49 protein-coding genes and 3 pseudogenes (1 of these 52 cut by a window edge) are annotated in these 44,431 nt (G+C 71.7%); 32 read left to right on the top strand and 20 right to left on the bottom strand.

Annotated elements, in window-relative coordinates; all coding sequences use genetic code 11:
- From ACZ4YY_RS14510 to ACZ4YY_RS14535, 6 genes are all read left to right on the top strand, one after another.
- Positions 1-990, top strand: the 3' portion of a protein-coding gene (locus ACZ4YY_RS14510; protein ID WP_468288729.1) for a hypothetical protein. Its footprint begins 279 nt before the window's first position; the window shows 990 of its 1,269 coding nt (coding positions 280-1,269); its start codon lies off the left edge, out of view; the stop codon is at positions 988-990.
- Positions 991-1,148: 158 nt separating this feature from the next.
- A complete protein-coding gene (locus ACZ4YY_RS14515; protein ID WP_468288732.1) occupies positions 1,149-1,886 on the top strand; it encodes an LmeA family phospholipid-binding protein in 738 nt (245 codons plus the stop codon).
- A gap of 217 nt (positions 1,887-2,103) precedes the next feature.
- On the top strand, positions 2,104-2,184 hold the full coding sequence (locus tag ACZ4YY_RS14520; RefSeq protein ID WP_350751515.1) for an Ms5788A family Cys-rich leader peptide: 81 nt from the start codon (positions 2,104-2,106) through the stop codon (positions 2,182-2,184).
- Between the two features lie 126 nt (positions 2,185-2,310).
- A complete protein-coding gene (locus ACZ4YY_RS14525) occupies positions 2,311-3,156 on the top strand; it encodes a sulfurtransferase (RefSeq protein WP_468288734.1) in 846 nt (281 codons plus the stop codon).
- A 41-nt stretch (positions 3,157-3,197) separates the two neighbouring features.
- Entirely contained in the window at positions 3,198-3,485 is a 288-nt protein-coding gene (locus ACZ4YY_RS14530; protein ID WP_003991226.1) for a DUF1416 domain-containing protein, read from the top strand.
- 89 nt (positions 3,486-3,574) lie between these two features.
- Positions 3,575-3,835, top strand: a complete 261-nt coding sequence (locus ACZ4YY_RS14535) for a DUF3099 domain-containing protein (RefSeq protein ID WP_468288737.1) — start codon at positions 3,575-3,577, stop codon at positions 3,833-3,835.
- Between the two features lie 19 nt (positions 3,836-3,854).
- On the opposite strand, the gene ACZ4YY_RS14540 is transcribed toward ACZ4YY_RS14535, so the two are convergent.
- Positions 3,855-4,217, bottom strand: coding sequence for a DsrE family protein (locus ACZ4YY_RS14540; RefSeq protein WP_468288740.1), 363 nt, complete (start codon positions 4,215-4,217; stop codon positions 3,855-3,857).
- 257 nt (positions 4,218-4,474) lie between these two features.
- Between ACZ4YY_RS14540 and ACZ4YY_RS14545 the strand changes: the two genes are divergently transcribed.
- From ACZ4YY_RS14545 to ygfZ, 3 genes are read left to right on the top strand one after another with little or no spacing between them, the layout of a single operon-like run.
- On the top strand, positions 4,475-5,050 hold the full coding sequence (locus ACZ4YY_RS14545; RefSeq protein ID WP_468288743.1) for a heme-binding beta-barrel domain-containing protein: 576 nt from the start codon (positions 4,475-4,477) through the stop codon (positions 5,048-5,050).
- 16 nt (positions 5,051-5,066) lie between these two features.
- On the top strand, positions 5,067-5,504 hold the full coding sequence (locus tag ACZ4YY_RS14550) for a Fur family transcriptional regulator (RefSeq protein ID WP_468288745.1): 438 nt from the start codon (positions 5,067-5,069) through the stop codon (positions 5,502-5,504).
- Positions 5,505-5,513: 9 nt separating this feature from the next.
- Positions 5,514-6,479 (top strand): CAF17-like 4Fe-4S cluster assembly/insertion protein YgfZ, encoded by a 966-nt coding sequence (gene ygfZ, locus ACZ4YY_RS14555; protein ID WP_468288748.1) that lies wholly within the window; start codon positions 5,514-5,516, stop codon positions 6,477-6,479.
- 60 nt (positions 6,480-6,539) lie between these two features.
- On the opposite strand, the gene dtd is transcribed toward ygfZ, so the two are convergent.
- Entirely contained in the window at positions 6,540-6,965 is a 426-nt protein-coding gene (gene dtd / locus ACZ4YY_RS14560) for a D-aminoacyl-tRNA deacylase (protein WP_468288751.1), read from the bottom strand.
- A 159-nt stretch (positions 6,966-7,124) separates the two neighbouring features.
- On the opposite strand from dtd, the gene ACZ4YY_RS14565 reads away from it, so the two are divergent.
- The 3 genes and pseudogenes from ACZ4YY_RS14565 to ACZ4YY_RS14575 all read left to right on the top strand — a co-directional run bounded on the left by ACZ4YY_RS14565 (position 7,125) and on the right by ACZ4YY_RS14575 (position 9,836).
- Entirely contained in the window at positions 7,125-7,757 is a 633-nt protein-coding gene (locus ACZ4YY_RS14565; protein WP_468288754.1) for an RsiG family protein, read from the top strand.
- Positions 7,758-8,000: 243 nt separating this feature from the next.
- Positions 8,001-8,603 (top strand): annotated as a pseudogene (locus tag ACZ4YY_RS14570) (sterol carrier protein domain-containing protein); the annotation flags it as partial.
- Positions 8,604-8,912: 309 nt separating this feature from the next.
- Positions 8,913-9,836 carry a winged helix-turn-helix domain-containing protein gene (locus tag ACZ4YY_RS14575; RefSeq protein ID WP_468288757.1) on the top strand — a complete coding sequence of 308 codons (924 nt, stop codon included), beginning with the start codon at positions 8,913-8,915 and terminating at the stop codon, positions 9,834-9,836.
- Here ACZ4YY_RS14575 and ACZ4YY_RS14580 read toward each other — a convergent pair.
- Positions 9,826-10,008 (bottom strand): hypothetical protein, encoded by a 183-nt coding sequence (locus ACZ4YY_RS14580; protein WP_468288759.1) that lies wholly within the window; start codon positions 10,006-10,008, stop codon positions 9,826-9,828. The two genes, ACZ4YY_RS14575 and ACZ4YY_RS14580, sit on opposite strands and share 11 nt — an antisense overlap.
- Before the next feature lie 169 nt (positions 10,009-10,177).
- Between ACZ4YY_RS14580 and ACZ4YY_RS14585 the strand changes: the two genes are divergently transcribed.
- Together ACZ4YY_RS14585 and ACZ4YY_RS14590 are read left to right on the top strand one after the other, a co-directional pair.
- Positions 10,178-11,047 (top strand): winged helix-turn-helix domain-containing protein, encoded by an 870-nt coding sequence (locus ACZ4YY_RS14585; RefSeq protein ID WP_468288762.1) that lies wholly within the window; start codon positions 10,178-10,180, stop codon positions 11,045-11,047.
- Positions 11,047-11,811, top strand: coding sequence for an HAD family hydrolase (locus tag ACZ4YY_RS14590; RefSeq protein ID WP_468288765.1), 765 nt, complete (start codon positions 11,047-11,049; stop codon positions 11,809-11,811). Before ACZ4YY_RS14585 ends, ACZ4YY_RS14590 begins: the two co-directional genes overlap by 1 nt.
- On the opposite strand, the gene ACZ4YY_RS14595 is transcribed toward ACZ4YY_RS14590, so the two are convergent.
- Positions 11,802-11,984, bottom strand: a complete 183-nt coding sequence (locus ACZ4YY_RS14595) for a hypothetical protein (RefSeq protein ID WP_468288768.1) — start codon at positions 11,982-11,984, stop codon at positions 11,802-11,804. The two genes, ACZ4YY_RS14590 and ACZ4YY_RS14595, sit on opposite strands and share 10 nt — an antisense overlap.
- Positions 11,985-12,158: 174 nt before the next feature.
- On the opposite strand from ACZ4YY_RS14595, the gene ACZ4YY_RS14600 reads away from it, so the two are divergent.
- From ACZ4YY_RS14600 to ACZ4YY_RS14620, 5 genes are all read left to right on the top strand, one after another.
- Entirely contained in the window at positions 12,159-13,031 is an 873-nt protein-coding gene (locus tag ACZ4YY_RS14600) for a winged helix-turn-helix domain-containing protein (RefSeq protein ID WP_468288771.1), read from the top strand.
- Between the two features lie 357 nt (positions 13,032-13,388).
- Positions 13,389-15,506: a phosphotransferase gene (locus tag ACZ4YY_RS14605; RefSeq protein ID WP_468289451.1), complete on the top strand. Its 2,118-nt coding sequence runs from the start codon at positions 13,389-13,391 to the stop codon at positions 15,504-15,506.
- 9 nt (positions 15,507-15,515) lie between these two features.
- Positions 15,516-16,139 (top strand): TetR/AcrR family transcriptional regulator, encoded by a 624-nt coding sequence (locus ACZ4YY_RS14610; RefSeq protein ID WP_468288774.1) that lies wholly within the window; start codon positions 15,516-15,518, stop codon positions 16,137-16,139.
- 52 nt (positions 16,140-16,191) lie between these two features.
- Positions 16,192-18,264 carry a HelD family protein gene (locus ACZ4YY_RS14615; protein ID WP_468288777.1) on the top strand — a complete coding sequence of 691 codons (2,073 nt, stop codon included), beginning with the start codon at positions 16,192-16,194 and terminating at the stop codon, positions 18,262-18,264.
- A gap of 188 nt (positions 18,265-18,452) precedes the next feature.
- Entirely contained in the window at positions 18,453-18,968 is a 516-nt protein-coding gene (locus ACZ4YY_RS14620) for an HAD domain-containing protein (protein ID WP_468289453.1), read from the top strand.
- On the opposite strand, the pseudogene ACZ4YY_RS14625 reads toward ACZ4YY_RS14620, so the two are convergent.
- A pseudogene (locus tag ACZ4YY_RS14625) lies at positions 18,940-19,141 on the bottom strand (imine reductase family protein); the annotation flags it as partial. The gene ACZ4YY_RS14620 and the pseudogene ACZ4YY_RS14625 sit on opposite strands and share 29 nt — an antisense overlap.
- 147 nt (positions 19,142-19,288) lie before the next feature.
- On the opposite strand from ACZ4YY_RS14625, the gene ACZ4YY_RS14630 reads away from it, so the two are divergent.
- The 3 genes from ACZ4YY_RS14630 (at position 19,289) to ACZ4YY_RS14640 (ending at position 20,989) form a co-directional block, all read left to right on the top strand.
- On the top strand, positions 19,289-19,744 hold the full coding sequence (locus ACZ4YY_RS14630) for a helix-turn-helix domain-containing protein (protein ID WP_468288780.1): 456 nt from the start codon (positions 19,289-19,291) through the stop codon (positions 19,742-19,744).
- An 89-nt stretch (positions 19,745-19,833) separates the two neighbouring features.
- Complete coding sequence (locus ACZ4YY_RS14635; RefSeq protein ID WP_468288783.1) at positions 19,834-20,496, top strand: hypothetical protein; 663 nt, start codon at positions 19,834-19,836, stop codon at positions 20,494-20,496.
- A 178-nt stretch (positions 20,497-20,674) separates the two neighbouring features.
- Complete coding sequence (locus ACZ4YY_RS14640; protein ID WP_468288786.1) at positions 20,675-20,989, top strand: DUF2516 family protein; 315 nt, start codon at positions 20,675-20,677, stop codon at positions 20,987-20,989.
- A 191-nt stretch (positions 20,990-21,180) separates the two neighbouring features.
- Here ACZ4YY_RS14640 and ACZ4YY_RS14645 read toward each other — a convergent pair whose 3' ends face one another.
- From ACZ4YY_RS14645 to ACZ4YY_RS14655, 3 genes are all read right to left on the bottom strand, one after another.
- Positions 21,181-22,560, bottom strand: coding sequence for a PP2C family protein-serine/threonine phosphatase (locus ACZ4YY_RS14645; RefSeq protein ID WP_468288789.1), 1,380 nt, complete (start codon positions 22,558-22,560; stop codon positions 21,181-21,183).
- 350 nt (positions 22,561-22,910) lie between these two features.
- Positions 22,911-24,008 (bottom strand): C40 family peptidase, encoded by a 1,098-nt coding sequence (locus ACZ4YY_RS14650; RefSeq protein WP_468288792.1) that lies wholly within the window; start codon positions 24,006-24,008, stop codon positions 22,911-22,913.
- A 188-nt stretch (positions 24,009-24,196) separates the two neighbouring features.
- Positions 24,197-25,009 (bottom strand): class I SAM-dependent methyltransferase, encoded by an 813-nt coding sequence (locus ACZ4YY_RS14655; RefSeq protein ID WP_468288795.1) that lies wholly within the window; start codon positions 25,007-25,009, stop codon positions 24,197-24,199.
- A gap of 330 nt (positions 25,010-25,339) precedes the next feature.
- Between ACZ4YY_RS14655 and mshA the strand changes: the two genes are divergently transcribed.
- Positions 25,340-26,677, top strand: coding sequence for a D-inositol-3-phosphate glycosyltransferase (gene mshA, locus ACZ4YY_RS14660; RefSeq protein WP_468288798.1), 1,338 nt, complete (start codon positions 25,340-25,342; stop codon positions 26,675-26,677).
- A complete protein-coding gene (locus ACZ4YY_RS14665; protein WP_468288801.1) occupies positions 26,670-27,170 on the top strand; it encodes a type III secretion system chaperone family protein in 501 nt (166 codons plus the stop codon). Before mshA ends, ACZ4YY_RS14665 begins: the two co-directional genes overlap by 8 nt.
- Positions 27,171-27,323: 153 nt before the next feature.
- Here ACZ4YY_RS14665 and ACZ4YY_RS14670 read toward each other — a convergent pair whose 3' ends face one another.
- A complete protein-coding gene (locus ACZ4YY_RS14670) occupies positions 27,324-28,181 on the bottom strand; it encodes a helix-turn-helix transcriptional regulator (protein WP_468288804.1) in 858 nt (285 codons plus the stop codon).
- A 49-nt stretch (positions 28,182-28,230) separates the two neighbouring features.
- On the opposite strand from ACZ4YY_RS14670, the gene ACZ4YY_RS14675 reads away from it, so the two are divergent.
- Entirely contained in the window at positions 28,231-28,656 is a 426-nt protein-coding gene (locus ACZ4YY_RS14675; protein WP_468288807.1) for a DUF2000 family protein, read from the top strand.
- A gap of 113 nt (positions 28,657-28,769) precedes the next feature.
- Here the strand turns inward: ACZ4YY_RS14675 and ACZ4YY_RS14680 are convergent, their stop codons facing one another.
- Positions 28,770-30,116: an MDR family MFS transporter gene (locus tag ACZ4YY_RS14680; RefSeq protein WP_468288810.1), complete on the bottom strand. Its 1,347-nt coding sequence runs from the start codon at positions 30,114-30,116 to the stop codon at positions 28,770-28,772.
- A 180-nt stretch (positions 30,117-30,296) separates the two neighbouring features.
- On the opposite strand from ACZ4YY_RS14680, the gene ACZ4YY_RS14685 reads away from it, so the two are divergent.
- The gene (locus ACZ4YY_RS14685) at positions 30,297-31,058 is read left to right on the top strand and encodes a phosphoglyceromutase (protein WP_468288812.1); all 762 of its coding nucleotides are present in this window, start codon (positions 30,297-30,299) and stop codon (positions 31,056-31,058) included.
- Positions 31,059-31,138: 80 nt separating this feature from the next.
- On the opposite strand, the gene ACZ4YY_RS14690 is transcribed toward ACZ4YY_RS14685, so the two are convergent.
- From ACZ4YY_RS14690 to ACZ4YY_RS14700, 3 genes and pseudogenes are all read right to left on the bottom strand, one after another.
- Positions 31,139-31,318: a hypothetical protein gene (locus tag ACZ4YY_RS14690; protein ID WP_468288814.1), complete on the bottom strand. Its 180-nt coding sequence runs from the start codon at positions 31,316-31,318 to the stop codon at positions 31,139-31,141.
- A gap of 421 nt (positions 31,319-31,739) precedes the next feature.
- Positions 31,740-32,178, bottom strand: a pseudogene (locus tag ACZ4YY_RS14695) (hypothetical protein); the annotation flags it as partial.
- A 161-nt stretch (positions 32,179-32,339) separates the two neighbouring features.
- Positions 32,340-33,128, bottom strand: a complete 789-nt coding sequence (locus ACZ4YY_RS14700) for a GntR family transcriptional regulator (RefSeq protein WP_468288815.1) — start codon at positions 33,126-33,128, stop codon at positions 32,340-32,342.
- Between the two features lie 107 nt (positions 33,129-33,235).
- Between ACZ4YY_RS14700 and ACZ4YY_RS14705 the strand changes: the two genes are divergently transcribed.
- Genes ACZ4YY_RS14705 through ACZ4YY_RS14715 form a run of 3 tightly spaced genes read left to right on the top strand, consistent with a single transcriptional unit; the run spans position 33,236 to position 34,504 of the window.
- Positions 33,236-33,643 (top strand): NUDIX hydrolase, encoded by a 408-nt coding sequence (locus ACZ4YY_RS14705; protein WP_468288817.1) that lies wholly within the window; start codon positions 33,236-33,238, stop codon positions 33,641-33,643.
- A gap of 46 nt (positions 33,644-33,689) precedes the next feature.
- Complete coding sequence (locus ACZ4YY_RS14710) at positions 33,690-34,127, top strand: ATP-binding protein (RefSeq protein WP_468288820.1); 438 nt, start codon at positions 33,690-33,692, stop codon at positions 34,125-34,127.
- Positions 34,121-34,504 (top strand): hypothetical protein, encoded by a 384-nt coding sequence (locus ACZ4YY_RS14715; protein ID WP_468288822.1) that lies wholly within the window; start codon positions 34,121-34,123, stop codon positions 34,502-34,504. Before ACZ4YY_RS14710 ends, ACZ4YY_RS14715 begins: the two co-directional genes overlap by 7 nt.
- Positions 34,505-34,803: 299 nt before the next feature.
- Here ACZ4YY_RS14715 and ACZ4YY_RS14720 read toward each other — a convergent pair whose 3' ends face one another.
- Together ACZ4YY_RS14720 and ACZ4YY_RS14725 are read right to left on the bottom strand one after the other, a co-directional pair.
- Entirely contained in the window at positions 34,804-35,061 is a 258-nt protein-coding gene (locus ACZ4YY_RS14720) for a hypothetical protein (RefSeq protein WP_468288825.1), read from the bottom strand.
- The gene (locus tag ACZ4YY_RS14725; RefSeq protein WP_468288828.1) at positions 35,049-35,447 is read right to left on the bottom strand and encodes a hypothetical protein; all 399 of its coding nucleotides are present in this window, start codon (positions 35,445-35,447) and stop codon (positions 35,049-35,051) included. Before ACZ4YY_RS14725 ends, ACZ4YY_RS14720 begins: the two co-directional genes overlap by 13 nt.
- Before the next feature lie 743 nt (positions 35,448-36,190).
- Between ACZ4YY_RS14725 and ACZ4YY_RS14730 the strand changes: the two genes are divergently transcribed.
- On the top strand, positions 36,191-36,700 hold the full coding sequence (locus tag ACZ4YY_RS14730; protein WP_468288831.1) for a hypothetical protein: 510 nt from the start codon (positions 36,191-36,193) through the stop codon (positions 36,698-36,700).
- Between the two features lie 55 nt (positions 36,701-36,755).
- Here the strand turns inward: ACZ4YY_RS14730 and ACZ4YY_RS14735 are convergent, their stop codons facing one another.
- From ACZ4YY_RS14735 to phoU, 5 genes are all read right to left on the bottom strand, one after another.
- Positions 36,756-37,616 (bottom strand): AraC family transcriptional regulator, encoded by an 861-nt coding sequence (locus tag ACZ4YY_RS14735; protein WP_468288834.1) that lies wholly within the window; start codon positions 37,614-37,616, stop codon positions 36,756-36,758.
- Positions 37,617-37,780: 164 nt separating this feature from the next.
- A complete protein-coding gene (locus tag ACZ4YY_RS14740) occupies positions 37,781-40,279 on the bottom strand; it encodes a SpoIIE family protein phosphatase (RefSeq protein ID WP_468288837.1) in 2,499 nt (832 codons plus the stop codon).
- Positions 40,280-40,622: 343 nt separating this feature from the next.
- A complete protein-coding gene (locus tag ACZ4YY_RS14745) occupies positions 40,623-40,874 on the bottom strand; it encodes an SCO4226 family nickel-binding protein (RefSeq protein ID WP_468288839.1) in 252 nt (83 codons plus the stop codon).
- Positions 40,875-41,056: 182 nt separating this feature from the next.
- Positions 41,057-41,218, bottom strand: a complete 162-nt coding sequence (locus tag ACZ4YY_RS14750) for a hypothetical protein (protein ID WP_468288842.1) — start codon at positions 41,216-41,218, stop codon at positions 41,057-41,059.
- A 140-nt stretch (positions 41,219-41,358) separates the two neighbouring features.
- Complete coding sequence (phoU, locus tag ACZ4YY_RS14755; protein ID WP_468288845.1) at positions 41,359-42,054, bottom strand: phosphate signaling complex protein PhoU; 696 nt, start codon at positions 42,052-42,054, stop codon at positions 41,359-41,361.
- 233 nt (positions 42,055-42,287) lie between these two features.
- Between phoU and phoR the strand changes: the two genes are divergently transcribed.
- Together phoR and phoP are read left to right on the top strand one after the other, a co-directional pair.
- Positions 42,288-43,583 carry a two-component system sensor histidine kinase PhoR gene (gene phoR / locus ACZ4YY_RS14760; RefSeq protein ID WP_468288848.1) on the top strand — a complete coding sequence of 432 codons (1,296 nt, stop codon included), beginning with the start codon at positions 42,288-42,290 and terminating at the stop codon, positions 43,581-43,583.
- 5 nt (positions 43,584-43,588) lie between these two features.
- Positions 43,589-44,260, top strand: a complete 672-nt coding sequence (gene phoP / locus ACZ4YY_RS14765; RefSeq protein ID WP_466214042.1) for a two-component system response regulator PhoP — start codon at positions 43,589-43,591, stop codon at positions 44,258-44,260.
- The last annotated feature ends 171 nt before the right edge of the window (positions 44,261-44,431 follow it).

Here is a 44,431-nt window from a genome sequence, read left to right on the forward strand (position 1 = left end):
CCGCTCGCCCCGGTGGACGCCGGGGAGACGGCGTACCTGCCCCCGCAGACCGGCGAGACCCCCTCCCCGTCCCCCGCTCCGGCCTGGCAGCAGGCGGCCCACCCGCCCGCCGCCCCCGAGCAGGGACCCACCCCGCAACGGGCCCCGAACACGACCGCGGACGCGTCCCCGATCCCGGACGCGCCCGGGGCGGGCCCCTCCTACGGTCCCGCGACCCTCGCCGGCAACGCCCGCGTCACCGACGCGCAGCGCGCCCGCCTCGAGGGCCGCTCACCGATCATCGAGCCCGGTATGCAGCCCGCCGCGCTCACCGCCCTGCTCGGCCTGCTCCTGTCGGGTGCGGCGGCCGTGGGCACGTACGCGCTGCTCGTCCCGCTCGTCGTCCTCCAGGCCGTCACGGCCGCCGGCTGGTTCCGGCTGAACGGCATGTGGCCCGCCCGGCAGGGCATCGCGCTCGCCTTCCTGGGCGCGCTGGCCGCGGACGCAGCGCTCCTCGCCGCCGGCCGCGAGCACGCCCCCGCCGCGATCCTCGGCACCCTCGGCGTCTGGGTCCTGCTCTGCCTGGTCCTCCAGCTCCGCTCCCACGCCGACCCCGACGAGCGCATGTACGGCCTGATGGCCACCGTCGCCTCGGCCGCCCTGGCCATCGTCGCCACCGGTCACCTCGGCGCCGACCCGGACGCGGTCACGGTCGGCGCGGCCGCGGTGGCGGTCGCCGTCCTGGCCCGTGCCCTGCCGCTGCCCACCCCGGTCTCGGTGATCGTCTCCCTGCTCGCCGCGGCGGGTGCGGGCATCGCCGTCGGCGGTATGACCGGCCTGGGCAGCAAGGGCGCGCTCCTCGGCGCGGCAGCGGCGGCCTGCGCCCTCATCGGCCACCGCGTCGCCGCCTACGACTATCCCTCCCGCTTCGTCCACTTCACTGCGGGTGTGGCGCTGCCCCTGTCCGCGGCGGCCCCGGTGGTCTACGTACTGGGCCGCGCCCTGACCTGATCCGACCCGCCCGGCCGGACAGAGGGGGTGCGGTGGGCCCCCCGAAGGCCGGGCGAGGCATGTCACAGCTGATCGACAATCCCGTGGAACCGGTTCCGCGGCGCGTTACCTTGAATCCTCATCGACCGTCTGACCGTCCGGGTGGGGGAACCAACCGCATGCGTGCCCTTCGAATACTGCTGATCCTCGTCGTGGTCCTGGGCGGTCTGTTCGTGCTCGCGGACCGCCTCGCCGTGAACTTCGCGGAGGACGAGGCCGCGTCCAAGCTGAAGGCGACCGAGAACCTCGCCGCCACCCCGGACGTGTCCATCAAGGGCTTCCCCTTCCTCACCCAGGTCGTCGGCGGCGAGCTGGACGACGTCGAGGTCGGCATCGACGACTACGAGGCCGCCGCCGGTGCCGAGGGCCAGAAGATCCGCATCCAGGACCTCGAAGCGAACATGAAGGGGGTCGAGTTCTCCGGCGACTTCAGCTCCGCCACGGCCGCCACCGCCACCGGCACGGCGTCCATCAGCTACGCCGAGCTGCTGAAGACTGCCAAGAGCGAGCCCACCGACGTCGCGCCGGGTGTCACCGCCGAGGTCATCGGCCTCTCCGACGGCGGCAACGGCAAGATCAAGGTCACCGTCGAGGCGACCGTCCTCGGCACCAAGCTGCCCCAGCCCCTGTCCGTGCTCAGCACGGTCGGCGTCGAGGGCGACACCGTCCGGGTGCACGCCGACTCGCTGCCCAGCTTCGGCGGGGTGCAGGCCGCGGAGAACGAGGTCCGCTCGATCACCGACTTCGAGCAGAAGATCGACGACCTGCCCGGCGGCATCACCCTCGACAAGGTCGAGGCGGGCCGCAACGGTGTGGAGATCACCGTGAAGGGTTCCAACGTCGTCCTCGCCGGGTAACACACCCCCCCGACCGGCCGTCCCCCGCTCGTGGACGGCCTCTGTCCGACTGGCGAGACACAGTCGTCCGTACCGTAGATGTGAGGACGGACACCCGCGCCCGGATGCCGTGCGACCGCGGCCCGGGCGCTCTTTCTTTCCCACCATGCGGACGATCGCATCTCGGCATATGACACGCCGGTGACACGCCCGCCGATCCGTCCCTACGATCGGCAGCATGAAGCGACAGGCGGACCTCACGAAGCGGCGGGCAGTAGACCTGTGCCGCGTCGCCGCCATGCTCTGTCGCCCCTTCTGAGCGGAAGCTCCGACTTCCGTATCCCCAGCCGCCCTGCCCCAGGGCATCCGTGCGTCGCCCGGTGCGGCCGCGCACGTCTCCCACCCTGCCCCACCCCCGCCGCAACTGCCCCGGAGGAGAACGAGCATGAGCCGCAGCGACGTCCTGGTCGACGCCGACTGGCTGCAGGACCACCTGGACGACGAGAACATCGCCGTCGTCGAGGTGGACGAGGACACGTCGGCCTACGAGAAGAACCACATCAAGAACGCGATCCGGATCGACTGGACCAAGGACCTCCAGGACCCGGTCCGCCGTGACTTCATCGACCAGGAGGGCTTCGAGAAGCTCCTGTCGAAGAAGGGCATCGCCAACGACACCCTGGTGATCCTCTACGGCGGCAACAACAACTGGTTCGCGTCCTACGCCTACTGGTACTTCAAGCTCTACGGTCACGAGAACGTCAAGCTCCTCGACGGCGGCCGCAAGAAGTGGGAGCTGGACGCCCGCGAGCTCGTCGCCGGCGACGAGGTCCCCGAGCGCCCGGCCACCGAGTACAGGGCCAAGCCGCAGGACACGTCCATCCGCGCCTTCCGTGACGACGTCGTCGCCGCGATCGGCTCGCAGAACCTGGTCGACGTCCGCTCGCCCGACGAGTTCTCCGGCAAGCTGCTCGCCCCCGCGCACCTGCCGCAGGAGCAGTCGCAGCGTCCGGGCCACGTCCCGTCGGCCAAGAACATCCCGTGGTCGAAGAACGCCAACGACGACGGCACCTTCAAGTCGGACGAGGAGCTCAAGGAGCTCTACGCCGAGGAGAGCGTCGACCTGGCCAAGGACACGATCGCCTACTGCCGCATCGGTGAGCGCTCGGCCCTGACCTGGTTCGTGCTGCACGAGCTGCTGGGCGTGGAGAACGTCAAGAACTACGACGGCTCCTGGACCGAGTACGGCTCCCTCGTCGGCGTGCCGATCGAGCTCGGCGCCGGCAAGTAAGAACCCGACCGACCTTTCATCACCTTCTTCAGGAGTACGACATGTGTGGAGCGAAGGCCGGCGGCCCCGACGCCTCGACGATCAAGCCCGGTGAGACCACCATCCAGGGTCAGGTGACCAAGGACGGCGAGCCGGTGGTCGGCTACGTCCGCCTGCTGGACTCGACCGGCGAGTTCACCGCGGAGGTCCCCACCTCCGCCACGGGCCAGTTCCGCTTCTACGCGGCCGAAGGCACCTGGACCGTTCGCGCCCTCGTCCCCGGCGCCACCGCCGACCGCACGGTCGTCGCGCAGCAGGGCGGGCTCGCGGAGGTCGCGATCGCGGTCTGAGCGACACCGGACCGGCCGCAGGGCCGCACCCCACGGGTTGGACGCCTCGGGGTGCGGCCCTGCGCCGTGTGCGGGCCTACGCTGGAGTCATGTACGCGAGGCGCCGGCACACGTACTTCGCCATGATGGGCACCTGCATCGCGCTGTTCGTCCTGGCCTGGGGAGTCGTGCGTCTGTGGTCGGTCCCGGTGGCCGTCGGCATGTGCGTGGTCGCCATGGTCATCCCGCCGCTCGCCGCGGTGGTCGCCAACCGCCGCGGCCCGGAGGACCGCTGGTGGGACGACCCCTCCGGCGATCCGCAGTCCGACGCGTGGTGGGACGAGCTGGACGGCAGGAACCGCCGGCCCTAGCCGGAGGCGGCCGGCCCTATCAGTAGACGAGCGCCTGCGTCCCGTCCGCCATGGCCTCCTGCACGAACACCTGCGCCCCCGCGATCCGCACGCCCTCCAGGACGTCCTTCTCCGTGATGTCGCGCCGGGCCGCGCACTGCGTGCACAACGTGATCCGGCCGCCCGCCAGGATCGCGTCGACCAGGTCCGGCAGCGGCGCCGCGTGCGGCAGCTCGAACTCGGCCGCCCGGCCCGGCAGCGCGAACCACGAGGACTCCCCGGTGAGCCACAGGGAGACCTCGACCCCACTGGCCACGGCCACCCCCGCCACCGTGAACGCCTGCGAACACCGCTCGGGGGCGTCCGCCCCCGCCGTCACCTTGATCACGAGCTTCTTCGCCATGCTCGAATCGTAGGCTCCGGGCGAGGGGAGTACCTCACACGGAGGCGCCCGCCCCGGCCGCGTAAGCTGGGGTCCGGCCCTGTGTACCCGTGTACCGAAACGCGCTCATCCCGAGGAGCACCCCGTGGAGATCTTCTTCGAAGCCCTGCTGGTCCTGGTCTGCGTCGGCGTGCTCGCCTTCGCCGGACTGACCGTGAAGAAGCTGTACCAGGGCCAGCGCTGACCCCCGTCAAGGAACCGACCAGGAACCGTCACTCATGATCGAGATCCCGTCCGACCTCCACAAGGACCTCGTCCCCCTCGCCTTCCTGCTGGGCAGCTGGGCGGGCGCGGGTGTGCACGACTTCCCCGGCTCGGAGAAGTGCAACTTCGGCCAGGAGGTCACCTTCACGCACGACGGCCGGGACTTCCTGGAGTACCGGTCCCACACCTGGGTCCTGGACAACGACGGCAACAAGGTCCGCCCCCTGGAGTCCGAGTCGGGCTTCTGGCGGATCGACGCCGAGCGCCGGGTCGAGGTCACGATGACCCGCGACGACGGTGTCATCGAGATCTGGTACGGCGAGCTGGCCGACAAGAAGCCCCAGATCGACCTGGTCACGGACGCGGTGGCCCGTACGGCCGCCTCCCGGCCGTACACCGGCGGCAAGCGGCTCTACGGCTACGTCAAGAGCGACCTCATGTGGGTCGGCGAGAAGCAGACCCCCGAGGTCGAGCTGCGCCCCTACATGTCGGCGCACCTGAAGAAGGTCGTCACCCCGGAGGAGGTCGAGCGCTGGGCGAAGGCCCTGCCCGACGACATGCCGGACGACGGGATCGCCTTCTTCAAGTAGTCCTAGACTGGCCGGTGTGGTGAGCACCGACTGGAAGAGCGACCTCAGGCAGCGCGGCTACCGGCTGACGCCGCAGCGCCAGCTTGTCCTCGAAGCCGTGGACACCCTGGAGCACGCGACCCCCGACGACATCCTCGTGGAAGTGAGGAAGACGGCGTCGGGGGTCAACATTTCCACCGTCTACCGGACCCTGGAGCTCCTGGAGGAGCTCGGGCTGGTCAGTCACGCGCACCTGGGACACGGGGCGCCGACGTACCACCTCGCCGACCGGCACCACCACATCCACCTCGTGTGCCGCGACTGCGAGAACGTCATCGAGGCGGACGTGTCGGTGGCGGCCGAGTTCACGGCGAAGCTGCGCGAGACGTTCGGCTTCGACACCGACATGAAGCACTTCGCGATCTTCGGGCGGTGCCAGGACTGCTCCCTGAAGGGTTCAACTACCGAGTCGTAGGCTAGGCATATGAAGAGCCCCCTGCTGTCCCTGCCCGGCGCCGTGCCCGCCGAGGGTGTGGACGAAGGCGTCGCCGCCCACTACGGCGACCTGTTCCGCGAGCAGCGCGCCCTCGCCGACGGCACCGGATTCGTCGACCTCTCGCACCGGGGGGTCGTGACGGTCTCCGGTGAGGACCGGCTCAGCTGGCTGCATCTGCTGCTGACCCAGCACGTCAGCGACCTCCCCAGCGGCCGGGCCACCGAGGCGCTGATCCTCTCCGCGCACGGCCACATCGAGCACGCGCTCTACCTGGTGGACGACGGCGCGACGGTCTGGGCGCACGTCGAACCCGGCACCCAGGACGCGCTGGTCGCCTACCTGGAGTCGATGAAGTTCTTCTACCGGGTCGAGGTCGCCGACCGCACAGACGAGTTCGCCGTGGTGCACCTGCCCGCCGGCTCCATCGCCGAGGTGCCCGAGGGCGTCGTCGTCCGCGAGACCCCGTACGGCCGTGACCTCTTCCTGCCGCGCGCCGAGCTGGAGCCGTACGCCGCGCGGTCCGGCCCCGCCGTGGGGATCCTCGCCCACGAGGCGCTGCGGGTCGAGCACCACCGCCCGCGCCTCGGCTTCGAGACCGACCACCGCACCATCCCGCACGAGCTGGGCTGGATCGGCAGCGCCGTCCACCTCCAGAAGGGCTGCTACCGCGGCCAGGAGACCGTCGCCCGCGTCCAGAACCTCGGCAAGCCGCCGCGTCGGCTGGTCTTCCTGCACCTGGACGGCAGCGAGGTCCATCTGCCGCCCTCCGGCACCGGCATCCGCCTCGCGGACGACGGGCCCGACGGCCGCAGGATCGGCTTCATCACCACGTCCGCACGGCACCACGAACTCGGTCCGGTGGCGCTCGCGCTGATCAAGCGGAACGTGCCCGTGGACGCGCGACTCGTCGCCGACACGACGGCCGCGGCCCAGGAAGTCGTCGTCGAGCCGTAGCGGGCCCGGGGTGCCCGCGGCGGAGCCCTCGGCCTTCTAGGGGGTGTTTCGAAACACCCCCTAGATCTCGATCAGTACGGTGAACGGGCCGTCGTTCGTCAGCGACACCCGCATCTGCGCGCCGAACCGGCCCGTCGCCACCGTCGCTCCCAGGGCGCGCAGCCGGGCGACGACCTCGTCCACGAGCGGCTCGGCCACGTCGCCCGGCGCCGCCGCGTTCCAGGTGGGACGGCGGCCCTTGCGGGCGTCCCCGTACAGCGTGAACTGGCTGATGACCAGCAGGGGCGCGTCGATGTCGCTGCACGACCGCTCGTCGGCCAGCATGCGGATCGACCACAGCTTGCGGGCGAGCTGTGCTGCCTTCTCCTTGGTGTCCTCGTGCGTGACGCCGACGAGGACGCACAGCCCCTCGCCCTCGATCGACCCGACCGTCTCGCCGTCCACGACGACGCTCGCGCCGTCCACCCTCTGCACCACCGCACGCATGCGGACCATCATGCCGTGCCGTCGGCGCTTCCCGGAAAGGGCCTCTTTTTGATCCTTTGGCCCGCATCTGGGGCCGTTCGGGGGCTCTCGGTCACACTTCGGCCCTTTGGGGTGGCACGATGCTTCCCACACGCCGGTCGAGGGGACGGTAGGCAACACATGAGCACACCGAGTACCGGGCAGCTGGGCCAGACCACCCGGCGCACGCCCGTACAGCGCACCGACAGTCCGCCCTGCACACCACCGGCGGAGCCACCCGAACACGACCTGACCCGGCTGAGCCTGCCCGAGCTGCGCACCCTGCGCCGGGACGCCCAGCGCGACGAGGCCGACCTGAGCTACCTACGACGGCTGCTCCAGGGGAGGATCGACATCCTGCGCGCGGAACTGAACCGGCGTGTGCCGGCGACGTCCGCCGCGCGCGCGGACGGGACCCGCGGGACCGCGGCGGCCTCTTCGGCCTCCGCGGTGTCCGTGGTGGCACGCCTGTCGGAGATCCTCACCGACGCCCCGGCCCGCCACCGCTCCTCGGCCCGCCACGTCACGCTCGGAACCCCGCACAGCGAGGAGTACGGCCGGCTGGCCGCCGAGATGCTCTCCGAGGTCGAGCTCTCCGACCTGGGCGCCCGCACGGACCCCGAACTCCACGAGGCGATGGCCCGCCTGGTCCGCTACGAACAGCGGGTCTCCGGCCGCCGCCAGCGCCTCCAGCGCACCGCCGACGACTGCGGCGCGGAGATCACCCGCCGGTACCGGGAGGGGGAGGCGCAGGTGGACGACCTGCTGATGTGAGGTGGCTGCGCCCCCGCGTCCGGGGGCGCAGGACCGAGAGCCGGGGAGGCGCTACGCCCCCGGCCGAGGGGAAGCACGACGCCCGGGGCGGCCAGAGGGGCTACGCCCGGGCAGGCCACAGGGAGGCGTGACGCCCGGGCAGCCACAGGGGGGCGTGACGCCCGGGCCGTGGGAGCGCGCACGGCGTTCAGGCTTCCCGCAGGAGCTGACCGCCGTGGGCGGTACACCCGTGCCGGCCGACGCGCCGTGTACCGCTCGGCGGACGGCCGGGTCGAAGGGCTGGTCTCCTACACGGTGGACGACCGGTGGGGTGACGCCAAGCAGCCGTTGAACACTGCGTAGGTGCGGTGGCTGATCACCTCGTCCCCGGCCGCCGAGCGCGCCCTGTGGCACTACCTCTGCTCGATCGACTGGGTGGTGAGTGTGCGGTCCGGCAGCCGCTCCCCCGACGACCTGCTCCCGCTGCTGCCCGATCCGCGGGCGGCCCGGATCACCACGCAGGCGGACTGGCTGTGGGTGCGGATCCTGGACGTCGTACGGGCGTTGGAGGCGCGGACCTATGCCGGGCCGGGGGCGCTGGTGCTGGAGGTGGTGGACCGGGCCGGCCTGGCCGGCGGCCGCTTCCTGCTGGACGCGGCCGCCGACAGGGCGTCCTGCACCCCGACGACCCGCGACGCCGATCTCACGCTCGACGTGGCCGAGCTGGCGGCGCTGTGGCTGGGCGACGAGTCGGCGGTGCGGCTGGCGGCACTGGGCCGGCTCCGGGAAGAACGAGCGGGCGCCGCCCCGGAGGCCGACGCCCTGCTGCGCACGCCCAGGCGACCTTGGTGCCCGGACCTGTTCTGAGCGCTCCTTCCCGCCGACGAGAACCGCGTGTGCTGTGCTGCTGTGCATCCGTAGCTGTTCAGTTGTGGCTGTGCGGGTGACGGTGTGAAGTTGTGGCTGTGCTCGCGTTCTGAAGTTGTGGCTGTGCGTCGGTGCCGACTGCTCGGGCTCCCGGCTCCCCTCCGGAAGGGAGCCCGACCGGCCAACCGTCTGGAAGCTTGACCATGTTGTGGAAGTTGGCTGCCAACTTCACTTTCCTTATGTCCGCTTGGAAGCGGCTTATAACCATCTCTCCTTGAACTGCCACAAGATGGCGGGAAGTTGTACTGTTTGGCCGTGGAGTCGGAACATGCCTCCGTCAATGGGCGGAAGGGCCGTGAGCGGCCGGCGCGGCCGCAGCGGACCCCCCGTGACGTTGCCGACGAGCTGCGCAGCCGGATCAGGTCCGGGGTGCTGCGGCCGGGTCAGCGCATGCCCACCCAGGCCCGGCTGGCGGACGAGTTCGGCGTGGAGCGGGGTGCGGTGCGCCAGGCCCTGCGCATCCTGCAGTCGGAGCACCTGCTCACCAACGTCTCCAAGGGTGCGCCCGCTCTGGTCGCCCCGGATCCCGGCGCGGCCGGGGCACCCCCGGGGCCCGGGACGACGCCGCAGCCGACGATGGTGGCGCTTACCCCGCGCATCGCGGAGGCCTTCGCCGCTCCGCACGTCGTGATCGACGCCCTGTGCCTGACCTCGGTCTCGCTGACGCTCGCGATCGGCGAGCCGCTGCGGCGGATCCACGCGGGGGAGCTGAAACCGGCCAAGATCGACGTACGGGTGCTGCTGCCGTCGCGGGACATCGACCTCGCCTTCCCGACGCCGGTGGACTCCTCGGCGACCGAGCGGCTGCAACGCCACTGGCTGGCCCACCGCAACGCCCAGGGCCAGGTGCTGCGCCACAACCTGCTGGCGCTGCGCACCACGCACGGCATCGACGTCAACGTCAGCTTCCGCGCGCTGCCCTTCACCCCGCCCGTCAAGCTCTACCTGCTGAACGGGGCGGAGGCGCTGTTCGCTTACTACACGGTCGAGCGGGGCGAACAGCAGGTGGGGCAGGAGCAACTGGAGATGTACGACGCCGAGGGCACGCGGTCGGTCCTGTTCGCCTTCGAGCAGGGGGCCGGACCGCGTGACACGACGTTCGTGGAACAGTCGCTCCTGTGGTTCGACGCGCTCTGGGAGACGATCAGCTCGGAACTGGTACTCACGAGCTGACCGCGGGGCCGGTCACCAGGAGGGCGAGGATCACGGCGCCGACCGAGCTGAGGGCCGGCCTCCTGGCCTTGATGCCGACGGTGAACAGGAGCAGGCCGACGGTGCCGGCGGTGCCGTACTTCCACTGCACGGTCTGCTCGAGGACGGCGGAGAGGAGGGCGTAGGCGGGCATGGTGGTTCCTCCCTTCGGGGGCGGGGTGCTGTGCGCCGGGCGGTGCGGATCAGTACTTCCGCCAACTCCGAGAAGTTGGCAACCAACTCTGACTAGGTTGTCCCCACTTGGCGGCAACTGCTAAACAACTTTCAAACAACTGTCCGTAGATGGGCGGAAGTTGTAGCGTTTGGTCGTGACCCAGGAGAACGTGGTAGTGAACGGCAGCAGAAGGCTCTCGCCCCAGGAGATCGCCGAGGTCCTGCGCGAACGCATCCGCGTCGGGGAGCTCAGGGCGGGCGACCGGCTGCCCACCCAGGCCGAGCTGGCCGACGAGTTCGGCGTGGAGCGCGGCGCCGTGCGCCAGGCCCTGCGGATGCTCCAGGAGGACGGTCTCCTCAGCAACGTCAGCAAGGGCAGCCCGCCGCGCGTCGCCGCGCCGACGCCCGCCCGCGAGGAGCCCCAGCCCACGATGGTGGGCCTGGCACCCCGGCTGACCGCCGCCTTCTCGGCGCCGCACGTGCGCGTCGACGCGGCCTGCCTCACCGCCGAGAGCCTCATCCCCGCCCTGGGCGAACCGCTGCGGCTGATCCACGGGGGCGTCCTGCGTCCGCGGAGCATCGACGTCCGCATCCTGCTGCCGTCCCGCGACATCAACCTCGCCTTCCCGGTCCCGGTGCGCGGCGACGACGACGCGGTCCACGAGCGCTGGCTGGCGATGCGCAACGCCCAGGGGCATGTCCTGCGCCACAACCTGCTGACCCTGCGCACGCACGGCATCGACGTGAACGTGACCTTCCGGGCGCTGCCGTTCACCCCGCCGGTGAAGCTGTACCTGCTCAACGGCGAGGAGGTGCTGATGGCGTACTACATGGTCACCCGTCGCGAGGAGGCCACCGACCACGGAACGCTCGACATGTACGACGTGCTCGGCACGGAGTCGCTGCTCTTCTCCTTCGAACGGGTGTCTGGTCAGCGTGACGCCTCGTTCGTCTCGGAATCCCAGAAGTGGTTCGACGCCCTCTGGGAAACCATCACGACGGACCTGACACTCTCCTAGTGACCTCTGATGCGACGCAGACCCGACAGGTGACTCCGCCCACCGCGTACGACGAGACCGAAGCGCTGCGGCAACTGATCGCGCCGGTACGGGTCGTGCTCTGGGACTTCGACGGGCCGGTGTGCCGGCTGTTCGCCGGACACTCGGCGGAGGGTGTGGCCGACGGCCTGGTGGAGTGGCTGGAGGGCCGGGGGCTGCGCGGGCTGTTGACGCAGGAGGAGCGCCAGTCGCTGGACCCGCACGTCGTCCTGCGCGCCGTGGGCCACCGGCACCCCGGCAGCGACCTGGTCACCGAGCTGGAGGAGCGCCTCACGCTGGAGGAGCTGAAGGCCACCTCGTCGGCCATGCCCACGGCGTGGGCCGATCCGCTGATCCGCACGTGGTCGGCGCTCGGTGTGCGGCTGGCGGTCACGACGAACAACTCGCCCCGCGTCGTCGACCGGTACCTGGACAGCCGTGGTCTGACGTCCTGCTTCGCCCCGCACGTCTACGGCCGCACCCGGGACCTGCACCTCCTCAAGCCCCATCCGCACTGCCTCAACCAGGCGCTGCGGGCCATGGGTTCGGCCCCCGGCGCCGCCCTGATGATCGGGGACACGCCCTCGGACCTCCTCGCCGCCCGGGGAGCCGGTGTGCCGTTCCTCGGCTACGCCCGGGACGAGGCCAAGGAGAAGCTGCTGCGGGACGCGGGTGCCACGGCGGTGGTCGGGTCGCTGGAGGCGGTGCTGACCACGGTGCTGGGCGCGGCCCGTCCTCAGGCCTGACTGGCCAGGACCACCAGCACGACCGCGGCCGTGACGGCCAGACCGTTGTGGCGGGCGCGGATTCCCATGCCCAGCATGAGGAGGAACACCACGCCCACCGTGCCGAGCCTCGCCTGGGTGAGGGTGCCGAGGGCGAGGGCGAGGAGTTCCCGGGACGCCGCTAACAGGAGCATGTCCTTCCACCTTCCTGCACATTTCAGTGAACCTTGCAAATCCCGGTCCAATTGGACTGGTTGTCTTGAGGTGGATGTGCCCTGCCCGTCTGATCCCTTAACCAACCGGCCCATGAGGACTGCTACTTGACTGAAAGTGGCGTGCCGACGGCAGGGGGGCGGTACGGTCGGCGTGTGGGTGAACGGCAGAGCGGTGACAGCGGCGGCAGGGAGTTCCAGCGGGTCGCGGACGAGCTGCGCTCCCGGATGGCGGAGGGCGTCTACCCGCTGCGTTCCTTCATCCCCTCCCAGCGCGACCTGGCCGAGGAGTTCAACGTCTCCCGGGACACCGTGCAGCGGGTGCTGCGGGAACTCGCCAACGAGGGGTGGATCGAGTCGCGGCAGGGCAGCGGCTCGCGCGTGGTGCGGACCCCGCGGATTCCCACGTCGACGCCCAGGCCGGACCGGGCCCGCCGGGCGGTCACCCTGGGCCCTCTCATCGGTGAGGCCTTCGAGCAGCCCGAGGTGACCCTGGACGTCTACACCCTGACGTCCGAGTCGCTCGACGCCCATCTCCGCGTCCAGGCGGAGCGCATCCACACCGGTGCCATCGCGCCCGAGCGCCTGACGCTGCGTCTGCTGCTGCCGTCCGAGGGCCTGCGCATGCCCTACCCGCGGCTGCGGGACGACAAGGGCGACCCGCGGCTGGAGGACCGGTTGCACGACATCACCCAGCGGCACACGGCGTCGCTGCGCGGCCTGCTCACCGACCTGCGCACCGAGGCGCTCGTGCCGGTCGTCGACCTGGAGATCCGGCACGCCCCGCTGGTCCCGCCGTTCAAGCTCTACCTCCTCAACGGCACCGAGGCACTGATGGGCCCGTACGAGGTGGTCGAACGCCCGATCGAGCTGGCCTCCGGGGAGACGGTCGCCGCGCTGGACGTGATGGGTCTCGGCGCCACGCTCACGCACTACGTGAAGAACAGTGACCCCAACTCGGTGGGCACGGTCTTCGTCGACAGCTGGCAGGCCTGGTTCGACTCGGTGTGGAACCTGCTCGCCGAGTAGCGGAGCGCGCCCGGCAGGGCGGCGGCGAGGGTGGCCGAGGGGTCGTTCCCCAGGGTGGCAAAGGGTCCGGGAGGCCTGCGCTAGCATGCGCCCCATCACGCGAGCAACCGCTCCCGTTCCTCCGTACGAGGTGGCGAACAGGCCGCCCGCGTACGGCCCGAAGCTCTGATGCGTGGCACGCCACCCCTCGCGGCCACCCGGATGACTCGTCGGCCGTGCGTCCCATCGCCGGGCACCTACCGTGTGCCATACCCGTCCAACCGTGCGAGTTCCTCGGAGCGGCAAGTGGTCGACCCCTTTGTTCCCCGTCACTGTCCCGGTGGGGAGCGAGCCGCCGGCGATCAGCGGACCGCCGCTCTGCGGGGATTCGTCAAGCAGGCGGAATCGACGCAGGCAACCAGCGGACACCACAACCGGAACTACGTGGTCCCGGTGACGGAGCAGGTGGCGGGCCTGCTCGGCCGGGCGCCGGGCACCCGCGTGACCGTGCGCATCCGGCGCCGTGACGCCCTCCCCGTCGTCATCAGGACCTGGCAGGACGAGGGCGCGATCCTCGCGGCCGTCGGGAGCGTCCTGAGCGACGCGCCCGAGTGCCTGGCCCAGCGCAGCGGCTTCGCCGTCCACAGCTTCGTGGAGGGGGTGCCGCTGTCCAGCGTCTGCGGAAACGGCAAGCCGGTCGACACGCTGCTCGTGACGGCACTGGTCGATCTGCTGGCCCGGATGACCCGGGTGCGCCCGGCGCTGCTGCCGCCCCTGCCCGCCGACTGGCCCGCCCAGCGCAGCGACAGCCAGGCCTTCCTGAAGTGCCTGGCCAGGCTCGCCGACCGGCAGATCCGCGAGCCCAACTGGGAGGAGTTCGGCGGGCTGTTCACGGCGCTCGGGGTCCCCGAGGACGCCCTGCTCCGCCTGGCCGGCCGGGTCCCCGCCATGGCCCGGCGGCCCTACAGCCTGCTCCACGCGGACCTGCACCGGGACAACCTGATCATGACCTACGACGGCAGCCCGCCGCTCGTCTGCGTCGACTGGGAGCTGGCCACCTACGGCGACCCCCTGCACGACCTCGCCGTCCACCTGGTGCGCATGCGGTACCCGTCCCACCAGTGGCCCGAGGTGATCGACGCCTGGGTGGCCGCGATGCGCGAGGTGCGGCCCGCCGCCGTCACGGGCGTCGCCAAGGACCTGCGCCACTACATCGACTTCGAGCGGGCCCAGTCCGTCTACCCGGACGTCATGCGGGCCGCGCGGTCGCTGGAGGAGGCGTTCACCCAGCCGCGGCTGGACGGGGCGGCCGCGGAGGTGCACAGGGCGCTGACGGCGGCGAAGGGGCCCCTGAGGCTGGGCAACGTCCCGGCGAAGGAGGAGATCGGGCGGGTGCTGTTCCGGTGGCTCATGTCCCGCGGCGGCATCCGGGGCCAGGACTGGATCGGCAAGGGCTGCGACTGGGAACCGGACCCCCGCGTCCCGGAGCACCCGGGCTTCCCGGCGCGAGCCGTGCGGGACGCCCTGCTGGCCGAGGGCGGTGCCCCGGCCGAACGGGTCTTCAAGGGGACCGCCCACCTCAACACGGTGGTCTGGGTGCCGGGCGACCCGATGCCGGTGGTCGTGCGGCGCATGCTGCCCAACGTGTGCCGCCGGGAGCCCAGTTACCTCAGCGAACACGCCGTGCTGCGCGCGATCCAGGAGTCGGGCGCGCAGGTGGCGGCCCCGAGGGTGCTCGCCCTGGGCAGGAGCTACCCGGACGATCCCTTCGCCGTGCACACCTACGTCGGACCCCCCCTCGGTCTGACGCCCGACCACCCCGTGCACGGGCTGCGCCCGCACGAGGCGGACGCGCTCGTCGACCAGCTGTGCGAGCTGAGGAAGGTCGACCACAGCCTGCTCGAGCCGCACGCCGGCGAGGTCGACTTCCACGAGTGGATGAAGGAGCAGCTCGTCGGCCTGGTGAAGAGCCTGCCGAAGGAGTCCCTCCAGCTGGCGCGGGCGCTCGGGCTGCCCGACCACTGGCGGCTGCGGTCCATCCTGTCGGGCAGCCGGGTGAGTCCCCGCAAGCCCGTACTGCTGCACGGCGACCTCAACCCGTGGAACCTGGTGCGCCGCGACGACGCCCTGGCGCTGACCATCATCGACTGGGAGATGGCACTCGTCGGCGACCCCCTCTACGACCTGGTCCGGCACATCCACCTCACGCCGACCAGCCGGGAGATCAGGGAGCGCATGTTCCGGCGGTGGGAGCGCACTCTGGAGCCGGCGTACACCGGCAACTGGTTCCTGGACCGGCACGTCTACCGCCGCATCGAGATCGTCCGCTCCGCCTACGTCGACCTCGACCGGCTCGTGACCGGCGCGAGTCTGGACGCCCCGAACGTCCGCAGGGCCGTCGACTCTTACGCCACCACCCTCGCCTCCGCCACGGCCGCCCTGGGCCTGCCCATGCCGCCGACGGCGAACCCGTACCTGGCGCGGGCGCTTGCGTAGGCTCGGTCCATGAGCGAGACCGGGCTGCGCGAGCGCAAGAGGCAGCGGATGTACCAGGCCGTGTCGGACATCGCCGTCCGGCTCTTCGTGGAGCGCGGCTTCGACGCGGTGTCCGTCGCGGAGGTCGCCGCCGCGGCGGAGATCTCCAAGCCGACCCTCTTCCGGTACTTCCCGGCCAAGGAGGACCTCGTCCTGCACCGGATCGCCGACCACGAGGGCGAGGCGGCGCGGGTGGTGGCCGCGGCGCGGCAGGAGGGCGTCGCGCCGCTGGCCGGCCTGCGCCGGCACTTCCTCGACGGGCTGGCCTGCGGCGACCCGGTCACCGGCCTCAACGACCACCCCGAGGTGCGGGCCTTCCACGCCCTTCTCTACGGCACGCCCGCCCTCGTCGCCCGTCTCCACGGCTACCGGGAACGGTCGGAGACCGCCCTCGCCGACGCCCTCGGCGGTGACCTCGACGCCCGGCTGGCCGCCGGCCAGATCATCGCCGTCCGCAGGATCCTCGCGGAGGAGAACTGGCGGCGGATCGCGTCGGGGGAGCGGGTGGAGGACGTGCGGCCGGACGCGGTGGCGGCGGCGGAGCGGGCGTTCGCGGTGCTCGGCGCGGGGCTGCCGCACCTCACCCACGTGTGAGAGTGAGTTAAAAATTTAACTCGGTTACGTTATCGGTTGTAGGGTCGGGCGCATGACGTCACCCGCCCCCACCCCCGGGCACGGCCCGGACGACCCCGGCGACCCGCTCCGCTGCGCCCTGCGCCGGGAACGCGCCCACCACGACGCCTGCCGCGCCGCCCTCGCCGCGATGGTGGCGGGCGCCGACCACCAGGTCGTCATCGGAGAGGACGCCTCCGCCTCCGGCGCCGACGCCGAGGTCCTCGGGTTCGGGCTGCGCAGCCGGGCCAAGGCCCTGCGGGAACTGCCCGAAGGCCCCCTCTTCTTCGGGCGGCTCGACTTCGCCGAGGGCACGGGCGGCGCGCACGACGGCCTCACCCACCACATCGGACGGCTGCGGATCAGCGAGCACCCGGCCGCCCCGCCGCTGGTCGTCGACTGGCGCGCCCCCGTATCCCGCGCCTTCTACCAGGCCGGCGCCCGCGACCCGCAAGGGGTCGCCGTCCGCCGCCGCTTCGGCTGGGCGCCGGGCAGCCGGGGCGACTCCGCCGACCTGACCGGGCTCGAGGACGAGCACCTGACGCGGGGGGAGTCCGGGACGAGCGCCATCGTGGCCCGCGAGATCGAACGGCCCCGGCTCGGCCCCATGCGGGACATCGCGGCGACGATCCAGCCCGAGCAGGACGACCTGGTACGCGGCCGACTCACCGAGTCGGTGTGCGTGCAGGGCGCGCCCGGCACCGGCAAGACCGCCGTCGGCCTGCACCGCGCCGCGTACCTCCTCTACACCCACCCCCAGCGCATGCGCCGCGCCGGCCTGCTGATCCTCGGCCCCAACCCCGCCTTCCTCTCCTACATCGCCGAGGTGCTCCCCTCCCTCGGCGAGACGGGCGTGCGCCAGTCGACCCTGGCCGACGAGATCGCCCGCCACCCGGTGACCGGCACCGACCCCGGGCACACCGCCGCCGTCAAGCACGACGCCCGGACGGCCGAGGTGCTGCGCCGCGCGCTGTACGGCCGGGTGACCGCCGAAGGCGCCGCCGACCTCACCGTGCCGGACGACTCCTACCGCTGGCGGGTCACCGGCGAGGAGATCGCGCGGATCGTCACGGAGGTCCGCGCCGAGGAACAGCCCTACGAGGTGGGGCGCGAGCGCGTGCGGAGCCGGATCGTGCGCCGGATCCAGGAGCGGGCCGAACGGCGCGCCGGGCCCCGGCCGGCGTCCTGGCTGCGCCGCGTCGAGCGGTCCCGGCCGGTGAGCGCCTGCCTGGACGCCGTGTGGCCGAGGGTCCGGCCGGAGGAGGTGGTGGCCGCGCTGCTCTCCTGCGCCGGGGAACTGGCGCGGGCGGCCGACGGTCTGCTGACCCGGGACGAACAGCGGGCCCTGCTCTGGCCGCGCCCGCCCCGCTCGTTCCGGTCGGCGCGCTGGTCGGCGGCCGACCTGGTCCTCCTCGACGAGGTCGCCGGCCTCCTCGCCCACCCCGAGGGCTACGGCCACGTCGTCGTCGACGAGGCCCAGGACCTCTCCCCGATGGAGTGCAGGGCCATCGCCCGCCGGGTGCCCTTCGGCTCGCTGACGGTCCTCGGCGACCTCGCCCAGGGGACCACGCCCTGGGCCGCCGACTCCTGGCCACCCCTCCTGGCCCACCTGGGCAAACCCGACGCCACCGTGGTCCCGTTGACCACCGGCTTCCGCGTCCCGGGCGCGGTGCTCGCCCTCGCCAACCGCCTCCTCGCCCGCCTCGGCACCGACGTCCCGCCCGCCCGCTCCATGCGCCGCGACGGCACCCTGCGCCTCCGGCCCGCGGACGGCGACCTCGCGGCGACGGTCGTGTCCGCCGTCCGCGACGCCCTCACCCACGAGGGCTCCGTCGGCGTCATCACCGCCGACGCGGACGCCCCCCGCGTCCACGCGGCCCTCACGGCGGCCGGCATCGCCGTCACCACGGACCCGTCGGACACCCGCTCCCGCGTCACCGTCGTCCCGGCGACCCTCGTCAAGGGCCTGGAGTACGACCACGTCGTCGCCGTCGAACCGGCCGCGATCGCGGAGACGGAGGAACGCGGCCTGAACCGGCTCTACGTGGTGCTGACCCGGGCGGTGTCGCGGCTGGAGGTGGTGCACGAGAGGGAGCTGCCGTGGTGAGGGCGGGCGGCGGCAGGGAGATGCCGACGGCCGGGGCCCGGGGACCGGCGTCGGGCCGGAGGCGGGGCCAGGGGGCAGCGGGGACGCGCACGGGGGCCCGGAGGGCGATGGCGGCCCGGGCCGGCGGGCCCGACGCCGGCGGGGGAGGCGGCTGGACCGTCGTGGCCGTCGGCGGGATCCTGGGCGTGATGCTGCTCTTCCTCGACGTCGACGGGCCGCTGATCCCCTTCGGCGGGCCGGGCCCGTACCCGGTCCACGGGCCGCGGGCCGGTGCGGCGGCCGGTCCGCCCCCGCACCCCCTCCTGCCGCGGCTCGACCCGTCCCTCGGCCCCCGGCTGCTCGCGCTGGGCTGCGAGCTGGTGTGGGCCACGACCTGGCGGGACGACGCGAACGCCGTCGTGGCGCCGTGGCTCGGCCTGCCCGCGCTGCCCGTCGTCGACTGGCCCGACGACCCGCCGCCCGGCGACGGCCTGCACTGGAAGACGCCGCCCCTGGTCGCCTGGGCGGACGGGCGGCCCTTCGCCTGGATCGACGACGAGATCACCGCGGCGGACGACGCCTGGGTCGCCGCCCACCATCGCGCACCCGCCCTCCTGCACCGGGTCGACCACCGGCGCGGACTCACCGGCGCGGACCTCGCGGTGCTGGAGAGCCGCCTCGCCCGGCCGCGCCCCCCTACCGCGACTCCTCGGCCACCCGGATGAAGCCGTCCCCGCCGTGCCCCCGTACGACGACCCGGCGGGCCTGGCCCTCCGCCGCGCGCAGGACGGCAGCGTCGATGCCGTGGCCCTCGGAGGTGTGGACGACGCGGGACGGGGAGGCCACCGCCGAGGCGATCGGGTTGCCCCTGGCCGGAGAAGATGCCCGCGTCGGCCTCCGCCCGCACCGGTCCCGCCGACGCGGTCGTGCGCCTCGGGCGGGGTGAGGTGAACCGCGCTGCCTCGCGTGGGGCCGTTCGCGGCGCGACACACTTTTGCAAGCAGGGTGCTTGCAAAAGTTAGCGGGGGTGGTGCACGCTGGAGGCATGGCATCGCTCAACGTCGGCAATCTCGGTGAGTACCTGCGCGAGCAGCGGCGAAACGCCCAGCTCTCGTTGCGGCAGCTCGCCGATGCCGCCGGGGTGTCCAATCCGTACCTGAGCCAGATCGAGCGCGGGCTGCGCAAGCCCAGCGCGGAGGTGTTGCAGCAGGTCGCCAAGGCCCTGCGGATCTCCGCCGAGACGCTGTACGTGCGCGCCGGCATCCTCGACGAGGACCGGGATCAGGCGGAGGTCGAGACGCGGGCCGTCATCCTCGCCGACCCCACGCTGACCGAGCAGCAGAAACAGGTGCTGCTCCAGATCTACGAGTCCTTCCGCAAGGAGAACGGGGTCGCGGGCGGCGACGGTGCGGTGGACGCCCGGCAGAGCGAGCCCGCCGCCCCCGGCACCCGTGCGGACGGTGGCGGCACCGACGCCGATCCGCAGCAGACGGCCGGTTGACCGGACCAGGGGACCGGCCGTCCGACTGCGGACCCGCACCAACCCATATCGACGAACGCTACGAACGCACCTACGGGAGGACCATCACCATGGCCATCACGGACGACCTGCGCAAGACCTTCAGCGACCCGACCCCGCTCTACTTCGCCGCCGGCACCGCCGACCTGGCCCTCCAGCAGGCGAAGAAGGTGCCGGGCCTGGTGGAGCAGCTGCGCACGGAGGCCCCGGCCCGTTTCGAGGCGGTCCGCAACACCGACCCCAAGACCGTCCAGGAGAAGGCCGCCGCCCGCGCCAAGGAGGCCGGCGCCCGGGCGAAGGAGGCGCAGGAGAGCTTCCAGGCGAAGCTGGGCGAGTTCCTCGGCACCCTCGACGGTGACCTGAAGAAGATCAGCGACACGCTCGACGCCGACCTGAAGAAGCTCGGCGAGACCGCCCAGGACTTCGCCCTTCGCGGTGTCGGCGTCGCCGCCGAGTACGCCGTCAAGGCGCGCGAGACCTACGAGAAGGTCGCCGAGCACGGCGAGCAGGCCGTGAAGACCTGGCGCGGCGAGGCCGCCGAGGAGATCGAGGAGTTCGCCATCGCCGTCGAGGGCAAGGGCGAGCCGGAGCCGGTCCAGGTCAAGGACGAGCCGAAGCCGGCCGCGCCGGCCCAGCCGGTGCAGGCCGAGGCCGCGGCCAAGAAGGCCCCCGCCAAGAAGGCGCCCGCCCGCAAGCCCGCCACCGCGAAGAAGACGACGCCGCCCGCCAAGTGAGACCCACGCCCTCGACGGGAACACGCGGACACGGCGACGGGCCGGGCACTCGGCGGGTGCCCGGCCCGTTGTTCGGGTAGCAGAAGCGCGGTTGCGGGTACGGTGACCGCGTAAGGACGAGCAGTTCGTGCCGAGCCGGGTGGTGGACGTAGTGCTGATTGAGGGATTCGCGGGGTTCATGTCGTTGCTGAGCCTGGCGCTGATCGTGTTCAGCGGCTTCGCTCTGATCGACGCGGCGATCCGCCGTGAGGACGGCTACCGGGCGGCCGACAAGCAGACCAAGCCCTTCTGGCTGATCATCCTCGGGATCGCCTTCGTGGTGAACCTGATCTTTCCCATCCTGTCGTTCCTGCCGATCATCGGCCTGATCGCGACCATCGTCTACATGGTCGACGTCCGGCCGGCCCTGCGCTCCCTGCCGGGCGGCGGCCGCAGCCGCCGGGGCGGCTCCAGCAGCGACGGGCCGTACGGGCCGTACAACGGCGGCCGGTAGCCCGTGCAGCGGGGGCGATCACCGCGCAGGTGAGCGGGGCGCCCCGCAGCGTCCACGAAAAGCGCGGGGAACCGTGCCCCCGGCCACGGACCGCCCGCAGCCGGCCCACCCCGCGCCCGATGACCGGGCCACCCAGCACCCTCGACGGCAGGGCATTCTCCGCACCCCGCACCCTCGACGGCGGGCCTCCGCTACGCCACTCGGTCCAGCAGCACGACCGCCACGTCGTCGGTCAGTTCTCCCCCGTTGAGCTCCCGCACCTCGTTGACCGCCGCCCGCAACAACTCCTCCCCGCTCAGCCCCTCGGAGAGCTGGCGGCGGATCATCTCCACCATGCCGTCCTGGCCGAGCCGCTCCCGGCCGTCCCCGACGCGCCCCTCGATCAGGCCGTCGGTGTACAGCATCAGGCTCCACTGCGCGCCCAGCTCCACCTGCATCCGGGGCCAGCGGGCGCCCGGCAGCAGGCCCAGGGCGGGCCCGTTGTTGTCGTACGGCAGCAGCCGCGCCGGGCGGTCCGGGCGGGCGATCAGCGGCGCCGGGTGACCGGCCAGGCACAGGCCCGCGCGGCGCCCGTCGGGCGCGATGTCCACCGTGCACAGCGTCGCGAAGATCTCGTCGTCGTCCCGCTCGTGCTCCAGCACCTGTTGCAGGGTGTTCAGCAGTTCGTCGCCGCACAGTCCGGCCAGCGTCAGCGCCCGCCAGGCGATCCGCAGCTCCACACCGAGCGCGGCCTCGTCGGGGCCGTGCCCGCAGACGTCGCCGATCATGGCGTGGACCGTGCCGTCCGGAGTGCGGACGGTGTCGTAGAAGTCACCGCCGAGCAGCGCGCGCGAGCGGCCGGGGCGGTAGCGCGCGGCGAAGCGCAGCGGGGAGCCCTCCAGCAGCGGTGTGGGCAGCAGGCCCCGCTCCAGGCGGGCGTTCTCCTGCGCGCGCAGCTTGCCCTCGGCGAGCCGTCGTTCGGCCGTGTCGGAACGTTTGCGTTCCACGGCGTAGCGGATGGCGCGGCTCAGCAGCCGTCCGTCCAGCTCGTCGCGGAACAGGTAGTCCTGGGCGCCGACGCGCACGGCCTCGGCGCCGCGTTCGGCGTCGCCTGACGCGGTGAGCGCGAGGACGGCGTGCCGGGGCGCGAGCTCCAGCACGTGCTTGAGCACGGCCAGCTCGTCGTCGTCGGCGGTGCGGCCGGGCGCGGGCAGCGCGAGGTCCAGCAGGATGCAGTGGACGTCGTCGGTGAGCAGCCGCTCGGCCTCGGTGAGGTTGCGGGCGGTGCGCACCCGGATGGGTTTGCCGGCCGAGTCGAGCAGGCCGGGGACGATCGGGGCGGCCGTGGGGTCGTCCTCGATCAGCAGCAGTGTGAGGTTGGTGTGGGTGGTGGCGCTCACGCCCTGGGGGACGCCGTCGCCGGGTGCGGCGTTGTCCCCGGCCGTCGCGTTCGTCGCGTCGTCGCGTTCTTCGCTGCGGCCGTCCGTGCGTGGGGCTTCTTCCCTGAAGGGGCCGCCGACTGCGGGCGCGGCCTGCGCCTGACCACACTCCACGGCCGGGATCGCTCTCTGCCGCGGTACGGGTACGGGCATCGTCTTGGGTTCCTTCCCTCCCCCCGAGGGCATGGCGGGGACGAGGGACCTCGACCCACCGACGGGGACCATAGCGGCAGAAGGCGCCACAGCGGAATGGTGTGCGGCACTCCGCTTGATCTCAGGCCAGAGTCATATGCCGCTTTCCCTACCGCAGTTGGGCAGGGCTCCAGGGTCCAGGGGATGACGAACGTCACGTCGGGGCGGAGTTTGGCGGGTGAAAGGGGTGCCCTGGATCACGTGGTCGGGGCCACGGGAAGGGATGCCGCGGGCAGTGGGAAGGCGGACGGGACGCCGCGGCGCTGCGCGGGAAAGGGATGCCGCCGTGCTGCGCCTCTCCCGGCTCCGCCTCACGCGTCCGGTCGGACCACGCCCAGGATCGGCATCGAACCCGCGCCCGCCATGGTGATGTCGCGTCCCGGACGCGGGGCGTGCACCATCGTGCCGTTGCCCACGTAGAGCGCGACGTGGCTCGCGTCGCCGAAGTAGATGATCAGGTCGCCGGGGCGCATGTCCTCGACGTCGACGTGCTTCAACTGCCGCCACTGCTCCTGCGAGGTGCGCGGGATGGTGACGCCGGCACTCGCCCAGGCCTGGGACGTCAGACCGGAGCAGTCGAAGGACCCGGGGCCCTCGGCGCCCCATTCGTACGGCTTGCCCATCTGTGCGGTGGCGTAGCTCACCGCCTGCCGGCCCGCCGCCGACGCCTCGGCGCTGATCTCGCCCAGTATGCCGGTGTCCAGCCAGGCGGTCTGCGCCTTCTGCGCGGCCTGCTTCTGGAGCTCGGCGAGGCGCTCCTTCTCCTTCTTCTCCAGCTGGGACTCGATCTTCTCGGCCGCCGCGATCTGCTTCTCGATCTGCTTCTGCGCCGTCGCCTTGGCCTTGCGGTTGGCCTCTAGCTTCTGCCACTGGGCGGAGGCGTCCTTGGCGTACTGCTCCAAGTCCTGCTGCGTGCGGGTCATTTCGCCGAGCAGTCCCTTGGTCGCCCGCTGGCCCTGGACGACCCGGCCCGCCCCGTCGAGGAACTCGCCCGGATCGTCGCTGAGCACCAGCTGCGCCTCGTCCGGCAGGCCGCCGGTGCGGTACTGGGAGCGGGCGGCGGCGCCCGCGCGGTCTTTGAGCCCGTCCAGCTTCTCGCGGCCCGAGACGATCTTCTTCGCCAGCCCGACGATCTCCTTCGACTGCTGCTTCGCCTGCTCCTCGGCGGCGTTGTAGGCGTCAGTGGCGAGCGCGGCGGCGTGGTAGAGCGTGTCGAGCTTCTCGCGGATCGCCTCGAGGTCCTTGTCCGCGGCGGGCGGCGGGGTCAGGTCAGGGGCGGTCGTCGGCGCGGGGGTGCGGGAGGGCGTGGGGGCGGGTGTCGCGAACGCCGTGCCGGGCGCCGCCAGGACGGTGACCGCGCAGACCACCGTCACGGCCATCGCGATCAGGCCGCGCTTGCCCGTACCCATACATTCCCCCACAAACTGATTTACCGTCAGTAACTTACGGTCACCCGGGGGGATCGTGCCATGTCGCGGCCGAAAACGACAGAGGCCGTCCCGGTCTGCGCTCTTCCCCCACCGCCACCCCGGTACGAAGAACCCCGACGGTCTCCCCGCCTTGTGTGACGAACACCTCACGGAGATCGTTCCCGGACTCAGCGGCGGGGCGCCAACGCCTCCCACGCCACCGTCACTTCCCCCTGCCTCCACCGCACCGGCCCGTCCGTGACCGGCCAGTCGGCCCCCAGGTCCCGCACCGCCCGCATCCAGCGCTGACGGGCTCCGTAGGAGGCGTAGGGCGCGGCGGCGGCCCAGGCGCGGTCGAAGTCCCGCAGGAACGCGTGCACGGGCTCGCCGGGCACATTGCGGTGGATCAGAGCCTTCGGCAGTCGTTCCGCGAGGTCCGAGGGGCGCTCCAGGGAGCCCAGCCGGGTCGCGAAGGTCACCGTGCGCGGCCCCTCCGGTCCGAGCGCGACCCACACGTGCCGTCGGCCGACCTCGTCACAGGTCCCCTCCACCAGCAGTCCGCCCCGGGACCCCTCGGCCGCCGGTGCGAGCCGTGTGCGCAGCCGCTCCCAGACGGCGGCGACCTCGTCCTCGTCGTACTGGCGCAGCACGTTGGCCGCGCGGATGAGGTGCGGGCGGCGGGAGAGCGGGATCTCGAAGCCACCGTGCCGGAAGGCGAGCCCCTCGCGCTCGTGGGGCCGCGCGGCCGCGACCCGGGCCGGTTCGATCTCGATGCCCACCACGCGCGCGCGGGGCGCGACGGAGCGCAGACGCCGGAGCAGTTCGACGGCCGTCCAGGGGGCTGCGCCGTAGCCGAGGTCGACGGCCACCGGATCGGCGGCGCGGCGCAGCTCGCCGCCGTGCGTGGCGGCGATCCAGCGGTCCATGCGGCGCAGCCGGTTGGGGTTGGTGGTCCCGCGCGTGACCGTGCCCACGGGGCGGGAGGTGGCACGGGATGTCATGCGTACGAGGGTATGCGTCCTCGCGGATACGACGGCGGCCCCGCCCTCGTCCGAGCGGTGCGGGGGTCGGCGTGTCTGCCGTCGAACGGTGCGGGGGTCGGTGTGTCTGCCGTCGAACGGTGCGGCGGCTGCCCTCCTCGTCCGTCGTTCGAGGAGTGCGGGCCGCCAGGGAGCAACGCATATGTCTCTCGAACGGTTGAGCGATGTCCGGTAATGCCCCGGCAAAGATTGGGAACTCCGGAATGGGAACCAGTGCCTCCGGTGTTGCACCCCCTTGGAGGGCAGCCCCACTCCTCCGCCCGGCATGCCCGCAGCAAGGAGGAACGCCACGTGAGCCAGTACGTCACCAGGCTCGGGCGTCGCTCTTCGGCGGCACCCTCGCGGCTCAGGCTCCACCGCCGCCCCCGCCGTGTCGCCATGCTCTCCGTGCACACCTCACCCCTGCACCAGCCCGGCACGGGCGACGCCGGCGGCATGAACGTCTACATCGTCGAGCTCGCGCAGCGCCTCGCCGCGATCAACATCGAGGTCGAGATCTTCACGCGCGCCACGACCGGCAGCCTCCCGCCCACCGTCGAGCTGGCCCCCGGCGTCCTCGTCCGGCACATCGACGCCGGCCCCTACGAGGGCCTCGCCAAGGAGGACCTCCCCGCCCAGCTGTGCGCCTTCACGCACGGCGTGATGCAGGCCTGGGCCGGCCACCGCCCCGGCTACTACGACCTCGTCCACTCGCACTACTGGCTCTCCGGCCACGTCGGCTGGCTCGCCGCCCAGCGCTGGGGCGCCCCGCTCGTGCACGCCATGCACACCATGGCCAAGGTCAAGAACGCCAACCTCGCCGACGGCGACACCCCCGAGCCCGCCGCCCGCGTGATCGGCGAGACCCAGATCGTCGCCGCCGCCGACCGGCTCATCGCCAACACGGAGGAGGAGGCCGACGAACTCGTACGGCACTACTCCGCCGACCCCGGCAGCGTCGCCGTCGTCCACCCCGGCGTCAACCTCGAGCGGTTCAGCCCCGCCGACGGCCGTGACGCCGCCCGCGCCCGGCTCGGCCTGCCCCCGGACGCCCTGATCCCGCTCTTCGCCGGCCGCATCCAGCCCCTCAAGGCCCCCGACGTCCTGCTGCGCGCCGTGGCGGTGCTGCTGGACGAGCGGCCCGAGCTGCGTTCCCGCATCGTCGTCCCGATCGTCGGCGGCCCCAGCGGCAGCGGCCTCGCCAAGCCGGAGGGCCTGCAGAAGCTGGCCGCGCGGCTCGGCATATCCGACGTCGTGCGCTTCCGGCCGCCCGTCGGACAGGAACAGCTCGCGGACTGGTTCCGCGCCGCGTCCGTCCTCGTCGTCCCCTCCTACAGCGAGTCCTTCGGCCTGGTCGCCATAGAGGCCCAGGCGGCCGGCACGCCGGTGCTCGCGGCGGCCGTCGGCGGGCTGCCGGTGGCCGTGCGCGACGGCGAGACCGGCTTCCTGGTGCCGGGTCACGAACCGGCCCGCTACGCGCGCGTGCTCGCCGACTTCGCCGACCGCCCCGAACTCGCCGCCCGCATGGGCGCGGCCGCAGCCCGGCACGCCCTGTCCTTCGGCTGGGACACCGCGGCCGCCGCCACCGCCGACGTCTACACGGCCGCGACCCACGCCCACCGCCGTCGCGTACGCTCGCCGCATGGGTGAGCAGCAGCGCGCGGCGCAGGTCATCGAGGGCGTCCTCAAGGACACCGAGGTCGAGTGGGAGAGTCCCGAACCCGGCACCTACGTCGTCCAGCTCCCCGGCACCCGCAAGCTGCGGACGACCGTCTCGCTCATCGTCGGCCGCCACTCGCTGTCCCTGAACGCCTTCGTCATCCGTCACCCCGACGAGAACGAGGCCGGCGTCCACCGCTGGCTCCTGGAGCGCAACCTCAAGCTGTACGGCGTGAGTTACGCCGTCGACCCCCTCGGCGACGTCTACGTCACCGCCCGCCTCCCCCTCGCCGCGGTCACCCCCGAAGGGACCGACCGTCTGCTGGGGCAGGTCCTGGAGGCCGCGGACGGCGCCTTCAACACCCTGCTGGAGCTGGGATTCGCCTCCGCGATCCGCCGTGAGTACGCCTGGCGGGTCTCCCGGGGCGAGTCCACACGCAATCTGGACGCCTTCGCGCACCTGACGCGGCCCGAGGCCGACTGACCCCGGGCCGCCGGGCCGGACCGGGCTCGGGTCAGCGGCGCTTCAGGCCCGGGCCGGGGACGGGGTGCTCTGAGGGCCGTCCAGCTGGTCGGCGAAGGCGCGCAGGGCGTCGGCCGGTTCCTGCCTGGTGGGCAGCCGGTCGATCTTCGAGGTCTACCGGCGATCTCCCGGCGCCGCCGAGCGGGCGGTGCGCGCGTACCGCCCCGGAGTGACCCCGACCCACTTCCTGAAGTGGCGTGTCAGGTGGGACTGGTCGAAGAATCCGGTCGCCGCGGCCACGCCCCCGGGCGGCAGACCGTCGAGCAGCAACCCCCGCGCCCGTTCGACCCGGCGCGACATCAGGTACTGGTGCGGCGCGATGCCGTAGGCCGCGCCGAACGCCCGCACCAGATGGGTTGGATGGGCCTGGAGGAGCCCGGCGGCCTCCTCCAGGGTGAGGCCCTCGACGACCCGCGCGTCGAGGAGCTCCCGCAGACGCCGGGCGAGGACCGGATCACGGCGGGGTTCCGCAGCGGGGGTCCGGGGCCGCAGATGCCCCCGCAGCCGCCCGCCGATCAGCGTCAGCCGGCTCTCGGCCTCCAACTCGTCGCCGGGGCGGGCGAGACTGCCGTGCACCTGCCCGACGCGCCGCCGCAGAACGGGATCGCGCAGCTCCGGCCCGTCGACGGCCGCTCCGATGAGGTCGTCGCCGAGGAGGGTCCCGTCGAGGTAAAGGACCCGCTTGCGGAAGCCGTCGGGGGTGGCGGCGGAGCCGTTATGGGGGACGTGCGGCGGCAGCAGGGTCACCGTGTCGTGCGGGGTGCCGTGCTCGTGCCGGTCGAGCTCGTAGCGCACGGCGCCGTCGTCCACGATCAGCAGCGTCCACGACGCGTGGACGTGCATCGGGTACGCGTGCTCGGTGAAGTGCGCGTGGAAGACCTCGACCACGCCCGGGACCCGGGGCTGCCAGGCGCGGACGTCCGCCGTGGACCGGGGGGCGGTGGGGCGTGCTGCCCTGCGCGCGTCGGCCATGCAAAGAACGTACAAGACGGGGTCGTGCGGCGGTCGACAGTCTCATGGCATGAGCACTGAACCCCTCCGCTTCGACACGAAGATCGCCGTCCTGCTGCGCGAGGACCTGGAGACCTGGCAGCGCCTGAACGTCACCGCGTTCCTGGTCAGCGGCCTGGGCACACAGTTCCCCGAAGTGATCGGGGAGCCGTACGAGGACGCCGACGGCGTCGGTTACCTCCCCATGCTGCGCCAGCCGGTCCTGGTCTTCGAGGGCACGAAGGAGACGGTGACCGCCGCCCACGCGCGCGTGCTGTCCCGCGCCCTGCCGCGCGCGGTGTTCACCGCCGACCTCTTCGCCACCGGCAACGACCGCGACAACCGCGCGGCCGTACGGGCCGTCCCGACGGCCGGACTGGACGTGGTGGGCCTGGCGGTCCACGGGCCGAGGAACGCGGTGGACAAGGTGCTGAAGGGGGCACGGATGCACCCGTGAGCGGTGCGGGCCGGGATCGGACCGGCACGGGCCGCCCCGAGCGGTTCGAACTGTTCAGACTGTCTCGGGCCGGTCCGCCGACGGGCCGTCCCGGGCTCGACGGGCACCAGGGGCTAGTTGCGTTCCATGGGCCGGTTGCGGTCCGTGGGCCGGTTGGGGCCCGTGGGCAGGTTGCGGTCCCCGGGCCCGGCAAGGTCGGCCGGCTCGGTGAGGTCCCTGGGCCCGGCAAGGTCAGTCGGCTCGGCGAGGCCCGTCGACTCGCTGACGCCCGTCGACTCGGCCGGGATCCGCCGCATCAGCACCGCGTACCCGGCCCCCGCCACCGTCCCCACGACCGCGCACAGCGCCCACAGCCACTGCGCGCCGAACCGGTCGATGACGAAGCCGGACATCACGGGGGCGACCAGGGAGGCCACGGCCCAGGACATCGTGTACATGCCCTGGTAGCGACCGCGCCCGTGGGTGGGGGAGAGGCGGACGACGAGAGCGGTCTGGGTCGGTGCGTTGACGACCTCGGCGAGGGTCCACACGCAGACGGTGAGGGCGAAGACGCCGACCGACCCGGCGAAGGCGGTGAGGCCGAAGCCGTACCCGGCGAGCACGGAGGAGATCACCAGCAGCCGCCCGGCGTCCCGGTGCTCGATGAACCGGGTGACGGGGATCTGCAGGGCGACGATGAGGACGCCGTTGACGGCGATGGCGAGACCGTAGTCGGCCGGGGTGAACCCGGCCGCGCCCATCGCGATGGGCAGTCCGACGGCCCCCTGCTGGAAGACGAACGCGACAAGGAAGGACAGCCCCACGACGCCCATGAACCGCCCGTCGCGCAGCACGGTCCCGAGCCCGACGGCGTCCTCCCGCCCGTCCTCGCCCTCCTTCTGCGGCCGCGACTCGGGCAGCTTGAGGAAGACGACGACGGCGCAGACCAGGGTCATCGCGGCCTCGATGAGGAAGCCGGCGCGGTAGCTGTACTCGGCGATGAAACCGGCACCCATGGAGGAGACGGCGAAGCCGAGGTTGATGGCCCAGTAGTTGAGCGAGAACGCCCGCACCCGGTCCTCGGGCCGCACGATGTCCGCCATCATCGCCTGCACCGCCGGCCGGGAGGCGTTGGAGGCCAGGCCGACGAGGAAGGCGACGCCGGCGATGGCGACGGGATGGTGCACGAACCCGAGCAGGGCGACGGAGAGGGCGGTGGCCGTCTGCGCCAAGAGCAGCGTGGGCCGCCGTCCGAGCCGGTCGGCCATCACCCCGCCGCCGAGCGAGGAGATCACTCCGCCCAGCCCGTGCAGGGAGGCGACGAGCCCGGCGTAGGAGGCGGAGTAACCGCGGTCCAGCGTCAGGTACAGCGCCATGAAGGTGGCGACGAAGGCGCCGAGCCGGTTGACGAGCGTGCTGGCCCACAGCCACCAGAAGGCACGGGGCAGTCCGGAGACGGTCTCCCGGACGGCACGTCTCATGGCGGCGACGGACACGGCGTTCCCCCGAGGTGTGTGACGCGAGCGGTAAGTGGTGAAGGCAGCGAAGGAAACTTACGAGCGGGGCACCGCCGAAGGCCACCTAATTAACAGATCCCGTCAAGCGTCCGCTCTGCGGGCGGCTCGCACCTTGCCCCAAAGCCTTCGATTACGCTCATACGCATGGCCGACGCACCGTACAAGCTGATCCTCCTCCGCCACGGCGAGAGCGAGTGGAACGCGAAGAACCTGTTCACCGGCTGGGTGGACGTCAACCTCAACGAGAAGGGCGAGAAGGAGGCAGTCCGCGGTGGCGAGCTCCTGAAGGACGCCGACCTCCTGCCCGACGTGGTCCACACGTCCCTCCAGAAGCGCGCGATCCGCACGGCGCAGCTGGCCCTCGAGGCCGCCGACCGCCACTGGATCCCGGTCCACCGCTCCTGGCGTCTGAACGAGCGCCACTACGGCGCCCTCCAGGGCAAGGACAAGGCGCAGACCCTCGCGGAGTTCGGCGAAGAGCAGTTCATGCTGTGGCGCCGCTCCTACGACACGCCCCCGCCGCCGCTGGCCGACGACTCCGAGTTCTCCCAGGCGAACGACGCCCGCTACGCGACGATCCCGCCGGAGCTGCGCCCCCGCACGGAGTGCCTCAAGGACGTCGTCGCCCGCATGCTCCCGTACTGGTACGACGGCATCGTCCCCGACCTCCTCACCGGCCGCACGGTCCTGGTCGCCGCCCACGGCAACAGCCTGCGCGCCCTCGTCAAGCACCTCGACGGCATCTCCGACACCGACATCGCGGGCCTGAACATCCCGACCGGCATCCCGCTCTCCTACGAACTGGACGCCGACTTCAAGCCCCTGACCCCGGGCGGCACCTACCTCGACCCGGAGGCGGCAGCAGCCGCGATCGAGGCGGTCAAGAACCAGGGCAAGAAGAAGTAGCCTGCGCACTTATGGCCCCCGACCTGCGAGTTCTTCGCGGGGCGGGGGCTTTTGGGTGGGGCTGGGCCGTCTCTGGGCCGTCAGGTGTGACGAGGCCGTCGACGGATGCGGATGTCGAGGACGATCAACAGTGCCACGGGGACGGCGATCTCGGCGGAGGCGTCGGCCCAGAGGGCGAGCGCGCCGCCGGCTGTGCCGATGAGCGCGATCGGCAAGTCGCGGGGACAGATGTCGACGGTCAGGCCCGTGCGTGGGACCATGGACGCCTCCTGTTGAGTTCGGTTCACTTGTCAAGGTGATATCTGAGAACGCGGCAATGGAGACGAATGCCGCCCCTGGACGGGCGGCATTCGCATGCCGCTGGAACTTTCCCACAGCCCTCACGCGCCAGACAAACGTGCAGCTAAATGCCGCCTTGTTCGTTTGGGGAGACGGATTGTCCACGGACGTGGACAAGGTTGGGACGCTATTTTTTCCAACTCCCCAGTCTTTCCTCCGTGCTGCACTGTGACGCATTGTGTTGGCTGTGCGGTCCCATCTGCGGAGGCTGTAGGACGCCGGCTAGCCAAAAGCACCCTACCTGGGGAGAGGGCTACGAACCGTGTGGAGCGGTCGCCAGGTCTGGTTAGCCGGTTTCCCTAATCGGTTTAACCAAATCGGTTAGGGAAAACGGGTTTGGTCTTACTGCTTGGGCCTTACCGGTTTGGTCTTACTGGTTTGAACCTCGATCTGGAAAGCTTGGAAGCTTGGATACGATTGGGACCGGCCTTTGAGAGCCTGCAGTTTCTGTGATCTGAAGACCGCACTGACTGCATTGCAAGTGCGCTCCTGGCTGGACGGCATGAGGTGTGCGTTTGCGCGCAGCGTCAGCCCAGGGTCCGAGTGGCCGAGGTACTCGGCCAGGGCCTTGATGTTCTCGCCCGCGTCCGAGAGCACCGACCCCTAGAAGTGGCGGAGGGCATGCATGCCGTTCTCGCAGGACTCGACGTACGACTCGCCCGGCTTCCGCTCGGGGTCCGGCCGAGGCCAGCGCCCGTTTCCACACTTCCTCGTTGAGGGACGTCCGCCAGACGTGACCACCACGCGGCCCGGTGAAGATCAGCCGCTTGGTCACCGGAGGCTAGCGATTCATCTTGTCCCCGCACTTCAGAAGCGCAAGGAAAATCATGCTGACACTCAACTCGACCACTCGTCTATACGAGCTAGCTAGGCGGAGTGGACGAGTCCGAAAAGGAGTCATACGAGGCTGAAACCCTTCGGCCCTGCCTGCGTACCGCCTGGTCAGGTCGCCGGGAGCTGATACGACAGCACGTAGGCGTCGGCCGCCATGACGGTGTCGCAGACTTCGACGGGGCGTCCTTCGGTGTCGTACGCGGTGCGGATGAGGTGGATCACGGGCACGCCTGCGGCCAGGCGGAGCATTTTGACTTCGGTGGGGGTGGGCATCCGGGCGCGGATCTCTTCGTCGAAGTGGTCGAGCTGGTGGCCGAGTTCTTCGAGGCGGGCGTAGATGCCGCCGGGGCCGGGGTTGGGTTCGGCGATGGGGGTGTCGCGGGCGATGTCCAGCGGCAGGTAGGAGGTGGCGAACTCGACGGGGCGGCCGTCGAGGAGGTATCGGCGCCGCCGGGCGAGCACCCGCCGCACGGAGCCGAGGCGCGCGGATACGTCGGCGGTGGCCTTCTCCTCCTTCACTTCGAGACTGTCGACCTGGGGGTGGCCGCTGGCCGCGTCGGCCTCGACGAGGAAAGCCGCTTTGCCTTGCTCGCGGTGGCGCCGGGCGAAGCGGTCGGAGGCGAGCCGTCGGACGGGCGGCCGGGGCCGGACGTAGACCCCGCGCCCGTGCTCGGCATGAACCAGCCCTTCACCCTGGAGGATCGAGAAGGAGTTGCGGACGGTCATCCGGGAGACCCCGTAGTGCTCGACGAGTTCCGCTTCCGAGGGCAGCTTCTCGCCTTCCCGGAACCGGCCCCGGTCGATGGCTTCGCGCAGCTGGTCGGCGATCTGCCGGAACACGGCACGGTCGCTCGTCGGGTCCAGTTCACCGAGTTGACTGGTCAACGAGGAAGTCACGAGTACTCCTTAAGATATCTAGACGAGTGGGCGAGTGCTGTTGCTACGGTGGAGAGCCTAGCCACCTGAGAGGGCCGAGGAACGTGACCGCTGAACGCCCGCATTCCGTGAGCGTCGCCGGAGTCGTCGTCGACGACCAGGGCCGGGCCCTGCTGATCCAGCGGCGCGACAACGGCCAGTGGGAACCGCCGGGCGGCGTCCTCGAACGCGAGGAGACGATCCCCGAGGCTCTGCAACGCGAAGTCCTCGAAGAGACCGGCATCAAGATCGCCCTTCCCGCGACCCTGACCGGGGTCTACAAGAACATGACGGGTCTGATCGTCTCCCTGGTCTTCCGCTGCGAGCCGGCCGACGGCACGCTCACTACCGGCCCGGAGACGCGCGCCCTGCACTGGGCCACCCGCGAGGAAGTCACCGAGCTTGCCGATGAGGCCTACGCGATCCGCGTCCTGGACGCGCTCGACGCGGCGTCGCCGCCCGCGATACGCGCCCACGACGGCGTACGCCTCGTCTAACCCAAACCCGCTGCACATGGCGGCCCATCAGCACGAACAAACTTGTATGCACGAGTATACGAGCAACATCCGGGCTTGGGGACTCACCTGTCCCGGATTCCCCGAAGAGGTCAGCCGCGCCCGCCGCTGGACCCGGGACATCCTGCGAGGCTCACCCCTGGCCGACGACGCCGAACTCATCGTGAGCGAACTCAGCACGAACGCCATCCTCCACACCGCCAGCGGCCGGCCCACCGGCAGCTTCCACCTGGCCCTGGCCGTCTCCCCCCAGGTCATCGCCCTGTCGGTCACGGACGACGGCGCCGCCAGGACCACTCCGAAGATCAAGCACCGCGACCAGGAGGCCGAGGGCGGCCGAGGCCTGGACATGGTCAGCGCCCTCGCCCACCGGATCGTCGTCCACGACAGCGACGGGGGCCACACGGTCACCGCGGAGCTGTACTTCACCGACGCCGCGACCCGGGCGGGAAGGCGGCCGTGGTGAAGACGACGACCAGGCGCGGCTTCTGGTGCGAGTGCTGGAGCCAGGACCGGTCCGGCCGGCAACACCCTGTGCTGGTGGGGTCCTTCGACGCCTACTCGGCCCCCGAGGCGAACAACTGGGTGGTGACCATCCTCCGCACGATCTCACCAGCACTCGACTCGAACGCCTCACAGCAGGCATGGGCGCGGCTGTACGACGCCCGCATCGACACCCGGCGAGCGCTGCTGCGTAGTGAGCCCTGCTCGGCATCGATCACACACGCCAGCCTGCGCATCACATGGACGGTCCGACCAGCACTCTTCCTGCCACTCGCACACCGCCAAGGGCCGGTACTTCCAGCCTGCGCTTACCAGTTCAAGCCCCGCACCACAGACTGAGTTACAACTTTCTCTACTGGTTCAAGCACCCGTCGTCGCTTCGCTCCTCCGGGCGGGCGCGGGCGGCCGGCGGCGCCCGCGCTCATGTCTCCGCCCCGCTCGGCACCGCCGGCCGCCCGCTCCCGCCCAAGAGGCAGGCACACGGGCATGAGGTCAGAACACGTCGTGACAGGGGCGGTCGGCTCCACGGCTTTAGGCAGCCACTTTGGGGGGAGCCTCGAAGCTCATGGCCCCAACGTCGTGCTTTACCGGGCAGGTCCACAGACTGCCCGACGCGCCGGAAGCTTACGGGGCCATGATCACTCGCCCCAAAGCAGCTCCAGCCCAAAGCCGCTCCGCCGACCTGAGGCGCCATCATCCGCGAGCGAACCAATAGCTGGGCCGATCTTGACGACGCATCCGTATCTTCCGTGCGTCAAACCGGAGGCGCGCCAGAAGCGCCTTCTCTGCTTCAGCCAAGTTCCAACAGGCTTGAACTTGTTTCGATCCCTGAGCCCGGTCAGCGCCGCATAGGTGAGGAAACTGTGCTGGAGACCAAGAGCGATCACGGCTTGCATGGCTGCCTCCTGCTCTGCTCCCCCACGGGCGGAACACGGATCTGGAGCGCATCAAGCACCGCATCGATCCGCAGAACGGTGGCCCCGTCAATCGGGCCCGACAGTTGGGCGGCCAACAGCGTTCGCAGACTGTCAGCCAGAACGCCTGTCTGCAACAACGCCTTCAGAGAGGAGGCATCACTCACGACGGGCTCGCCACGGGCGTGCGCACGGCTCATGAGTTGAACGAATGAGGCAGCAAGGCGAGCGTCAGCCTCTGAAGCGGCAACACGGGCCAGGCGTCGCTCCTCGCGCCACTTGCCCATGAACTGAAAGATCGCTACCAGGACGGCAGCAGATATGGTCGCCGCGCCAGTAACGATGGCTGTTGCGATCTGCGGATCCATCCTCGAAAACGTAGCGGAGCTGAGCAGATCCGCGTACCGACTCCAGAAAATCTCGGGCCGTCACCGGGCCGTCCGAGGGCAGCTGTAATCGACCAACGCTGACAGCCACCGACAGCTAAGTCGCAGGTTGCAGCTTTGATCGATTGCACGGCCGCAGGTCAGAGACCCGGCCCTTCACTTCTTCGGCTACTGGCCGTCTTGCGGTCCCTCAAGCACAACCAAAGAGCCGTCCCGCTCGAACCGCAGCACGCGGGGCCGGGGATTTTCCCGGGCTGAGTCCGGCTCTGGATGAAGCTCTCGGTAGCGCTGATGGTAAAGATCAACCGCTTGGTGGAGCGAGCATCCTTGTGTCTCACGAATCGTCTTCACTGCGAGGATGGTGCGCCCCTCCAGAATGTCGCGATCTACACTCTCCGGCAGTTCTGCCACAGGTCCTCCCGGCTCCGGCATCAGTAGAGCAACCGCGGCTCCTCCGGTCAACTGAGTTGAGCAGCCGACCATGGAAGCTCTCGGCCGTGCCCGCTGCGTGCCCGTCTGACGGGTGCGCAGCAGGGCTTCACGGGCAGCAGCGGGGGTCGCAGGGGCGTGCCGGAACCGTCCGGTGTCGCAGGGGTGTGGCGGGACCGCCCGGTGTCGCAGGGGCGTGGCGGAACCGTCGTGTCGCAGGGTCGGAACGGTCCGGTGTCGCTGGGGTGTGGCGGAACGGGGCAGGCGTGCAGGGGTGTTGCGTTACGCTCCGCGCCATGAAGCTGAAGACGGCGCTCACGGTGATTCTCGTCGGCGCGGGCGGCATGGCCGTCGTCGCGGCAACGGGAGTGTGGGCGCTGTCGGGTGGGCTCTACGGCTGCACCAGGGCTGACGAGGAACTGGCCCCGACCCTGGCCTCCCTGCCCATCCTGGACGCGCACCCGAGCCGGACGCGTCCCCAGGACGAGCGGTACTCCGGCTGCGACGAGGACGACGGGTTCGCCTACGCCGGGCAGCCCTACCGGCTCACGACACCCCGGGCCGACGTGCTGGACTTCTACCGCCAGGCCGCCGCAGCGGACGGTTGGCGGCTCGAGGGCGCCGACCCCTCGCCGTCTCCGGAGCCCGGCGCACTCGCGGTCGACACCTCAGCGCTCTGCTTCGAGAAGCCCGTCGCGGGCACCACCGCCCATCTCGCCGTGTGGTTCCCCGCCGATCTCGGGGACAGTGCCGGCGGCTACGGCCTGGAGGTCACCGCCAGCCATGACGGAGCCGCCTGGTGCTGACCGGCGTCGCCGCATGCGGGCGAACCGTGTGAACGATCGGCGGCAGGCCTAGACCTCACCCCCGTTCCACCGGCAGCCAGAGCTCCGCGTCCGCCTCCGTTCCGTCCTGCGACAGGTGGGTGCGGAGGATCTCCGGGCCGGGGCGGGTGCGGTACGGGTTGGACGGGAACCACTGGGTGAACGCGTCCCGCCAGAGTTCCTGGACGGCCTGGGGGGCCGGGCCTGAGGTGGTGAAGACCGCCCAGGTGCCGGCCGGGACGGTCAGGGCGGTCGTGCCCTCCGGGGCGGCCGCCGACGTGATCACCCCTTGGTAGTAGTCGAGTTCGGTGCCCTCGGCCCGGCTCGGGTCCAGGTCGTCGCAGACCGAGACGAGGCCCCGCGGCTCCTGGTCCGACAGCTCCTCCAGGCGCTCCAGGGTCTGTCGCCCGATGCCGCGCACGAAATCGATGATCGCGTGGTTCGGACCCGTGTGCACCAGTGGCACCCGGGCCCTGAAGCCGACGACGGTGAAGGCCGGCCGGTCCGTCACGCGGTACCGCATGCTGCTGCTCCCTTCGATGGTGAGGCGGAAGGAGAGCCGGGGCTGGGAGACGAGCGCCGCGCCGGTGCGGCGGGCCTCGCCCGGACCGACGCCGTGCACGGCGCGGAACGCCCGCGCGAACGCCTCGCCCGAGCCGTAGCCGTAGCGCACCGCGATCTCCAGCAGGGAGTCACGTCCGTCGAGCACCTCGGCGCCCGCGACGGTCAGCCGTCGGCGCCGGACGTACTCCGACAGGGGCATGCCCGCCAGCGCGGAGAACATCCGGCGCAGGTGGTACTCCGAGGTGGCGGCGATGCGCGCCAGCTCGACCCCGTCGATCGGCTGGTCGAGCCGGCCTTCGACGTGCTCCATGACCTGGTTGAGCCGCTCCAGCACTCCCGGTCCCCTTCCTCTGTACGGCCACCACGCTAGGCGGCGGACACACCCCCGGACCCGACATCCTGTGCCGGATCGGGTCGGGTGCGCACGGAAGCCGGCGGGCGGGGCAGGGGCCGTGAGGAACCGTCAGGTATCAGCCGACAGGTGGAGGACGGGACCCCTCAGCCGAAACCGTCGTACCCCGCCCCGGCCCCCTCCCCCAGCTCCTGTTCAGCCCAGATCGTCTTGCCCTTCGCGCCCTGGCGGGTGCCCCAGCGCCGGGTGAGCTGGGCGACGAGGAGGAGGCCCCGGCCGCCCTCGTCGTAGGTGCGGGCCCGGCGGAGGTGGGGGGCGGTGTTGCCGCCGTCGGAGACCTCGCAGATGAGGGCGTCGTCGTGGATGAGGCGGAGCTGGATCGGTGGCTCGGCGTGACGGATGGCGTTGGTGACGAGTTCGCTGACGACCAGTTCGGTGATGAACGCGGCGTCGCCGAGACCCCAGGTCTCCAGTTGGGCGACGGCGTCCTTGCGGGTCTGGGCGACGGCGGAGGGGTCGTCCGGGACGTCCCAGGTGGCGACCTGGGACGCGTCGAGGGCGCGGGTGCGGGCGACGAGCAGCGCCACGTCGTCGGCGGGGCGCTGGGGGAGCAGGTCGGACAGGACCGCGTCGCACAGGGCGTCCAGCGAGGGCGCGGGGCGGCCGAGGGCCTGGCGCAGACGGTCCAGACCGGCGTCGACGTCACGCTCGCGGGACTCGATCAGACCGTTGGTGTAGAGGGCGAGGAGACTGCCCTCGGGCAGCTCGTACTCGGCCGCCTCGAAGGGCAGTCCGCCGAGCCCGAGCGGCGGGCCGGCCGGCAGGTCGAGGACCTCGACGGTGCCGTCGGGGTTCACCAGCGCCGGCACCGGATGGCCGGCCCGGGCGAGACAGCAGCGGCGCGAGACGGGGTCGTACACGGCGTACAGGCAGGTCGCGCCGACGTCACCGGGGGCCCCCGTCTCCCCGCCGGTGCGCCGGGCACCGTCCTCCTCCTCGATCGCGAGCCGGGCGACCAGGTCGTCGAGGTGGGTGAGCAGTTCGTCGGGCGGCAGGTCGATGTCGGCGAGGGTCCGCACGGCCGTCCGCATCCGGCCCATGGTCGCCGAGGCGTGCAGACCGTGCCCGACGACGTCCCCGACGACGAGCGCCACCCGCGCCCCGGACAGCGGCACGACGTCGAACCAGTCGCCGCCCACCCCGGCGTGCGCGCCCGCCGGCAGGTAGCGGGAGGCGACCTCGACCGCCGCCTGCTCGGGCAGCCGCTGCGGCAGCAGACTGCGCTGGAGGGTGACGGCCGTGGCCCGCTCGCGCCGGTAGCGGCGGGCGTTGTCGATGCTGACGGCCGCCCGGGCCGCCAGTTCCTCCGCCAGCACCAGGTCGTCCTCGTGGAACACCTCCGGATGCCGGTGCCGCGCGAAGACGGCCACCCCCAGCGTGGTGCCGCGCGCCGACAACGGCACCGTCATCACCGAGCGGATCCCGAACTGCCGCACGCGGGCGGCCCGACGCGGGTCGCGGGCGATCCACTCGGCGACGGCCGGGTCGGTCACCTCGTGCAGCGAGGCCCGCCCGGTGCGCAGACTCTCGACCGGCGCCGACCCTTCCGGATAGGTGTCCACCTCGCCCGGCGCCACGAACGCCTCCGGCGTCCCCGGCAGCACGGACCGGTGGGCCACCCGCCGCAGCAGCAGCGGCCCGTCCACCGTCACCGCCTCGGGCGGCCGTTCGTGCACGTCGTCCAGGGTGACCAGCAGATCGATGCTGACGAAGTCGGCGAGCTCCGGAACCGTCACCTCCGCCAGTTCCCGGGCCGTCCGGGTCACGTCCAGGGTGCCGCCGATGCGCCGGCCGGCCTCGGCGATCAGCTGGAGCCGCTTGCGGGCCCAGTGCTGCTCCGTCATGTCGTGCGCGGACAGGCAGACGCCCCGGACGGCACCCGCCTCGTCCCGCAGCGGCGACATGACCACCGACCAGGCGTGCTCGCGCGTCTCCCCGGCGGCGCGCAGGAAGTTCTCGTCGTACTGCCGCTCGCCGGTCTCCAGTACCCGCGCCATGCTCCGTTCGGCCCGGTCGCCGGCCGGGTCGTCGACGATCTCGTTCACACGCAGTCCGCGCATCTCGTCCTCGGTGAGGGCGACGGACCGTTCCATGTCGGCGTTGGCCCGCCGCAGCCGCAGGCGGGTGTCGTACAGGGCCAGCGCGCAGCACGGCGACTGGGTGAAGCTCCAGGTCACGAGGGGCTCGTCGGCGGGCTGCGGCTCCAGGTCGGCCAGGGGCGAGACCAGCAGCCACGCCGGGACGCCGGGTGCCGCACTGGTCTGCTCGGTGCGGTGGTGGGCGATGAGCCGGACGTCCAGACGGCGGCCGTCGCGGTGGCGGAGGGCGACCTCGCCGTTCCAGCGGGGCAGGTCGGCGAAGGACGGCAGCTCGTCGGCGGGGATCGGCGCGGCCAGCAGGTCGGCGGCCGGGCGGCCCACGCGCTGCGCGGCGGAGTACCCGAGCAGGACCTCGGCGCCCGCGTTCCACCCGGTCACCGTGCCGTGTTCGTCAAGGGTGACGCGCGCGGTGAGGGACTCCCGCACGACGTCGTCGAGGGAGCGGTTCGCCGTCCGGCCGGGGCCGGTGGCGATGGGCTGCTCCATGACCGTTCATCTCGCTCTCGCCGGGAGAATCGCTCGCTCTCGCGGATCGCCGACACGCGCCCGGGACCGCCCGCTCCGGCGGACGACCGCGGGACCGCCCGCTCCGGCGGACAGACCGCGGTCAGGGGACCGCCCGCTCGGGCGAGTGGACCGCGGTCAGGGGACCGCCCGCTCCGGTGGACGATGACCGCCGGACGACCACCGCCACGGCAGCACGCCACCGGCGCCGCGCCGCAGGGCGTGGATCCACGGCGACACGTCCTCGGCGCCACGTCGCAGATCGCCGATCCCGGGATCACGTCACCGGCGCGACGTCACCGGCGCCGCGTCGTCGGTCACCGCCTCACGAGACGGACAGCGGCACCTCGTGCACCTCGTCGGCCCGGTGTCCGGCGCGTTCGTGGATGCGCTGCACCGCCTCCGCCGAGGGGCCCTCGGAGAGGCAGTAGACCGTGCCGGACCGGGGGTCCGCCCAGGCGCGTTCGAAGTGGACGCCCTCGTCCTTCTCTATGGCGAGGTCCGCCTGGTGGGCCTCCCTGAGCTGCTCGGCCGTGATGCCCACCATGCCGTGGTGGACGTCCATGAACTGGGTCATCACCGCACCCCTTCCTCTCTGGGGTTCTCCTACCCGTTACCCCTCCATGCTGCGCTCCCGTCCCGCACCCGGCGAGCCCGCCCGTCCCCGGACACGGGTGAGGGGCCCTGCGGCGCACGCCGGGCCCCTCACTCGTGTTCACTCCGTACGGACGCGTACGCGACGTGCTTGCTCCGTGTTCCTCAGCCGCACTGGCAGGGACTGCCCGACTGGCAGCCGCAGCCGCACCCCGAGCCGCAGCCGCACGCGCCGATCAGCATCAGGTTCCTGATCTCGGCGGGCTGCTCGGTCGGGCGTTCCTGCGTCGGGTCGGGTGTGCCGGAGGTGCTGGGGGCTTCGGCCATGGGTTCCTCCTGGAGGCCTGGAAGCGGGGCGCCTGTGCCCATTGCATGCCCGTTCCGCCGGGCGCATCAACGGCGCACGGTGGCTTCCGCACGCCCTCGGGGCCCCCGGGCGCCTCCCGACCGCTCATGGCCGCCGCTCGCTACGCCTCCTCCACCACCGGCTGGATCTCGGCCGGCACGTCCTGCTGGAGGTCGTCCGCGTGCTCACCGGTCACCAGGAACACCACGCGCTTGGCGACGGCCACCGCGTGGTCGGCGTAGCGCTCGTAGTAGCGGCCGAGGAGCGTGACGTCGACGGCCGTCTCGATGCCGTGCTTCCAGCGGTCGTCGATCAGGTGCTGGAAGAGGGTGCGGTGCAGCAGATCCATCGCGTCGTCGTCGGTCTCCAGCTGGAGCGCGAGGTCGACGTCCTTCGTGATGATCACCTCGGCGGCCTTGGCCATGAGGCGCTGCGCGAGCTGGCCCATCTCCAGGATGGTGGCGTGCAGGTCCTGCGGGACCGCGCGCTCGGGGAAGCGCAGCCGGGCCAGCTTCGCCACGTGCTGGGCGAGGTCGCCGGAGCGCTCCAGGTCGGCGGACATGCGCAGCGAGGTGACGACGATCCGCAGGTCCGTCGCCACCGGCTGCTGGCGCGCGAGCAGCGCTATCGCCCGCGCCTCCAGGTCGTGCTGCAGTTCGTCGACCTTCTGGTCGGCCTCGATCACGCTCTCGGCCAGCTTCAGGTCGGAGTCGAGGATGGCGGTCGTGGCGCGCCCGATCGCCGACCCGACCAGCCGGGCCATCTCCACCAGACCGTCGCCGATCGAGTCCAGTTCCTCGTGGTACGCGTCCCGCATCAGGGTTCCCTCTCGTACGTCGTTCTTCGGGGGCTCGGGGTGTTCGGGGGCCGGCAAACGGCCGTTCGGGGCGGTCGGCCAACCCCACGGTGCCACGTTCCGGCCTGTACGCGTCGGATTCCGTCACCTCAAATGAACCACCACTGGCTCCAAGGTGAACTCTGGGCGACGAGTGTTCGAGGTCCCACGCCGATGGCTGTGGCCGGGCCGGATCTCGTGCCTAACCTGGGTGCATGGACGTGAACGCGGCGGTCGCCGCAGCGGCAGCGATCGCCGGGGTGCTCACCGGTGTCATCGCCATGCTGGCGTTCCGTTGGAGTGAACGCGACCAGAACCGACCCACCAGGACCTCCTTGCACACCGATCCCGTCCTCCCCCCGGGCGTCGACACCGTGTTGTCGGTGCTCCGCTCCTCGGCCGTCGTCCTCGACGAGGCCGACGCCGTCGTCAAGGCCAGCTCCGCCGCCTACGCCCTCGGGCTGGTCCGCGGCGGCAAGCTCGCCGTCGAGCCGATGCTCCTGATGGCCCGGGACACCAGACGGGACGGCGAGATACGCCAGGTGGAACTGGACCTGCCCCGGCGCGGCACCGGACGCGGCGAGGCCCTCGCGGTCTCCGCGCGCGTGGCGCCCCTGGGCTCCCGTCTCGTCCTGCTGCTCGTGGAGGACCTCACCGAGGCCCGCCGTATCGAGGCGGTCCGCCGTGACTTCGTGGCGAACGTCAGCCACGAGCTGAAGACCCCGGTCGGGGCCCTCTCCCTGCTCTCCGAGGCTGTCATGGACGCCTCCGACGACCCGGAGGCGGTGCAGCGCTTCGCCGGCCGCATGCAGATCGAGGCGACCCGGCTGACCAACCTGGTCCAGGAGCTGATCGACCTCTCGCGCGTGCAGAACGACGACCCCCTCGAGGACGCCGAGCCGGTCCGCGTGGACGAGCTGGTCGCCGAGGCCGTCGACCGCTGCCGCCACCAGGCCGGGGCCAAGCAGATCACCATGGCCGCCGGAGGCACCGCCGACCTGCGCGTCTGGGGCCACCGTGGGCAGCTGGCCGCCGCCCTCGGCAACCTGGTCGAGAACGCCGTCAACTACTCACCCGCCCGCACCCGCGTCGGCATCGCCGCGCGTCGTGTGGCCGCCCCGGGCGGGGACCTGATCGAGATCGCCGTGACCGACCAGGGCATCGGCATCTCCGACAAGGACAAGGAGCGCATCTTCGAGCGCTTCTACCGCGTCGACCCCGCCCGCTCCCGCGCCACCGGCGGCACGGGCCTCGGCCTGGCCATCGTCAAACACGTGGCCGCCTCGCACGGCGGGGAGGTCTCGGTGTGGAGCGCCGAGGGACAGGGCTCCACCTTCACCCTGCGGCTGCCGGAGGCGGGCGCGGCCCGTGACCGGGCACACCAGCACGCCGACTCCGACGACCTCGACGACCTCGGCGACGAGGGCGGACGGGTCGGCGGCACCCCCCATGTATCACCCCCCGACTCAACCGCGTACCAGACGCTTTCCGCTCCGGAGGTCCTTCCGTGACCCGTGTGCTCGTCGTCGAGGACGAGGAGTCCTTCTCCGACGCCCTGTCGTACATGCTCCGCAAGGAGGGCTTCGAGGTCGCCGTCGCGACCACAGGGCCCGACGGACTCGACGAGTTCGAGCGCAACGGCGCCGACCTCGTACTCCTCGACCTGATGCTGCCGGGGCTGCCCGGTACGGAGGTGTGCCGTCAGCTGCGCGGCCGCTCCAACGTCCCCGTGATCATGGTGACCGCCAAGGACAGCGAGATCGACAAGGTCGTCGGGCTGGAGATAGGAGCCGACGACTACGTCACCAAGCCGTTCTCCTCGCGGGAGCTGGTGGCCCGGATCCGGGCCGTCCTGCGCCGCCGCGGCGAGCCGGAGGAGGTGGCTCCGGCGGCCCTGGAGGCGGGCCCGGTCCGCATGGACGTCGACCGGCACGTCGTCACCGTCTCCGGTTCGAAGGTCGACCTGCCCCTGAAGGAGTTCGACCTGCTGGAGATGCTCCTGCGCAACGCGGGCCGCGTCCTGACCCGCATGCAGCTCATCGACCGGGTGTGGGGCGCCGACTACGTCGGTGACACCAAGACCCTCGACGTCCACGTCAAGCGCCTGCGCGCCAAGATCGAGCCCGACCCGGGCGCGCCGCGCTACCTGGTGACGGTCCGCGGCCTGGGGTACAAGTTCGAGCCGTAGGCCGTCACGGCGGAAGCGGCCGGAACCACGGCGACACGGCGAGAGGGGCGGCACCCCGCACGGGGTGCCGCCCCCCTCGCCGTGTTCTGGGCCGTACGGAAGGTGGGTGGCCGGGTACGTACTGGAGTGTCCGGGCACGTACGGGCGTGTTCTAGACTGTAGGGGCGTGTC

This window comes from Streptomyces sp. NPDC030143 (genome assembly GCF_055573695.1).

What these genes read in the sequence shown, in the direction of transcription:
- ACZ4YY_RS14665 (WP_468288801.1), top strand. Translation starts at nt 26,670, where the DNA reads ATGGGTGAGCAGCAGCGCGCGGCGCAGGTCATCGAGGGCGTCCTCAAG.
- phoR (WP_468288848.1), top strand. Translation starts at nt 42,288, where the DNA reads ATGGACGTGAACGCGGCGGTCGCCGCAGCGGCAGCGATCGCCGGGGTG.
- ACZ4YY_RS14610 (WP_468288774.1), top strand. Translation starts at nt 15,516, where the DNA reads ATGAGCGAGACCGGGCTGCGCGAGCGCAAGAGGCAGCGGATGTACCAG.
- ACZ4YY_RS14650 (WP_468288792.1), bottom strand. Translation starts at nt 24,008, where the DNA reads ATGGGTACGGGCAAGCGCGGCCTGATCGCGATGGCCGTGACGGTGGTC.
- ACZ4YY_RS14645 (WP_468288789.1), bottom strand. Translation starts at nt 22,560, where the DNA reads ATGCCCGTACCCGTACCGCGGCAGAGAGCGATCCCGGCCGTGGAGTGT.
- ACZ4YY_RS14750 (WP_468288842.1), bottom strand. Translation starts at nt 41,218, where the DNA reads ATGGCCGAAGCCCCCAGCACCTCCGGCACACCCGACCCGACGCAGGAA.
- ACZ4YY_RS14640 (WP_468288786.1), top strand. Translation starts at nt 20,675, where the DNA reads ATGTCGTTGCTGAGCCTGGCGCTGATCGTGTTCAGCGGCTTCGCTCTG.
- ACZ4YY_RS14655 (WP_468288795.1), bottom strand. Translation starts at nt 25,009, where the DNA reads ATGACATCCCGTGCCACCTCCCGCCCCGTGGGCACGGTCACGCGCGGG.
- ACZ4YY_RS14690 (WP_468288814.1), bottom strand. Translation starts at nt 31,318, where the DNA reads ATGGTCCCACGCACGGGCCTGACCGTCGACATCTGTCCCCGCGACTTG.
- ACZ4YY_RS14530 (WP_003991226.1), top strand. Translation starts at nt 3,198, where the DNA reads ATGTGTGGAGCGAAGGCCGGCGGCCCCGACGCCTCGACGATCAAGCCC.
- ACZ4YY_RS14685 (WP_468288812.1), top strand. Translation starts at nt 30,297, where the DNA reads ATGGCCGACGCACCGTACAAGCTGATCCTCCTCCGCCACGGCGAGAGC.
- ACZ4YY_RS14565 (WP_468288754.1), top strand. Translation starts at nt 7,125, where the DNA reads ATGAGCACACCGAGTACCGGGCAGCTGGGCCAGACCACCCGGCGCACG.
- ACZ4YY_RS14595 (WP_468288768.1), bottom strand. Translation starts at nt 11,984, where the DNA reads ATGCTCCTGTTAGCGGCGTCCCGGGAACTCCTCGCCCTCGCCCTCGGC.
- phoU (WP_468288845.1), bottom strand. Translation starts at nt 42,054, where the DNA reads ATGCGGGACGCGTACCACGAGGAACTGGACTCGATCGGCGACGGTCTG.
- ACZ4YY_RS14535 (WP_468288737.1), top strand. Translation starts at nt 3,575, where the DNA reads ATGTACGCGAGGCGCCGGCACACGTACTTCGCCATGATGGGCACCTGC.
- ACZ4YY_RS14515 (WP_468288732.1), top strand. Translation starts at nt 1,149, where the DNA reads ATGCGTGCCCTTCGAATACTGCTGATCCTCGTCGTGGTCCTGGGCGGT.
- ACZ4YY_RS14525 (WP_468288734.1), top strand. Translation starts at nt 2,311, where the DNA reads ATGAGCCGCAGCGACGTCCTGGTCGACGCCGACTGGCTGCAGGACCAC.
- ACZ4YY_RS14540 (WP_468288740.1), bottom strand. Translation starts at nt 4,217, where the DNA reads ATGGCGAAGAAGCTCGTGATCAAGGTGACGGCGGGGGCGGACGCCCCC.
- ACZ4YY_RS14620 (WP_468289453.1), top strand. Translation starts at nt 18,453, where the DNA reads ATGCTGCTCTTCCTCGACGTCGACGGGCCGCTGATCCCCTTCGGCGGG.
- ACZ4YY_RS14520 (WP_350751515.1), top strand. Translation starts at nt 2,104, where the DNA reads ATGAAGCGACAGGCGGACCTCACGAAGCGGCGGGCAGTAGACCTGTGC.
- ACZ4YY_RS14740 (WP_468288837.1), bottom strand. Translation starts at nt 40,279, where the DNA reads ATGGAGCAGCCCATCGCCACCGGCCCCGGCCGGACGGCGAACCGCTCC.
- dtd (WP_468288751.1), bottom strand. Translation starts at nt 6,965, where the DNA reads ATGCGTGCGGTGGTGCAGAGGGTGGACGGCGCGAGCGTCGTCGTGGAC.
- ACZ4YY_RS14720 (WP_468288825.1), bottom strand. Translation starts at nt 35,061, where the DNA reads ATGCAAGCCGTGATCGCTCTTGGTCTCCAGCACAGTTTCCTCACCTAT.
- ACZ4YY_RS14545 (WP_468288743.1), top strand. Translation starts at nt 4,475, where the DNA reads ATGATCGAGATCCCGTCCGACCTCCACAAGGACCTCGTCCCCCTCGCC.
- ACZ4YY_RS14745 (WP_468288839.1), bottom strand. Translation starts at nt 40,874, where the DNA reads ATGACCCAGTTCATGGACGTCCACCACGGCATGGTGGGCATCACGGCC.
- ACZ4YY_RS14725 (WP_468288828.1), bottom strand. Translation starts at nt 35,447, where the DNA reads ATGGATCCGCAGATCGCAACAGCCATCGTTACTGGCGCGGCGACCATA.
- ACZ4YY_RS14675 (WP_468288807.1), top strand. Translation starts at nt 28,231, where the DNA reads ATGAGCACTGAACCCCTCCGCTTCGACACGAAGATCGCCGTCCTGCTG.
- ACZ4YY_RS14635 (WP_468288783.1), top strand. Translation starts at nt 19,834, where the DNA reads ATGGCCATCACGGACGACCTGCGCAAGACCTTCAGCGACCCGACCCCG.
- ygfZ (WP_468288748.1), top strand. Translation starts at nt 5,514, where the DNA reads ATGAAGAGCCCCCTGCTGTCCCTGCCCGGCGCCGTGCCCGCCGAGGGT.
- ACZ4YY_RS14710 (WP_468288820.1), top strand. Translation starts at nt 33,690, where the DNA reads ATGCACGAGTATACGAGCAACATCCGGGCTTGGGGACTCACCTGTCCC.
- ACZ4YY_RS14670 (WP_468288804.1), bottom strand. Translation starts at nt 28,181, where the DNA reads ATGGCCGACGCGCGCAGGGCAGCACGCCCCACCGCCCCCCGGTCCACG.
- ACZ4YY_RS14615 (WP_468288777.1), top strand. Translation starts at nt 16,192, where the DNA reads ATGACGTCACCCGCCCCCACCCCCGGGCACGGCCCGGACGACCCCGGC.
- ACZ4YY_RS14580 (WP_468288759.1), bottom strand. Translation starts at nt 10,008, where the DNA reads ATGCCCGCCTACGCCCTCCTCTCCGCCGTCCTCGAGCAGACCGTGCAG.
- ACZ4YY_RS14680 (WP_468288810.1), bottom strand. Translation starts at nt 30,116, where the DNA reads ATGAGACGTGCCGTCCGGGAGACCGTCTCCGGACTGCCCCGTGCCTTC.
- ACZ4YY_RS14730 (WP_468288831.1), top strand. Translation starts at nt 36,191, where the DNA reads ATGAAGCTGAAGACGGCGCTCACGGTGATTCTCGTCGGCGCGGGCGGC.
- ACZ4YY_RS14630 (WP_468288780.1), top strand. Translation starts at nt 19,289, where the DNA reads ATGGCATCGCTCAACGTCGGCAATCTCGGTGAGTACCTGCGCGAGCAG.